Here is a 40,451-nt window from a genome sequence, read left to right as displayed (position 1 = left end):
ACCTGAGCGGATGACGAGACTCGAACTCGCGACCCTCACCTTGGCAAGGTGATGCGCTACCAACTGCGCTACATCCGCAAACACCGGCTCTCCGGTGCGTTGACACACTTTATCCGTAAGTGGCGAGGGTAGGCAAATCCCCAGCAAGGTGCCCCTGAAAAGACGTGAGGCAGGGCAGTTAAATCCCATCGATGTAGCTTGGCTGGTAGCGAGAAGGGTTGGCCGCCATTAGGTACGGGGGTTAGGCCTTCGACCTGCGGATTAGGCGAGGGCTGAGAAATGCTGCTAGGTTATTTCTCCAGACACGCAAGCACGTGTTTGCGGCTTGGTCCTATGGCTCAGTGGAAGAGCGTTCCGTTCACACCGGAAAGGTCGCTGGTTCGATCCCAGCTAGGACCACCAAAATCACCCCAGTTTGAGGCTTTCTACGAGGTTTTTAACTGGGGTGATGTCGTATGTCTGGGGGTATATTAAGGGAAATCTTGAAGCATTAATATCTCAAAGATCTATCCAGATGATGACCTGAGTCATATGCACTGTGTAGTGCGGCTAGTTTTGAAAGAAAACTACCGTACTTCAACCCTAGGGTTGAAGTGACAGAAATAATCATCACGGAACTTATGGTTACGATCCTGGGCGGCATCATTGTCCTGGGCGTGGCCTTTATGATTCGAACCCTGGTGGATAAAGGACATGTGCCGCGGCCATCACTGGATAACTCAGACCGCATCTAACTAAGTGGAAGACAGTGACCTAACTGCGGGAAGTGCAGTGCGCTGGGGCTGTGCTCCCCGCAGCGTTGTGTGTTGTGAAGGGGTATGGAGCGCGGAGGACCTGTGGCTTTGAGGTAATTAAGCAGAAAGTACCCCTGGGGGGATTGTGGCCTTTTAGGGTGCGGTGTATGCTACCGGGCGGATCGTTACCGTACTCACTGTGATCCAAGGATGAGCACGTGGCTTAGAAGTTTTTCTTGGCACGTGCTCATTCCTTTTGGTGAGGCATACCCTTGCCATATGCCGGACGGGGGTGTGAATGAGCCTTGCCGTGGGGCGAAAGATCTCGGAAATCAGCCCAAAGCTCTGGTGAATATGTACGCATGTACCAGTGACATCAAGCACAATTAACGAATGTGCACTCTAGGTGGATAACAGCGAGAAAACCCGGATAACCTCGCCTTTTTCGAAATATGCGGTGTGGGAGAAGACAGATATTAAAGCGAGTCGAGCACTGTGTGAGGGGGCGTGGGGAAATAGGGTAGGGAACTATTCACCCGCCCTATCCGACTAACTCCATGGAGCTGGAAAAGAGTGCTTCTTATCAACGAAACCGCCAGGTCCCGGCGTCGTGAAAGCGATGCTTGTAAGAAAAGGAGTCTGATTATTACCGCGAGAGGAGATCGTGCGCCCATGCTTGCCGACACCCACGCGACGAGCACACGGACGATCGCGCGGGGGATAAGCAGACACCTAGTTGGGTTAGGTGCCGCGATATGTGCGGCAGCGAGCGGAGTGATCGTTGTGGCTCCGATCGTGACACCGTGTGCGGTGGGCCCACATGCCATCGCACACGACGTAGTGTTGGAAGCCATCCCAGAGATGGATTCCACAGTGGATGAGTTCCCACGACACATCCAACTGACGTTTTCTGGTGTACCGAAGCCCAGCTATAACACGGTGGCCATTAGCCGCAGTGATACCCAGGAAGTGCTCTTTAGTGGCCAGCCGACCCTCGATGGGCGGCTGGTAAGTATTGATATTCCCGACGACCTTGATCCCGGGCCCGGTGATTACACCATTGGGTTTCAAATCACCTCCTCTGATGGCCATGCCACCAGGGGGATGACCAAGTTCAGCGTTGCTGGAGATGCAGCCAGCCGAACTGCGGTAGCCCCATCTTCCTCTTCCGATGCTGCCGACAGTGCCAGTGATGCTAGGGCTTCGTCATCAGGTGATTTAGCAGCAGAAGCTGCGGGGGAGTCGTCGGGAATATCTATGCCCATGGTCTTACTACTCGGCGCGATCGCCTTGTTGGCGATTGGTGTGGGGGTAGTAATGGCCATGAAGAAACGTCATGAAAGTGGGAGTTGAGGCGAGAGCTGAGAGTCCCCACAGTAAACCGAGTTTTCTGCCCCAAAGGTGAGAACCTCAGGGTGAATACCCCAAGGTGAGTGCGTTGATACTCACCTGAGATGAAGTCCTTTCCCGACCAGACCACACCAACTCCATCCCCCTAAGTTCAATGTTTAAGGAAGCAGGTTCCTTCACGTGAAACCTTCACTACAGCACATGCGCAATGTCACCGTCGCTGGCGTTGCCATCGCAGCCCTCACCCTTGCTGGCTGCAGTAACTCGGAAAAGGATTCTGCCAACGGCAAAGTCGATACCGCAGTGGTGGCCTCAACCAGCGCTGCCGCGGAGAAGACCGAAGGCGCGAAGGCTGATGACACTAAGACTAAGGATGCCGTGAGCATCGAAGATGGCTTCGTGAAGGCCATGGAAGCCGGCAAGGGCATGACCGCCATCTTCGGAACCCTGCACAATAACAGCGACGCCGAAGTGAATGTTGTTGGCTTCACCACCTCCCTTGGCGAAGCCAAGTATGAGCTCCACGAAGTTGTCGATGGCGTGATGCAGGAAAAGCCAGAAGGCTTTAAGATCCCCGCCGGCGGCACCCACCTGCTCGCCCCGGGTGGCGATCACATGATGATCATGGGCTACAACGAGGCCATTGAACCCGGCGATGAGGTGGAAGTGACCTTGAAGCTGGCCGATGGCTCGACCGTGGAGATCGGCAAGGTACCGGCACGCTTTATTGCCTCTGGTGAAGAAAACTACGGTGCCGATGGCAATATCCAGGGTGATTCCGGCATCGATGAGTCCAAGCAGGGCGCACACCAGGGCCATGGTGAGAATATGGAACACAAGCACTAGGAGGTTCTCCTAAGTGCAAGTGCCTAAGTTTTAGGCGCGTAAGGTCAGATCGCGGTGATGCGCCCCTACTTGGTGAATGTGTCACCGCGTTCTGCATATCTTGGCTTTGCAGGAGATGTAGATAGAACTAAAAAAGTGCGTTTGATGAAGTAGGTAGATCGGACCCCGAGTAATGCGGGGTTGAGTGAGATGAATCTAGGCAGCTTGTTGATCGCAAAGTTTTAAAAAGATTTGTGCTTGATCCCCTTAGCTTTTCAATCTTGAGCACGCGTAACCAACGTGTGTTGAAAGGATGTATCTGTCATGCGGACTCCTCGCCATGACCGCCAAGAAAACTATGACTTCCCTGAAACCAATACCCAGCCAGGTGCTGAGGGCGCCTCGAGTGCGGGGGTGGCCTCGGGCCATGGGGCCGCTGCGGCGGCTTCCGCTGAGCGGCGCGCGCCTTTAAGCCGACGTGCCTTCTTAGGTGCCGCGGGTACCGCTGCGGCGGTGGGGTCGGCTGGTGCCGTGCTGGCTGGCTGCGGTAAGGACGGTGGCATCCCCATGCCGAACGCCGATGGCCCGCAAGACACCGGGGATGGGCAAGAGCTGCCCTTAGTAGATGCCATTGTGGATTTCGATGGCGAATACCAAGCTGGTATTGCCACTGCCGTTCAAGCACACCTGAATATGGTGGCCTTCGACATTAAAGAAGGCCTGGGCTTAAAAGAAATGAAGAACCTGCTGCGGCTATGGACCGAGGATGCCCGCAGGCTTACCCAGGGCAAGAACCCCCTGGGCTCTTTGGAACCAGAAATGGCGCAGGTACCAGCGAACCTGACCATTACCTGCGGGGTGGGCGAGCGCTTCTTCGATGTGATTGGGAAAGCCGACCAGCGCCCCGAATGGCTGCACGATATTCCCGAATTCAGCTTGGACCAGCTAGAAGACCGCTGGAGCCACGGCGATATTGTGCTGCAAATCTGCTGCGATGACCCCACCATGTTGGCCTTTAGTACCCGCCATATGATCCGCTCTGGCCATAACTTCTTAGATACCCGCTGGGTACAACAGGGCTTCCTCAACGCCGATGGCGCCTTAGAGCGCGGTCGCACTCCACGTAACCTTTTCGGCCAGCTTGATGGCACCGTGAACCCGCGCACCCCAGAAGAGCGCATGGAGCAGGTGTGGATTGAGGATGGCCCGCAATGGTCCCATAAGGGCACCTGCATGGTGGTGCGCCGCATCGCCATGAACCTGGACACTTGGGAGATCCTGGACCGTGAATCCCGTGAACTCTCCATGGGCCGCACCCTGGATACCGGCGCGCCTTTAACCGGTGAGCATGAGTTCGATGACCCGGACTTTGAAGCCACTGATAAATACGGCCTGCCAATTATTGACCCGGCTAGCCACGTGGCCCGCTCGCACCCGCCGAAGGATAAGCCGCATGAGCGCCTCCAGCGCCGCGCCTATAACTATGACTTGCCGCCAGAACCGGGCAGCAACTTGATGTCTAATGCTGGGCTGGTGTTCATCTGCTTCCAAAAGAACCCGGACCGCCAATTCACCCCGATTCAGACGCGGCTGAATGAACAGGACCGCCTGAACCAGTGGATTACCCACATTGGTTCCTCGGTGTTCTTTATCCTGCCGGGAACCGGCGGGGAGGATGGCTATTGGGGCCAAGGACTGCTGGAAGCCTAAGCAGACAGAGAAGCTAGGGGCGGGAGCTAGCGAAGTGCGCTGTTTGTGAGGGGCGTCGGACGTGAAGAACGTTCGGCGCCCCTTTAGCTATGGCACGGCGGGGAAGTGCGAGGCATGCGCGGGGGTGTGTGCGGCAGGGTTTTTGGGATAAAACTTCCACTATTAATTCCGCGTACCCTAATAGCGGGGTTTGGGGCAGTGGTCGGGTAAGATCTGCCCCTGCAGACACGGGGACCTTCATTGGTGCCTGAGCTTTTTAAAGCTCAACGGTATTCAGCCCAGGCCTGGTGTTGATAACCCCACTCTCTACATGTGTGAAAGCGGCCAGGTACGTCGCCAGAGCACCCCAAGCGCAAGAAGGAGCGCCCTAGATCATGCTCACCTCCCCCGAGCCAAGTTCTCTACCCGCACCATTTGAGGTTCCCGCCGGAACCCCCGTTGGTGCAGCCATGCGGGAACTCGACCTGCCCAATAAGGGCCCGGAAGCCATCGTTGTGGTCAAAGACAAGGAAGGCCAGCTACGCGACCTGGCCTATATCCCGGAAACTACCGCAATGTTCACCCCGGTTCCGGCTAATACGGAGGAAGGCCGCGGCGTGATCCGCCACTCCTGCACCCACGTGATGGCGCAGGCAGTGCAAGCCGAATTCCCTGGCACCAAACTGGGTATCGGCCCGGCTATTGATAATGGCTTCTACTATGACTTCGATGTGAAGGAACCCTTCACCCCAGAAGACCTCAAGCGCATCGAAAAGCGCATGAAGAAGATCATTAAATCCGGTCAGCGCTTCGAACGCTTCGTCTTCGACAACCCCGAGCAAGCAGCAGAAATGCTCGCTGAAGAGCCCTACAAGCTTGAGCTCATCGTGGATAAAAACCCCGGCGCGAATGCCGATATGGGAAATGATGGTGAGCTTTCGGCTTATCGCAACGTAAACCCACGCACCAATGAAACCGAGTGGTACGACCTCTGCCGCGGCCCGCACGTTCCCACCACCCGCTATATCCCGGCGTTTACGCTGACCCGGTCCTCGGCCGCCTATTGGCGTGGTGACCAGAACAATGCTGGCTTGCAGCGCATCTATGGCACCGCCTGGGAATCCAAGGAAGCTCTCGATGCTTACCTGGACATGATGCTAGAAGCCGAAAAGCGCGACCACCGTCGCCTCGGCCAGGAACTAGACCTCTTTAGCTTCCCGGATGAGATTGGTTCTGGCCTGCCGGTATTCCACACCCGTGGCGGGATTGTGCGCCACGAGATGGAACAGCACTCGCGTCGCCGCCACATTGAAGCTGGCTACCAATTCGTGGCCACCCCGCATGTGACCAAGGGCGATCTGTTCCAGAAGTCCGGCCACCTTGATTTCTATGCCGATGGCATGTTCCCGCCCATGAAGCTCGATGGCGAGTACGACGAAGACGGCAATGTGATCAAGCCGCCGCAGGACTACTACGTCAAGCCCATGAACTGCCCCATGCACAACCTGATCTTCGCTTCGCGTGGACGCAGCTACCGGGAACTTCCGCTTCGACTCTTCGAGTTCGGCACCGTGTACCGCTATGAAAAATCCGGTGTGGTCCACGGCCTCACCCGTGCCCGTGGCTTCACCCAGGATGATGCGCACATTTATTGCACCCAAGAGCAGCTGGAAAATGAGCTCTCGGATGTTTTGGACTTCATTATTTCCTTGTTGAAGGACTATGGCCTGGATGATTTCTACCTAGAGCTTTCCACCCGCGATGAAAAGAAGTCTGTGGGTACCGATGAGATCTGGGAGATGTCCACCGAGATCCTGCAACGCGTAGCTGATAACTCTGGCCTGGATTTGGTTCCGGACCCGGGTGGAGCTGCCTTCTATGGCCCGAAGATCTCTGTGCAGGCCAAGGATGCGATTGGCCGTACCTGGCAGATGTCCACCGTGCAGCTGGACTTCAACCTGCCGGAACGCTTCGACCTGGAATACACCGCCCCGGATGGCTCCAAGAAGCGCCCGATCATGATTCACCGCGCACTCTTTGGCTCCATCGAGCGCTTCTTCGGTGTGCTGCTGGAACACTATGCCGGCGCCTTCCCCGCATGGCTAGCCCCACAGCAAGTAGTGGGCATCCCGGTGGCCGATGAGTTCGCCCCGCACCTGGAAAAGGTTGTGGAGCAGCTGCGTGCCCGCGGCGTGCGTGCCGAAGTGGATCACTCTGATGAACGCATGCAAAAGAAGATCCGCACGCACACCACCGGAAAGATCCCCTTCATGTTGCTCGCCGGTGGTCGCGATGTGGAAGCTGATGCGGTGAGCTTCCGCTTCCTAGATGGCACGCAGGTCAATGGTGTTCCAGTGGATGAAGCTGTGGACATTATTGGCGCCTGGGTTGCAGAAAGAATCAATGAGCAACCCAATGAGGAAAATATTTCGCAGCGCCGCTAAGACCGCGGTACCTGCATAGCCACAAAAGATATGAGCGAAGCTAAGCCCACAAGCAGTCAACCCACCCAACCCAACTCCACTAGCACCCCTTATGTGGTGCGGGGAGTAGGGTCGGTTGATCGACTCCAACGCCTGTGGGCTGGCTACCGCATGTCGTATATCACGGCACGCCCAGACTCCACTCAAAATAAAGGTGCTGCGGCGAAGCCTAAGCCGAAGAAGAAACACGATCCCTTTATTGAGGCGCCGAAGAAAAGCGATGAAGATGGGCTAATTATTGCCCGCGGCGAGCATGTTTACTGCCTGCTGAACCTGTACCCCTATAACGCCGGGCATCTGATGGTGGTGCCTTATCGTAAAGTCGCCAACCTAGAAGAGCTCAACCGCGAAGAGTCCCTTGAGCTCATGGACTTTATGCAACGCGCCATTGTGGCCCTAAAAACCGTGTCCACCCCAGAGTTCATCAATGTGGGGTTTAACCTCGGAAAATCCGCTGGCGGATCAGTCGGTGACCACCTGCATATGCATCTGGTACCACGCTGGCCCGGGGATATGGGCACCATGACCATCCTGGAGGACCCCAGTGTGCTGCCAGAGATGCTCAAAGACACCCGCAAGTTGCTGGCTGATGCCTGGCCACAACGGCCAGTAGCTGGGTGTAGTGGGGAAGAAGAAGATTGCCCCGCACTTAGTGGTGAAGGCGAGATCCAGGCAGGACACCTCGGCACCCCCGGCGGGCTATCAGCCCAGCCGGCTCAGGACCCGCTCCAAGAACTGTGGGTGAAATACCAGCATGCTTATGTGTTGGAATGCCCCGAGGGTGACCAGGACCCCTATAAGGCAGCACCAGATTATGCCGATGAGGATGCACTGATCGTTGCCCGCGGTGAGCATGTCTATGCCATGTTGACCCTGCAGCCTTATAACGCCGGGCATCTCATGGTGGTGCCTTATCGCCAAGTCAGCACCCTAGAAGCACTCAGTGCCCCCGAGTGCGCGGAGATGATTGACTTCATCCAACGCGCCATTATCGCCATCCGAAAAGTCTCTAACCCAGATGCCTTCAATGTGGGACGCGCACCCACCGCAGGGGTGGGGGCACATGCCCATATGCATGTGGTGCCACGCTGGCCAGGGGACGCAAACTTCATGACTGTGCTTACTTCCACCAAGGTATTGCCACAACTTTTGAAGGACACCCGTACGCTAGTGGCTAATGCCTGGCCTAAAACCTCAGGCTAAAACGACTTACTCAACCCCAATCCGCTTATACACACTAGACACACTTTTCGGAGGTGGCGTGGAAAATGCTCAGCGCTAGTGGCCGCAAACCAGCCGCAGTTTTCATCGAGCCGATCGCCCGCTTTTTCCTACGCCTCGGGTTAACCCCCAACCAAGTCACCCGCTTAGGTGCCCTTGCCAGCGTGGTGGTGGCAGTGGTGGCCATTCCCACTAACCACCTCTTTTTAGCCGCTATTATCTCCGGGCTCTTCGCCGCTTTCGACATGGTCGATGGCACCATGGCCCGCATGTATGGCGGTGGCACGAAATTCGGCGCCACCTTGGATGCCACCTGCGACCGCATTACCGATGGCGCACTTTTTGCGGCCATCACCTATTGGCTGATGGTGGAATATGACGCCAGCCTCCCACTTATCGCAGCAAGCTTCACTGTGCTGGTCGCCTCCCAGGTCATCTCCTATGTCAAAGCCCGCGGGGAAGCCTCCGGCTTCAAAATCAATGGTGGCCTCGTTGAACGCCCCGAAAGGCTCATCATCGGGCTAGTGGGCTTAGGCCTTCAAGGCCTAGGTGTTCCCTATGCCATTGATGTGGCTATCTGGGTGCTGGCGATCGGCAGCATCTACACCGTGGCACAAAGACTCAGGATCGCAGCGAATGATCCGCATGCCAATGAGATCATCGCACCACCTAAAGGCGCGGTGGACCCTAACCGCAAACGTAAATAAGCAGCACCCCAAGAAGCCTAAGGAAGATAAGTAGCGCAGTGAGCCCAGCTGAGAGATCACCCCACGGACCTGCGCTTGTGCTTCTTGCCCTTAAAGACCCAGTAGCTTTTGGCTACCTGGCTGCCTGGAAGATTCTGGGGAAACTCCCGGAAAAATCACTGCAGAAAATTTTTTACCTCGGTGCGGATCTAGCCTGCGACCAGGGACGTGGGATGGAGCAGCTGCGGAGGAACCTTTCCCGCGTTGTGGGCCCAGAGAATGTGACCCGGGAATTGGTGCGCAACTCCATGCGCTCCTATGCGCGCTATTGGCTAGAAGCTTTTAGACTCCCCAGCATTATCGCTAAGAACCCCGACTTCGCTGCTGGGCTGGAACAATATGTGACCGGCATGCCCGGGATTGATGCCTCTATCCAATCCGGGCGTGGGGTGATCCTCACGCTGCCGCATTCTGGGAATTGGGATATGGCTGGGGTCTTCCTCGCCGGTACCCACGGCAGCTTCACCACGGTTGCTGAGCGGCTCAAACCAGAAGTGCTCTACCAAGCCTTCGTGGAGTATCGCGAATCCCTGGGGTTTAAGGTCCTGCCCTTAAGCGGTGGGGATACCCCGCCTTCGATGCAGCTGAAGAAAACCCTGCTTAGCGGTGGGGTGATTGCGCTACTTGGGGAACGCGATATTAAAGGCCGTGGGGTAGAGGTGATCTTCTTTGGGGAGAAAACCACCTTCCCGAGTGGACCTGCGCAACTAGCTATGGATACCGGTGCGGCCTTGCATGTGGTGCACCCCTATTTTGATGGGGATAAATGGGGTTTGGATTGCTCCCCAGAAATCCGCGTCGACGACCTAGAATCCACAGTGCAGCGCATTGCACAGCTTTTTGAAAGAAATATTGCAGCGCACCCCGAAGATTGGCATGTACTACAGCCATTATGGATCAACGACCGTCCCACCCGAAGGCCTGGAAAGGAGCACTAGATGCGGAAAATGCGCATTGGCATTGTGTGCCCCTACTCCTTCGATGAATCCGGTGGCGTACAAGTTCATATCCTCGACCTGGCGAAGGAACTACGCTCCCGCGGACACTATGTACGCGTCCTAGGGCCAGCAAGTAAGCCCAAAGCACCAACCCGCAACCCACTCAAGAAATTGCTGCGGTTTGTGGCTAAGAAACTCTTGCCTTCCAAACCTGACGCCCCGGAGCTTCCCAGCTTTGTGGTGCGCGGCGGCTCCGCGATACCGGTGCGCTATAACGGCTCGGTAGCCCGCATCTGCTTTGGACCACGGGTTCGCAGAAGAGCACGCGCTTTCTTAAGAGAAGGCCGCTTTGATGTGCTGCATATCCATGAGCCGAACTCACCGAGCTACTCGATGATCTGCCTTCAAGAAGCTGAAGGGCCGATCGTGGCGACCTATCATGCCTCGGTGAGTAAATCACGAGCACTCAATATCGCGCACCCCATGTTGCGGCCCGCCTTAGAAAAAATCCGGGCGGGGATTGCGGTATCGGAAACCGCAAGGCGCTGGCAGGTAGAACAGCTAGGGACAGACCCGGTGCTGATCCCCAATGGGGTGGATACCGCCTTATATACCCGTGCTTTAGCGCAAGCCCAGCAGCACAAAACCAAGGAACTTCGGCCACCGACGATCGTGTTTTTAGGGCGCCTGGATGAACCCCGCAAGGGGCTTAATGTGCTGCTTAAAGCACTAAGAGAGATCCACACCCCGGTGACCTTGAAGGTGATTGGGGCAGGGACCCCGAGAAGCGAAGCGAGCGACCTGCCGAGCACGAAGGTGCATTGGTTAGGACGAGTATCTGAGGAAGAAAAAGCCCGGGTGTTAGCGGAAGCAGATATTTATGTGGCGCCGAACCTCGGTGGGGAGAGCTTCGGCATTGTGCTGGTGGAAGCGATGGCCGCTGGGTGTGCGGTGCTGGCTTCTGATTTGGAATCATTTTCTTTGGTGTGTGATGCGGAAGCAGAACAACCAGCAGGGCAGCTATTTAGCACCGGGGATCCGGAGGATCTGGCGGTGAAGCTACAGGAGCTATTAGATGATCCGGGGAAGCGGATGGCGCTAGCTGACGCTGGGGTGAAACGTGCCACCCAATATGATTGGTCTACCGTCGCCTCCCAAGTGCTGGCGGTCTATGAGTCCATCACCAACGCTAACCGCCAAGAACAGGTCAGGCCGCGCCGCACATGAGCACCTTCTTCTACATCCTGCTTGCCATCGCTATAACGGTGGCGCTGTTGTGGGCCTACTTCACCGCGCAGAGGCTCAACCGTATGCACATCCGCACGGATGCGGCAAGAGAAAACCTGCGGGCCTCTTTGGACCGTAGGGCAGCAGTGATTACTGCAACCATCCCGGAGCTTGCCGAAGCTGCTCGCGCGGCAGAACAACTTGGGCTTAGCCCCTTGGAGATTAACCAACGCTGTGAAGCGGAAGCGGAGCTGGCACGGCAGATTGCTGGGTTAGAACACCCCCCGCGTGCCTTGGGTGAAGCTGAGGTGCGCGTGGAGTTGGCTCAAAGATTTTATAATCAAGCAGTTACTGATACCCGCGCTTTGCGCACCCGCCCCTTGGTGAGGGGATTCCGCCTCGCCGGTAATGCTCCATTGCCGGTGTTCGCGGAATTACCTTTATCTTCTGGGGCTCAACTGCCTCCCTCGAATTAAACCTAAGGAATAACTCAACGTGGCTGCGATTGAAGAGATTTTGGACCTGGAAGCCATTGACCGCGACATTTTCCGCGGGCCAGCTATCCATTCGGAATTAACCCGCACCTTCGGTGGCCAAGTAGCTGCCCAAGCTCTCGTCGCTGCCACTCGAACCATTGATGATGATAAATTCGTGCACTCTTTGCACGGTTACTTCGTTTCCCCTGGGGCATCGGAAAAGCCCACGGTGTACCTGGTGGATCGCATCCGCGATGGCCGGAGTTTTTCTGCCCGGCAGGTCTCGGCGGTTCAGGATGGGGAAGTTATTTTCTCTATGCAGGCTAGCTTCCATGTGCCTGGGGATAAGGGTATTGATCATTCTGATGTGATGCGGGATGTACCGGACCCGGATGAGTTGGCGGATGATCGTTCGCATCTGCCGGCTAGCTCGCGAGCGATGCTGGCGGAGTGGGGTGATTGGGATATTAAGGTGGTCAATTCTTCTGAATATGACACCAACCCCTATACCGCCACGCACCAGGTGGTGTGGTTTAGGTCTAAGAAGGAATTACCGGCAGACCCCACCTTCCATGTGTGCACCTTGGCGTATATGTCGGATATGACGCTGCTGCACTGCGCGGTGGTGCCGCACCCGGATCACCCCGTGCAGATGGCGAGCTTGGATCACGCCATGTGGTTCTTGCGCCCCTTCCGTGCGGATGAGTGGTTGATGTATGACCAGATTTCCCCTTCGGCGGCTAATGGGCGTGCCTTGGTGCATGGCAGGATTTTTAATCGCCAAGGGGATTTGGTTGCGGTGGTGACCCAGGAGGGGTTAACCCGCACCTTGGAACCTGGGCAAAAAGTAATTCCCATGAAGAATTTAGAACCAGAGGCGTAGTTCGCCCCCCTGGGAGCTACTCGCGTGGAAAGACTGTGAGGGTGTGGCAAAGCCTAGCCCCGCAGGCGCGGGGTTGCCAGGTGCCGGGCGGGGGCCGCTGGGTCTCGAGGAAAGCTCTAGGTTGGACAGGCCGCTATACTCGGCACAGTTAGGTTATTGACGCGGGGGTAAGATAACCCACGTTTTTAAGTCGTTATTAATACGAAAGGGATGAGATGGCAGGCCACTCAAAGTGGGCGACCACCAAGCATAAGAAAGCCGCGAATGATGCCAAACGCGGCAAGGAGTTCGCGAAGCTAATCAAGAATATTGAAGTCGCGGCCCGCACTGGTGGTGGCGACCCGGCATCGAACCCCACACTTGATGACATGATCCGCAAGGCCAAGAAGGCCTCGGTTCCTAATGACAATATTGAGCGTGCCCGCAAGCGCGGCTCCGGTGAGGAAGCCGGCGGCGCTGATTGGGAAGCCATTATGTACGAAGGCTATGGCCCTAATGGTGTGGCCATGCTCATTGAATGCCTGACGGATAATCGCAACCGTGCTGCCACTGAGGTGCGCACCGCGATGACCAAGAATGGCGGCAATATGGCCGAATCTGGTGCGGTGTCTTATATGTTTACCCGCACCGGTGTGGTGATTGTGGATAAGGGCGATAACTCCGAAGACGATGTGCTGATGGCGGTGCTGGAAGCCGGCGCTGAGGAAGTTAATGACCTGGGCGAAAAGTTTGAGGTAGTGTGCGCGCCGACGGATATGGCGGAAGTGCGCAAGGCCTGCGAGGAAGCCGGGTTGAATGTGGATGACTCGGATTCGGAGTTCCGTGCCTCAGTCGAGGTGCCGCTGGGGGTGGAGGATGCGAAGAAGATCTTCCGCCTGATTGATGCGCTGGAGGATTCCGATGATGTGCAGAATGTGTTCACCAATATGGATCTTTCTGATGAGGTAGCCGCAGCGCTGGAAGCGGAGTAAAGTTTTTAAGCGAGCGTTTTACGCTCCTCGAAATGAGGTTAGTTGGCAGATAACGAGCCTCATTGAGCTTCTCCTTTCTCGTGCTCCCCGTGGTTTGTTCCTTCGCGCAGTACCGGACGCCAAGCTTCTGGTTATGAGGACACTGTGCCCAAGGTTTCAGGCCACCGGGAGTTGGACTGTGCGGGGGTGCTTGCGGGCGCGTGTGTGGGGTCGGGGAGTGCGGCGTTGGGGCGCTTTAGCGTAGCGCCACGCTGAGCTAGAGCACTGTTTGCGCCCGCCCGAGATTCTTTGGCTACTGAGATATAGCGCTGCGGTTATTCCTGTTACCGCGATAGACCACGATAGATCCAATGATTGCCGAGGCAAGGAGTGCGGTCACTAATCCGATTAAGGAAAAGGTGATCCACTCATGTGCATTGCTGGGTGTGGTACCTCGAGAAAAGGCGGTGATCACATAGGTAATGATGGAAGCAATAGCCGCGGTTGCGTAGATGGCCATTGATTTCGAAGGCATAAGAGAGGCCTTTCCACTAGATAACGTTATATTTCTAGAACGTAACAATGGGGAGTATGCGGTCTCAACAGGTGCAGCTCGTTGTGCTAGCAATCGTGATGAAATTGTGATCTAGTCTTATGCGGGTTGGGTTCGCTGTAGGGATGCCATGATCTGTGGTGGCCATGTGCTGCGGCGAGCAATTCTTGCGCCGGGCTAGGTGCGTGATAGCCAGGTGGGAGCCGCGTGTTGTGGGGCCTGTGCTCCCGCTTCGCAAAACTGTGCTAAAACTAATGAGGAGTATGACCCCGCCGGCGTCCTAGAATGCGGGGAAAGAAGAATTTGCTTGTGACACGAATGAAGGGCAGCACACCACCTCGATGAGCATTCCGGGAACCAACTTAGAAGGCCTACGCGTCATGGGGATCGACCCCGGGTTAACGCGCTGTGGCTTCTCGGTGGTCCAAGCTGGCCGCGGGCGTAGCGTGATCCCCGTGGCCGTTGGTGTTGCGCGCACCCCAAGTACTGATGATCTGACTGCTCGTTTGCTGGGCTTATCCAAAGCCGTAAATGAGTGGATGGATGATTATCAACCAGATGTGGTGGCCATCGAGCGGGTGTTTGAACGTGGCAATGTGTCCACGGTGATTCATACTGCACATGCGGTTGGGGTGTTAGTTTTAGCTGCTGCGGAGCGTGGCCTGGATGTGCAAATGTATACCCCCAGTGAGGTGAAGAAGGCGATCTCTGGGAATGGGCGGGCCGATAAGAAGCAGATGACTGCGATGATTACGCGCATCTTGGGCCTAAGTGAAGCGCCGAAACCAGCGGATGCGGCGGATGCGTTGGCGTTGGCGGTGTGCCATTGTTGGCGAGCACCTATGTTGGCCCGCCAGGCGGCGGTGGCGGAGCAACAAGCCAAGCAGTTGGCGAAGCAAAAAGAAATGATTGCGGCGGCGCGAGCCAATGCTTTAGCTAAGGAGTCTTAAAACACATCATGATTGCTTCTTTACGTGGCACCGTTGAACATATTGCCTTGGACTCCGCGGTGATTGAATGCGCCGGGGTGGGGTACTTGGTGTATGCCGCACCACCGATGCTGGCGAGCTTAAGGCGCGGTGAAGAAGCCTTTGTGTACACCACCATGATTGTGCGCGAAGACGCCATGACCTTGTATGGCTTCCCGAACCCGGAAGCCCGCGAACTATTCGCGCTGCTGCAAACCGTCAATGGGGTGGGCCCGCGCCTAGCGCTGGCAGCCCAAGCTGTGTTTAACCCCGATGAGATTGCTCAAGCCATTGCCCAGGGGGAAACCAAGGCTTTGCAGCGCATCCCCGGAGTAGGCAAACGCACCGCAGATCGCATGATTGTGGATCTTAAAGATAAGGTGAAGGCCTTTATTAGCGAAGATCCTGAAAGCCCCAGCCTGACAATTGAAGGCGCAACGGCCGTAGATGGCCGCGCACCGCAGCTGGTGGAGGCCTTGATTGGCCTTGGGTTTAGCGAAAAGCAGGCAGCACCGGCGGTGGCCAGTGTGTTGGCGGAAGAACCTGAGCTGGATACCCCCGCGGCTTTGCGTGCGGCACTACGCTTATTGGGGAAGAAATAGCGTGGGACTCTTAATGGGAAGGCCAGATGTATGTCTGATGTAGAAAAGACAGAGTTCCATATTGCCGGGGCAGAACCGGCGGCTAAGAAACCTGCCCAAGATCCAGCAGTCAACCCTTCAGCGCAGCCTGGGGAAAAGGACGCCGAGAAGGGGTTGCGGCCGAAAAGCCTAGATGAGTTTATTGGGCAGCCGAAGGTAAGAAGCCAGCTAGACCTGGTGCTTTCTGGTGCTAGGAACCGTGGGGTGACCCCGGACCATGTGTTGCTTTCTGGGCCACCCGGGTTGGGTAAAACCACCATGGCGATGATCATTGCCCAAGAACTTGGTACTAGCCTGCGGATGACCTCCGGGCCGGCACTAGAACGTGCTGGGGATTTAGCGGCGATGCTTTCTAACTTGATGGAAGGCGATGTGCTTTTCATTGATGAGATTCACCGCATTGCCCGGCCGGCTGAGGAAATGCTCTATATGGCGATGGAGGATTTCCGCATTGATGTGATTGTGGGCAAGGGCCCTGGGGCAACCTCTATTCCCTTGGAGCTACCACCTTTTACCTTGGTGGCTGCCACCACGCGCTCAGGCATGCTGACCGGCCCCTTGCGGGATCGCTTCGGGTTTACCGCCCAAATGGAGTTCTATGACGTAGAAGACCTCACCAAGGTGGTCACCCGTGCGGCACGCATTTTGGATGTGGGTATTGATCTGGATGCCGCGATGGAGATCGCCTCACGTTCGCGCGGCACACCGCGTATTGCGAACCGGTTGCTGCGCCGTGTCCGAGACTTTGCGGAAGTGCACTCTGATGGGTATGTGGATTTAGCTGCTGCCCGCGGTGCCCTGGAGGTCTTCGATGTGGATGAAGCTGGGTTGGACCGCCTGGACCGTGCGGTATTAGATGCACTGATCCGCGGGCATGGTGGTGGCCCCGTGGGGGTAAGCACCCTGGCCATTGCGGTGGGGGAGGAGCCCTCCACCGTGGAGGAAGTCTGCGAACCATACTTGGTGCGTGCCGGCATGATTGCGCGTACTGGGCGAGGTCGTATTGCCACTGCAGCTGCGTGGGAGCACTTAGGCTTAGAACCCCCAGAGGGCACCCTGGGGCTATTGAAGATATAGATAGGTAGACTGCGCACTTATGGAATTACCCATTCTCATACTCTTATTGCTGGTCTTTTTGGTTCCGACCTTCTTGATGACCCAACGCGAAAAGAAAAGGGCCAACCAGGTTCGCGCCTTCCAAGCACAACTTCAAGGCGGTGAACGCGTGATCACCGTCGCTGGCCTGCACGCCACCGTGGTGCAGGTAAAAGAAGAGACCGTGGATCTGGAGATCGCCCCGGGGCTGGTGACTACCTGGGATCGCCGCAGCATTATTCGCGCCGCCGAAGATGAGGTGCTGCCGGTGGTTGAAGAGGCCCCTGTGGATAGCGAATGGCCGGAAAACGGCGACGTGGCCCGCGAGGGCGACTCGCCAAGAGAGCTACCGCGTGAGGCACACCCGGAGAACCTGGATCCGGAAGATCCCCACAACCCGCGCCCCTAGGTCTCGGGGAAAGCTAAAATAACACCCACCATCCCACAGTAAATTCCTTACCGTGGGATGGTTTTGCTGTGTGAGGGGCCATGATTAAGGCACCAAACATCGGCAATGAGGCTCGCATAAGTTACGATGATCGTTTGTGTCCGGGACACGTGCACACCTGCGCGTGCCCAACCTCGAAGCCCAGGAGGTTAGACGTCCTTGTCGCCTACAACCCCGAGTGTTTCCACACGGCCGAAGAAGGCCGTTAAGAATCGCTCCCAAAGCTGGCCCTGGCGTGCACTTTCCGTGTTCGCGCTTTTGGTCATTGTTGTTTACTCGCTTGTGTTCTTCACCGGCGATCGCCAGGCCACACCCAAATTGGGTATTGATCTCCAAGGCGGCACCCGCGTCACCCTGGTCCCTCAAGGCGCAGAACCTACCCAAGAACAGCTTTCCCAAGCGCGCATCATTTTGGAAAAGCGCGTCAATGGCATGGGTGTTTCGGGCGCTGATGTGGTGGCCGATGGCAATACCCTGGTGATTACCGTGCCGGGTGAAGATACCTCCGAGGCGCGTGCGGTGGGACAAACCTCGCAGCTGCTCTTCCGCCCGGTGGCGGGGCCAGGTAACCCAGATATTGAGAAGCTGCCTGAAGTGTTGGGCGATATGGCGAACCGCTGGGTGGAACTTGGCGTTGTGTCTAAGGACCAGGCCAGCAATGCGGTGAAGAAGATGATCGATGCGATCAACCAAAGCCGCGATATGGAACAAGAAGGCCAAGAAGGCAAGGACGAAGGCGCGGAAGCCGAAGGCGCGTCCGAAGGTGCGGAAGCGGAGTCCAAGCCGGAGGTTCCGATGCCGGAGATCACCGCGGAAACCCCGGAGGAGCCTGCGAACTCCCTGGAGGCGGCGGAACGTCGCCGCGAGGTGACCGCAGCTTTGGCGAAGGATCGTCAATCTGAGGACGCCACCACCCAGATCGCCGCTAGTGCGCTGCTGGTCTGTGATGAGGGGCTAGATCCCTTGGCTGGTACCGATGACCCCTCGAAGCCTTTGGTGACCTGTGATCGTGGCACCGAAAGCGTGTACATCTTGGCGCCCGCACCACTGCTGGTGGGCGAGCCCGAAGGTGGGGCGCGGCTAACGGGTAATGAGATTGATACCTCGCGCCCGATTACCGGTGGGTTGAATACCGAGACCTCGCAAATGGAAATTAACTTTGCGTTTAAGGCCGAAGGTGATGCCAAGGGGTCGGAAACCTGGGCGAAGCTCACCCAAGAATATTTGAAGCGCCAAGTGGCGATCACCCTGGACTCGCAGGTGATTTCGGCACCGGTGATTCAATCGGCAACGCCGGTGGGTTCGGGAACCTCGATTACCGGGCAGTTCACCCAAAAGGAAGCCCAGGAGCTGGCGAATAACCTGAAATATGGTGCGCTGCCGCTGAGCTTCGCTGGTGAAAATGGTGAAGCTGGTGGCACCGCGCAGACCGTGCCGGCATCTTTGGGTGTGGCCTCGTTAAAGGCCGGTTTGATTGCTGGCCTGGTGGGCTTGGTGCTGGTGATGCTCTTCGTCTTCGCCTACTACCGTGCCCTTGGTTTGGTGTCCATTGTGACCCTGGTGAGTGCCGGTGCCCTGGTGTACGGGCTGCTGGTGCTGCTGGGCCGCTGGATTGGTTACTCGCTGGATCTGGCCGGTGTGGCTGGTTTGATTATTGGTATTGGTACGACCGCGGACTCCTTCGTGGTGTTCTATGAGCGTGTGAAAGATGAGGTCCGTGATGGCCGCACCTTCCGCTCGGCAGCACCGCGTGGTTGGGAACGCGCGAAGCGCACCATTATCACCGGTAATATGGTGACCTTGATTGGTGCCGTGGTGATTTACTTCCTGGCTGTTGGTGAGGTTAAGGGCTTCGCCTTTACCCTCGGGTTGACCACGCTCTTCGATATTGCGGTGACCTTCTTGGTGACCGCGCCGCTGATGCTGATGGCTAGCCGGAAGAAGTTCTTTGCGAACCCGGCGGCTAATGGCATGAAGCAGGTCATGGACTTTGCGAAGCTGCACGCACCGGCCGAGAATGCGCCGGGATACTACCGTGATACCGCTGGCCGCGATAAATATGCTGAGCATGAGGCGAAGCTGGAAGCTGCTGGCGGTGGTGTCGCGGTGGCTGAGCGTGAGGCTGGCTCTGTTGCCGTGAAGCCGGAAGTCCAGATCGTCGACAGCACGGAACCGAAATCCGTTCCAGGTGACGCAGCCACTGAAGAAGATTCCACTAACACCGAGGAGAATCAGCGATGAGCAAGTTCCATCGTCTATATACCGGCGAAGGTGGCATCGACTTCATTGGCCGCACCCGCCTTTGGTACTGGATTACCGCAGTGCTGCTGGTGGTTAGCATCGGCGCGATTGGTGTGCGCGGCTTTGACCTCGGCATCGACTTCGAAGGCGGCACCAAGCTGAACATGCCCGCCGCGGAGCTTTCCACCGAAGCAGTGGGGGAGACCTTCAGCGAAGCAACTGGTGTGACCCCTGAACTGGTACAGATCGTGGGTGCCGGTGATACCCGCACCCTGGAGATCAAGTCCCAGCGCCTTTCTGATGAACAAATCGCTGAGGCCCGCCGCAGCATCTTCGAAGAATTCCACCCCAAAGATGCCCACGGCACTCCCTCCCCGGATGCCATTGGCGATTCCACCGTGTCGGAGTCCTGGGGCGATACGATTACCCACCGCATGGTGATCGCCATGATCGCCTTCTTGGCGTTGGCCTTCGTCTATATTGCGCTGCGCCTCCAGCGAGAAATGGCTGTGGCAGCCATGCTCGCGCTGCTGGTAGATGCCGTGGTGATTGCTGGTATCTACGCGCTCTTCGGCTTCGAAGTCACCCCAGCAACCGTGATTGGTTTGCTGACGGTGTTGGCCTTCTCCATCTATGACACGGTGATTGTGTTCGACAAGGTTCGTGAAAACACTGAGGGCCTGAAGGGTAGCTTCCGCTCGACTTATGCTGAGGAAGCGAACCTGGCGGTCAACCAAACCGTGATGCGCTCGATCTCCACCTCGGTGATCTCCGCGCTACCGATCATCGCGCTGATGATTGTGGCGGTCTGGATGATGGGTGTGGGCACCTTGAAGGACCTGGCACTGATCCAGCTAATCGGTGTGGTAGAAGGCGTGTTCTCCTCGATCTTCCTGGCCACCCCGATTCTGGTGAGCCTGATGAGCCGCCGCAAGGATATCCGCAAGCACGCCGAGGGTGTGGCCAAGCGCCGCCAAGGCATCTTGGATGATGAAGCTGCCGCCGAAGCCCGCCGCGAATTAGCTGCCTCGGGAGAAACCTCGGACTTCGCCCCGGCTCGTGGCGCGAATGCTCACCTGAGTGTTTCCACCTCGGATCCGATGAGCGAAACCAGCCCGCGGCCTGGCACCCCAGGAACCCCCGGGGTTACCGGTGTGAGCTGGCGCCCGAATCAAAGGCGATGAGTTCAGGTGGCTAGAACCGCAAGAGATGGTGCAGCACCAAGACTAAAGAAACTTGGTGCTGTGCTTGCGGCTATGTGCTTAACAAGCCTCACCCTTAGTGCCTGCACCGAAGAAGAACCCAAAGAACCCCGCAACCAGGCTTTGGATCACTTTGGGTATATCGCGAACTCCACGCTGAAGACCACCAATGCAGGCAGCACCCTTGGTGCTAGTACCTCCGCTGAGGTACTGGCCTCCCGGGTATATCCGGCAGCTTATGTGCAAGGGCCTTCGGGACAGATGATCCCGAATACTGACTTATTAAGTACCCAAGCTCTACCGAGCACGAACCCACAGGTGGTGTACACCATCGCCGAGGACGCGAAGTTCTCTGACGGGGTGCCGATTACCTGCGATGATTTTTTGCTGAGCTTTAGTGCCGCGAAAATGCCGGAGCTTTTTGATTCCCACATGCCGGTTGTTGAAGACGCCATCTCTTTAGATTGTGCGCCGGGGTCAAAGAAATTCACCGTGGTATTTAACGAAGGCCATGGTGACCAGTGGCGCATGCTTTTTGGTCCAGGAACCGTGCTTCCTAGCCACGTGATTGCTGAGCGTGCTGGCTTAGATGATGTGGCTTTGGTGCAAGCCCTCGATAACTTTGATGCCGAGGCCCTAGGGGAAGTTGCACGCATTTGGCGCGAAGACTTCAACCTTGATCATTTTGATCCCGAACTGCAGGTTTCTGCTGGACCCTACAAGGTGGAATCAGTAGGGCAGAAGGGCGAAGTGACCCTGGTCCGGAATGAAAACTACTATGGCGACGCCCCGGAACTAGACACCATCGTGGTGTGGCCCCAAGGCAGTGATGCCACACACCTAGCGGAAGAAGAAGCCATCGCGGTAGCCGATGTTCCCGCCGGTGGGGATCACTTTGTGCACCGCAACGAGCCCACCAACCCCTTCGACATCTCCGCCGTCGTCGGGCGCATGAACGACACCCTGGTGTTAAGCAAGACCCCGGAAGGCATATTCGCTAGCCCTGAAGCGCGCCACGCTTTTGCTGCCTGCGTCAATCAAACCGAGCTGGCCAAGGTGAGCTCTGGACGGGCCGGCCAAGAAGTCCCAGCGATTGCAGCGCATGTTTTAAGCGATGGGGACCCGGAGTGGCATCAACTCCAAGACCTAGCTGATCAGCACCAACGCCACGATGTAGATACCGCTGCCGCTGAACTGCTGCGCGGTGCGACCATCCGGGTGGCGTACGAGGCGCCGAATGATCGCTTAGCTGCCATGGTCAGTGCCCTGGCCACGGATTGCGCAACCGCCGGCATTGAGGTGGTGGATGTATCTGATCAGGTAACTAACCCCCTAGGTCAGATGCGTGGCCCTGAAGCCGGCGTTGATGCGGTGCTCATGGCGGTGGAACCCCAACGGGAATACGGGGACACCGGGATGATCAAGGGCGATATTGAAAAGATGCGTGCCCGCGAGCAACAACTGTGGGATGAAGCTTATTACCTGCCGATTGCGGCCCAGCCCCGCACTTTTGTGATTGACCGCAATGTTGGCAATGTAGTTGTGTACACAGGTCCTGCCGGCATTGGCTGGAATATGGACCGTTGGAAGGAGAATACCCCTAGTGCCTGATTCACCTCAGCAATTCGCCAACCCAGCCTTCGAGAATGCACGCGAAGCGCTGGCTAAGAAAATCCGCCTGGTGCCGGACTTTCCCGCTGAAGGGGTGCTCTTCGAGGACCTCACCCCGGTGCTCGCTGATGCCGAAGCCTTCCACATTGTGGTTGATGAGCTAGCCGAGGCCTGCGAAGAACTCGGCGCCGACATGATCGGTGGCCTCGATGCCCGCGGCTTCCTCCTTGGATCCGCAGTCGCCTACCGCCTGGGCTTGGGGATCCTGGCTATCCGCAAGCGCGGGAAGCTTCCGCCCCCGGTGCATACCCAAGAATATGAATTGGAATATGGCACCGCTGCCTTAGAGATCCCCGCTGATGCGCAGGATCTGCGCGGCCGGAAGATCGTGTTGGTTGATGACGTCTTGGCCACCGGTGGCACCTTGGTTGCGGCACGCGACTTGGTGGAAAAGTGCGGCGCACAAGTTACCGGCTTTGTGGTGGTACTGGAGGTCGATGGTTTAGGTGGGCGCGAACGCCTCGCCAAGGCCACCCCGGGCCATGAGCATGCGCCTTTGGTGGTTATTAACCGTGACCCCCAAAGCGACGCCACGGAAGCTGCCGCGAGGGCTAAGCCCATCGAGGGCACTAAGCCCTCCGAAGGCGCTAAGCCCTCCGACGGTGCCACGGAAGCTGCCGAGGGTGCTGAGGTTAAGGCGTAGTTTCTCGCCTCGGGCCGGCTGGCTCCAACCTAAGGATCGGCGCGGGGAGTGCATCACCCCCTTAAACGGTGGAGGCCTAATGCCCCGCTTTTTAAGGATGTCGGTTAACCTCTAAGTTCACAGATAAAAGAGCGAAAGTAGTGGCCTTTCGGTGCTGCCCAGCGCTGAGAGGCCGCGGTGTGTATAAAGAGTCCAAGGAGGCAGGCGCGCGATGAACCTGGATAAAAACCGCACTCGCCCAACAGTGGGTATGCGGAGCATGTCCGCGCGTTTAGCCCGGAGCCTTACCGGCGGTGGCCAACGGGCCAAAACCAACCCTGTCTTGGATCCGCTTCTTAGTATCCACCGGCAATTCCACCCCAAAGCCGATGGTGAACTTTTAGATCGCGCCTACACCACCGCTGAAAAACTCCATGACGGCGTTTACCGCAAATCCGGGGATCCGTATATTACGCACCCACTAGCGGTGGCTACTATTGCCGCAGAAATTGGTATGGACACCACCACCTTAGTGGCTGCTCTGCTTCACGACACTGTCGAAGACACCGACTACTCGCTAGAAGACCTCACCCGCGACTTCGGTGAAGAAGTCGCTCGCCTGGTAGATGGCGTCACCAAGCTCGACAAGGTGGCACTCGGTGCCGCAGCGGAAGCTGAAACCATCCGCAAAATGATCGTGGCCATGAGCCAGGATCCCCGCGTGCTGGTTATCAAGGTTGCTGACCGCCTGCACAATATGCGCACCATGCGCTTCCTGCCGCCGGAAAAGCAGGCCAAGAAAGCCCGCCAAACCCTCGAGGTGATCGCACCCCTGGCACACCGCCTGGGGATGGCAAGCATCAAGTGGGAGCTGGAGGATCTCTCCTTTGCGATTCTCTATCCCAAGAAGTACGACGAGATTGTGCGCCTGGTGGCCGACCGCGCCCCCTCAAGGGACCGCTATTTGCACGAGATCATCGAAGAAGTCACCGCAGCGCTTAAAGAAAACCACATTGAAGCTGAGGTAATCGGCAGGCCCAAGCACTACTGGTCGATCTACCAGAAGATGATTGTGCGCGGCCGCGACTTCGATGAGATCTTCGACCTGGTGGGTATCCGTGTGCTCGTCGATAACGTCAATAACTGTTATGCCGCCATCGGTGTGGTGCATGCCCTGTACTCCGCGATGCCAGGGCGATTCAAGGACTATATTTCCTCACCGAAATTTGGGGTGTACCAATCCCTGCACACCACGGTGATGATCCCTGGAGGTAAACCCCTGGAGGTGCAGGTCCGCACCCATGAGATGCACTACAACGCAGAGTTCGGCATCGCCGCGCACTGGCGATATAAGGAAACCAAGGGCTCGCACTCCGGGGAAGAAGCCGAAGTCAAGCAAATGGCGTGGATGCGCCAACTCTTGGACTGGCAAAAAGAAGCAGCGGACCCCAATGAGTTCCTGGACTCTTTGCGCTATGACTTAACTAGCAAACAAATCTTCGTGTTCACCCCTAAAGGTGATGTGGTGAACCTGCCGGTGCAATCTACCACGGTGGACTTTGCCTATGCCGTGCATACCGAAGTCGGGCACCGCTGCATTGGTGCCAAAATCAATGGCAAATTGGTTGCCTTAGAAACCCCGCTGAAATCCGGGGACCGTGTGGAGATCTTTACCTCCAAAGACACCAACGCTGGGCCTTCACGAGATTGGCAAGACTTCGTGGTGTCCCCACGGGCTCGTGCCAAAATCCGCCAATGGTTCGCCAAGGAACGCCGCGAGGAACACCTCGAAGCTGGCCGCGATGCATTAGCCGCGGAGGTTCAACGCGGTGGGCTGCCCATGTACCGCCTCTTTACGGCGCAATCCATGAAGCAAGTCGCCACCGAGCTGCACTACCCGGATGTGGATGCGCTTTATACCGCCATTGGCTCCGGTCATGTTTCGGCCCGCCACGTTGCTCACCGCCTCATGGCGATCTTCGGCGACCAAGATGATGCCGAGGACACCCTCGTCTCTCGCACCCCATTTTCTGAGCTGGTGGCCCAGAAGACCAAGCAGAACCTGGCGTCAACCCGCAGCTCCAATAGCGGGGTGTTGGTCGCAGGTTCCCCAGACATGATGGCGAAAATGGCGAAGTGTTGCCAGCCGGTACCCGGTGACCAGATCTTCGGTTTCGTTACCCGCGGCGGGGGAGTATCGGTGCATCGCACGGATTGCACCAACGCCAACAAGCTGAAGGAAGAACCAGAGCGCCTTATCGAGGTCTCCTGGCCCTCTGAGCACACCGGTGGGGCCTTCGAGGCCACCTTGCAACTGGAGGCCCTGGATCGCGCAGGATTGCTCTTTGAGCTCACCCGAGTGATTACGGATCAGAAGCTCTCGGTGGTCGCTATGAACTCCCAAGCCTCCGATGACCACATCGCCACCGTCCGCTTCACCTTCGCAGTCTCCGATACCAAGCAACTGGGTTCTTTGATGAATACTCTGCGCAACACTGAAGGTGTCTTCGACGTCTACCGCGTCACCGCCTAAAACCCCCGCGCGATGTTGTGCTTTCCCCGAGCCCCTCGGCGAAGGCCCATACCCCCAGCGACGGCGAGCACACGCCTGGGCTTTGCCGCGCCTGCTTCATTCTCAGCGCGAGTAGCCCACGTCTAAACCCCGCTCCCCGGACAGCAAAAAACTGATCTCCTCGCACATCCCATAGCGGGGTGTGTGCGAGGAGATCAGTTAAATTTTAACTTGAGCGCTCGAACTCACCGAAGAGCAGCGCTAGCCAAAGTTCTTACTTCTTGAGCAGGAACTTCTGGACGAAGGTCCAGATAGCGGTCAGGGTGCTGATGATAGCGGCAATAGCCTTGGCCCACTCGCCGAGCTCCTTGGGGCTCTCGACGGAACCAGCCGGCTCAGCCTTCTTTTCAGAGGTGCCGGTGGCAGCAGCGGTGGTGGTGGTGGTTGCGTCATCCTTCTTGCCGAGGTTGCCCAGCTGAGAAGAGATGGTGGCGGGCTTGTCAGCAGCCATTGCCGGAGCAACGGTGGCGCCGGTGATCATAGCGGCGGAGCAAGCAACGGCAACCAGGCTCTTGCGAGAAATAAGCTTCATGTAAATTTTCCTTCTTTCGAGGTGAGCTACGAGACAGACTGGACTATATCCCTGAGTCTTAGGCATGCGCAAGAACTTGACTCACATTCCAGAACCATAACGGCGCTATTACGATACAATATAGTTTCTGATACCAAATAACTTTCTGCACCACTGGTTAACTGCCCTCACAGATCCTGCAGCTTATCGACCATTAGGGCAGTCGACCCAAATGTGGCGGCAACTAAACTTGACGAAATGTGCGAAGCGTCACCTTACCCCTGAAATAGGGGATCGTTCAGGTGCTCACGCGATCCCCGTCTGAGCGCAATGGTCGTCTTTATCGGCACCACTACCGAAGTCCCAACACATCCTTGCAACCCCGCCAAGCCGTCAAGCACCCCAACGCGCGCCCGCCACAAAACTCTCCCCGCAAACACAGAAAACCCCCACGCACGTGCCTAAAGCACGCCCATGGGGGTCCATTACTGCAAAGCGGTCTCTCAAGTTCGACTCTTCCAGGTCAAGCCTAAAGCCTTGAGGTTAGAACGGCTCCACGCTGATCCAGCCCCACCGAAGCTTCTACTTCACCTCAGCATTCTGAATCCGAACTTCTTCCGCGGGGGCACCATCCGGAGCCCCATTCTCAGCACCCTGTTCCGCGATCTGCGCCAGGGTCTTCATGCCCTCATCGCCGATCTTGCCGAAGTAGGTATAAGCCGGCGGCAAGGTGGAGTCCTCATAGTTCAAGAAGAACTGCGAACCGTTGGTATCCGGCCCCGCATTCGCCATCGCAATGGTGCCCTTGGGGTAGATCACCGGCACATTCATCGCCCCGGCCTCAGTCTCGTCCGTCGGATACTCATTAGCGAATTGGAAGCCCGGCCCACCGGAACCCTTACCACTCGGGTCACCGCACTGCAGCACATAAATGCCCTGCGTAGTAATGCGGTGGCAGATGGAGTCGTCGTAGTACTTGCTCTTCGCCAGGTGCTCCACCGCATTCACGGTACAAGGCGCCACCGAGCGATCCAGCTCCATATCAATGGGTCCCTGCGAGGTATCCAAGGTGATATTCACCGTGCCGGTGGTCGGCACGCCCTCGGTCTTTTCCGGCGGGGTAGCGTCCTTGAGTGCTTCCCCAGCATTCTCAGTGGGGTAGGAGCAGCTCACGGTATCTGCCAGCGGAGTGCTGCGTTTCAGCGCCAAGGGTTTCGCTTCGGGGCGCTCCGGGGTCTCCGGGGTGCTTTCGGCGCTGCTATTGGCCGGGTCATCAGCCTTTAGGTCTTCTTCACCCCCGCGCGTGGCGGCGTACCAAATACCACCGCAGATCACCAGGATGGCAGCTAGCGAAGCAACCACTACCTTTAGGGGGCGAGCCTTTTCCGCACGATCGCGGGATTTCAGCTCACGTTCAAGCTTGTCCAGGGCCTCCTGGCCGCGTTGCTTATTGCTCACGCTGGGATGTCTCCTTGGGGGTGATTGTGTTTAGAGGTCAGGGGTCAAGTGTAGTCTGCCCTACACCTCGCCACCGAAACCCGGCTATGCTCTGGTTCATGAGTTCTACGCATTTCCAAGGATCCCCCGTCTCCACCAATGGCAACGCCCCCGGCGTCGGCGATCAACTTCCCGCCTTCGAATTGGTCGGCACCGACCTCGCCGCCATCACCAACCAAGACTTCGCCGGCAAGCGCCTGGTCCTCAATATCTTCCCCTCGGTTGATACCGGTGTCTGTGCCGCCAGCGTCCGCGAATTCAATCAGCGTGCCGCGGATCTCGATAACACCACGGTGCTCTGCATCTCCAAGGACCTCCCCTTCGCCCTGGCTCGCTTCTGCGGCGCCGAGGGCATTGAGAATGTCATCGCAGCCTCCGCTTTCCGCGCGGACCAAGACTTCGGCCTCATCCTTACCGGCTCCCCGCTGCAGGGTCTTTTCGCCCGCGCAGTCATCGTCGCCGACGCCGAAGGCAAGGTCAGCTACGTCCAGGTCGTCCCCGAAATCACCGAGGAACCGGACTACGACGCCGCTCTTCAGGCTCTCAACTAAGCGCTTTTTAGCCTTTGCTTTCCCCGAGATCGGGGAGCTAAGGACTCCAGCTCCGGACCCCGCGTGGGCCCGGGGCGGGGTCTGCCGAGCCTCATCGCGGCCTAGCTAAGGGGAGTAGGCTTGCCCGCATGAGTGAGACGACCATCACCCGTGCCGCTTGTGAAGCTCGAGCACAAAATATTATTGGCAACCCACACGTTGACCTCCGCTTAGACCTCCGCGAAGCCCCCACATCCCCCACCTTCGATGTGGACAGCACCTGGCGGCTTCGCTTGCGCTCTAGCGAGCTTAATTTTGATTACCTCGGGAAGGTCACCGACATTAGCGTCGATGGCCAAGCCGTCGATTATGAAGCAACCGCCGGGGGTGTGCTTCTGCGCAATCTTCCCACGGAAACCGAAATTTCCATCCGCATCCGCGCTCATTCTTCTTACTCGCGCACCGGCCAGGGCCTCCACCGTTTCGTGGATCCCAGCGATGGCGAAACCTACCTTTATTCTCACTGCGAGCCCTCAGATGCTCGCCGCATCCACCCGGTTTTAGAACAACTGGATATTAAATACTGCATCCAAACCACCCTCGTCGTACCCGAAGGCTGGCGGGCTCTCGCCAATGGCAACCCAGTCTCAACCGGCGATGGGGCAGTAGCCACCACCTTCACCCGCACCGAACCGCTTTCTAGCTACCTCACCGCCTTTGCTGCCGGGCCCTATGTCGGCGAAACCGATTCCTGGCATGATCCTCGCTCCGGCCGCGATATTGCCCTTGGCGCCTGGTGCCGGAAATCCATGCGCGAGTACTTCGACGCCGAAAATATTCTGGGCATGACCAAAGCCGGACTCACATGGTTCTGCGATCTTTTTGATTCCGTCTACCCCTGGGCCCGCTATGACAGCATCTTCGTCCCGGAATACAACATCGGCGCCATGGAAAACCCCGGCCTGGTGACCTTCACCGAAAACTATATTTTCCGCGACGCCCCCACCGCCTCCATCCGCGCGGCCCGCGCCAACACCCTCTTGCACGAAATGAGCCACATGTGGTTCGGCGACCTGGTCACCCCACAGTGGTGGGATGATCTCTGGCTCAAAGAATCCTTCGCCGAATACATGGGCGCTGCCGCCAGCGTGGGCTGCACCGAACACGCCGATGCTTGGGTGAACTTCGCCGGGCACCGCATGAACTGGGCCTTAGAACAAGACCAACTTCCCACCACACACCCCATTGCCGCCGATATCCCCGATGTAGAAGCCGCCAGCCAAAACTTCGACGGCATCACCTACGCCAAGGGCGCAGCCGTACTGAGGCAACTCGTGCACTATGTCGGCGAAGAGGACTTCATCCATGCCTCCCGCAGCTACTTCCACAAGCACGCCTATGGCACAGCTACCTTCAGCGATCTTATTAGTGAGCTCGAAGAAGCCCACGGCCATAGTCTCCAGCATTGGGTAGATGCCTGGCTGCGCACCAGTGGCTTCGATATTGCCCGTATCACCGTTGCTGGCCCAGACATTCTCATCACCATGGAGAACCCGGCGCCACACCGCCCACACCGCCTAGATATCGGGCTTTATGCCTTAAAAGATGGCGCACTTACCCGCACCAAGCTGCTTGATGTGCATCTTGATGCCCCCACCACCCGCGTTCATACCGAGCTCGCCTCAGAAGAACTCGCCGAACAACTCATCGTGCTTAATGATCAAGCACACTCCTATATTGTCGGCCGCTTCGGGGAGCATTGCCTAGAGCTCATCGAAGATCATCTCTCCAGCATTGATGATCCGCTTACTCGCGCAGTGATTTGGCAACAACTTGGCCAAATGGTCGATAACCAAGAACTCGATCCCGCGTTCTATCTGCGCATCGTGGGCAAGCACCTCATGGAGGAAACCAACACCACCACCGCCAATGCCGTATTAAATAAGGCCTTAGGTTGTGTGCTGAACTATTCCGCCGGGGAACGCCAAGAACACCTAGGCCGTGAACTTGTTTGTGGCCTACGCCGTGAATTAGCTGCCGTCCCAGCAGGTAGCGATATGCAAAAACTTTTAGCGCGCTTTCTCATCCCCGCGGAACTCGGCTATGCCTCCCCAATCGGTGGGGCAGACCGCGATGAAGCCCTAGCCTCCTTGCGGGCTTTAAGGGATGGCGACACGGCGGTGGATCTTGGCCCCACGCATCGCTGGAATATCAATGCCGCACTGCGAGCACTCAATGATCTGCCGGAAGAAGAATTAGCAGCCGAACTCGCCCGCGATAATACCTTGACCGGCCAAGCCCAACACCTGCGCAGTGAACTCTCGCTGCCAGAGCTCAAAGCCAAGCACAAGATCCTTAAAGAGGTCACCACCCCAGGCGCGTACTCCAATGATGAGGTCTCCGCACTACTTGATGCCTGGAATACTCCCGGCTGCATGCATGGTGCGCTTCGTGCCGGTACCCTCAGCATCGCGCAGTACCTCAACCAGGTGGAAACCTGGTGGTCTACGCACCCACTGGAGGTTGCCCGCCAATTGGTGGTGCGGCTTTTCCCCACCCCGAAGATCAGCACCATTGCAGTAAGTACCAGCAATGGGGCAGTAGATGAACACCCCGAAGATGAAGTCTCCGAGGTGTGTTCCGCTACCCGCAATTTCTTAGAAGAACGCCGCGCCCTCCCCGGTGGTTTGCGCCGCCTGCTCCAAGAAAATCTCTATCGCGCCCGCCGCATGGTCCGCATCCAACAGCAGTGGTGCGAATCCACCTACTCAGACTAAGCACCCTCACTGGAAAAAACTTTTCCACCAGGAGCTCCCCGCGCCTTCCACGGTCTGCGGGGAGTTCCTATTTTTATTGTCTTCACCCCTTGTGCCACTAGCACCATCCCGCGTAGTCTGAACATGTTCACTGAACCTGTTCACTATTGGAGGCGCTGATGTCCGCCGACGCCACCGAGCCGCACGCCACCGAGCCACAATCTCGACGCACCATGGCCCGCGCCGAAACGGAGCACAAGGTCCTGTGTGCTGCCCGAGAGCTTTTCGATGAACACGGCTACACCGATGCCACCATCCGCGATATCGCCTGCCGCGCCGAGGTCAGTGTCGGCACCGTCATGTCTGTGGGCGATAAAGAAGCACTCCTGGTGCAGATCTTCGATCAACTCATTGAGGCCGAACACCAACACCGCACACCGATTACCGCCGAGGGCTGCGTAGAGCGTTGCCTGGAATTGGTTCGCCCCTTCCTCACGCTCTTTGTTGAACGCCTCGACCTCGCCCGGATATATGCCTCCATTCTCTTATCGGGTCGGCATTCTTCCGAGGTGTTCCAAGCACTCGGGGAGCGCCTCATCCAAGAATTCGAAGATGCCATCACCACCACCGAGGTAGCCACCGCGCACGCAAGCGCCACCGCGCAGGCAAGCGCCACCGCGCACGCAAGCGCCACGGCGCAACGAAGCGCTACAGCGCATCCCCGCGCTATCGCCAAAGCCCTGCATGCCGCCTATATCGGTACCTTATTTATCTGGGCATCGACTCCGAACACCCCGAACACCCCAAACACCCCAAATCAAAACCTCGATGTGGAAGAACACCTTCGCACCCACTTCACCACCGTAATTTCCACCACACACAAGGACGCACCACACTCATGATTGTGCTACCTACCTGGTGGGCACCCAGCCTGCTCGCCCTCATCCTGCTCGGCGATGTCGCCATCAGCCTTCGCCCCATCGGCTTTATCCGCCAATGCCTAGAATCCGTGGAACTCCCACAACGCTGGTGGTGGGTACTCATCATCATCAAGTTGCTTGCCGCCACCGGACTTATCGCCGGCATCTGGATCCCCGGCATTGCTTTCGCCGCCAATGTTGGGGTGATCGCCTACTTCGTGTGCGCAGCCATCGCGCATATTAGGGCGGGTGCTACCGGCACGGCTTTCCGGGTTAATTGCTTGGGCATGTTGGTGCTATCCATTGCACTGCTCATCCTCAGCTATATCTAGGCCCCCGCTTCAAGCCAGTGTAAAAAATTATGCTTCCGGTCAAGAAAATACCGACTAAAGGATGAAGCCAAGCCCCCGCATAAGCCTATAAGCTACCAATTATGCAGCTCTATGCCTTTGCCGCCGGCCCGTACCACACCAATTGCTATGTCCTCATTAATGCAGAGACCAAGCAAGCGGCCGTCATCGACCCCGGCATGCATGCCCGCAGCCGCGTCGAAAAAATCCTCAAAGAGGAAAACGCCACCCTCAGCATGGTCATCTGCACCCACGGACATATCGACCACACCCGTGACGCCGGTGAGCTAGCCAACGCCGCAGGTGTCCCGGTATGGCTGCATGAAGCAGACCGTTTCATGTTGGAAGATGGCGGCGTTTCCGAACAAGCCACCGTGCTTTTCGATGTGCCCGGCATGGAGCGCCCCAATGAGCTGCGCGACCTCAACCACGGCGAGACCTTCTCCATCGTGGGCATGGACTTCGAGCTGCGCCACGCCCCCGGACATTCCCCAGGCAGTGTCCTTTTCGTCGGCGAACACGCCTGCTTCTCCGGTGATGTGCTTTTCAATAACTCCATTGGGCGTACTGATCTGCCCGGCTCCGATCCACAGGCCATGATGGATTCCCTTAAGCACCAGGTCATGACGCTTCCTGATGAGATCGCCATCTTGCCCGGCCATGGCCCAGACACCACCATGCGCGCAGAACGCCGCAGCAATCCCTTCCTCCGCGGACTCGACTAAGCACACCCCCGCCAAGGCACCCACCAAGGAGCCCCACTTAGCCGCCAAGCCGGGTATAGTGTCTCAGGTGAGTGAGCAACAGAAAGTCCAGCCCCTAAAGGCTCCCAAGGGAGTCGCCGAATATGTGCCGCCGCAATCCTCCCGATTCCTCGCGGTACGCGATGCCCTAACCCGGCAAGCCCATCTCGCTGGCTACCAACACATCGAGTTGCCACTATTTGAAGACACCAACCTCTTTGCCCGCGGTGTCGGCGAATCCACCGACGTGGTGACCAAAGAAATGTACACCTTCGCCGACCGCGGCGATCGTTCCGTCACCCTGCGCCCTGAGGGCACTGCCGGTGTGGTCCGCGCTGTCATCGAACACAACCTAGACCGCGGCCAACTACCCGCCAAGCTGGTCTACTCCGGCCCCTTCTTCCGCTATGAGCGTCCACAGGCCGGCCGCTACCGCATGTTCCACTCCGTCGGCGTGGAAGCCATCGGTATTGATGATCCCGCCCTGGATGCGGAGGTCATTGCCCTAGCCGATCGCTCCTACCGCTCCCTTGGGCTATCCGGTTTCCGCCTGGAACTCACCAGCCTGGGTGATAAAGATTGCCGCCCCCAATACCGCGCCAAGCTCCAAGAATTCCTAAACAAGCTCCCGCTAGATGAGGAAACCCGCCGCCGCGCTGAAATCAACCCGCTGCGCGTGCTTGACGATAAGCGCCCCGAGGTCCGCGAAATGACCGCCGACGCGCCGCTGATGATCGACCACCTCAGCCCTGCATGCCAGGAACACTTCGAGACCCTCACCGGCCTCCTTGATGACATGGGCGTTGCCTACACCCTGAACCCCCGCCTGGTCCGCGGCCTGGACTACTACACCAAGACCTGCTTCGAGTTCGTCCACGACGGCCTCGGCGCACAATCCGGTATCGGCGGCGGCGGCCGCTACGATGGCCTGCTCTCCATCCTCGGCGGTCAGGATCTCTCCGGCGTAGGCTTCGGCCTCGGCCTCGATCGCATCCTGCTGGCCCTCGACGTCGAAGGCGTCGGCTTCGGCAATGATCGCCGCGTCGACATCTACGGTGTCGCCCTCGGCGCCGAAGCCAAGCAAAAAATGGCACTCATCATCAACCAGCTGCGCCGCACCGGCGTTTCCGCCGACATGTCCTACGGCGATCGCGGCCTCAAGGGAGCCATGAAGGGCGCCGACCGCGCGCAGGCCCGCTACGCCCTGGTCATGGGCGAAACCGAGCTCGCCAACTCCACCGTCGCCGTCAAAGACATGCTCTCCCACGAGCAGCACACCGTGGCCCTACCCAATCTGGTCACCCACATCCGCAACCTGCTCAAATAATTTCAGAGCTTCGCCCGAGCTCGGATGGCTGAGCTCGGGCTAGCTCCTTCGGGGTTGGCTTCGGGCACGCTATGCCGCACCTAGTGCCCTAGTGGCTAGCCCGCGATTTTTGGGGGAGGATAGGTAAGGAACCTTCAACCCAACCACTCCACAAAGAAGCAGGTGACCCAGCTCAACATGGGCGAATATATTTCCATGTTTGACGACCGCGTCCGCGGTCCCCGAGTCCGCAATAACTACGATGTCATCGTCATCGGTGGTGGCATCTCCGGAGTGCAAATTGCCCGACATTCCGCCGGACGCGGGCTACGCACCCTGCTCATCGAACGCGATGATTTCGGTGCCGGCACTTCCTCTGCTACCTCCAAGATCATCCACAACGGCCTCAACAACATGGCCCACCAGGAGTTCCGCGTCGCAGCCGAATCCCTCAAAGAAGGCCGCTACCTCGGCTTCGCCGCCCCACACCTGGTCCGCCCACATTCCCGACTCATCGTTGGCCGCCACTGGTCCAAAGCCCGCACCGCCTTCTTCGGTGCCGGCATGGCCGCACATGGTCTTTTAGGTCGTGGCCGCACCGAAGGGCTTCCCGCAGATAACCAAGCCGGCGCCCCACGATGGGTCAGCAAAAAAGACCTGCTACGCGAACTATCCTGGCTCGACCCCACTAACCTCGTCGGCGCCTGGCGCCATGACGATAACCTCAATATCCACCCCGAACGCCTCCTTCTCGCCCTGGTTACCACCGTCGCCGAATCCGGCGGCAGTGCCATCAACCATGCTGAAGTCACCACTTTGCTCGGTGGCCCCGGTGAAGGCATAACCGGGGTTCGGGTACGAGATCGCCTCAGTGGTGAATCCGCCGATATTAAAGCCACTGTGACGATTAATGCCGCAGGTCCCTGGGTGGATGAAGTACTTGGTGCGTGGAGTGTTCCGGCCCGCATGGAGATCACCCAACACAAAGGTGTCCACCTACTCTGCGGGGATATTGGCCTTAAAGAAGGCGTCGCCGTCCGCGGTGAAAATGGCCTGCGTATTCTGCTCACCCCCTGGCAAAACCGCACCCTCATTGGCCCCAATGAGGTCGAGGTCAGCGGCAACGCCGATGATGCCTCCCGCGCCACCGTCGCCGATGTCAAAGAAATTCTTTCCGCCCTCGATTCTGTCTCCCGCCGACCCTTCGATCGCCGCCTCATTAAAACCACGATCTCCGGCGTGCACCCACGAGCCAAAGGCTCCAAGACCGAGCGCTTCGAAATCCACAACCACGCCTCTGAAGGCTTCCGTGGACTATTCACCCTCACCGGTGGCTCCTGGACACTTGGCCGCTTAGTAGGGGAGCAGGTCATCGACCGCGTTCTAGCCGATGAATCCGACCGCCTACCTCCAGTGCGCAGCTTCGATTCGCGCTACGTCAACCTCGCGACCTCCTTCGGAGACTATGAGTCCGTCGCTGAATCCTTCGAAGCAGCGCTGGTACGTCGCCCCGAAGCCGAACTCGGTAGGGAAGAGCGCATCCACCTCGCCGCCCTCTATGGAACCGACCATCTCCGAGTACTCGAGCTCATTTCTGAAAACCCAGGGCTAGCCGAACGCCTAGCACCAGATAGCGACTGCCTCGATGTTGCCGCCCAAGCCGTCTTCGCGGTCAGTGATGAAGCTGCCCGCGGGCTCGAGGACGTCCTCGATCGTCGCCTCGCTGTCGGTACCCTAGGCCCCGTTCCTGCCCAAACGGTCGGCAAGGTAGCGGATCTCATCGCCCCGTTGCTGGGCTGGGATGAAGTCCGTCGCGCCACCGAGGTTGCCGAATACCTGGCAAACCAAAAGCTAGACACCGCAGTTTTGGAGGAACTATAGCGCACGGGTGCCTCTTTGATGGGCCTCGTTTTGAGTTGTCAGTCACATAATCAAGCGGGGCCTGCAATAATATTTGCATACAAGACTATATCGTTTGTACAACAATCATTTTCAAAGCTCGGAGCGGCTTTGCTTATGTTCTTTTGCAAACGTGAGGGTGTAATCTCACACCATTCGTTGCGGGGGTAGAGTCGGGGGTGTACAAAGGAATGAAACTGTCAACTACCTGCATTAATAGGTGCTTTTATCTGAAATGATTTCTCTTAGTGTTGGAATCTGGCAACCCTGGTTAACGCTTGATGTAAATCGAGCTTGACTATTTTCCAACGTTGGAGAACCCTGAAGGAGACTCTAATAACTGGCCGTTTACCTATTTCGTTTTATGTGCCCTAGTTATAAAAATGCTGTGAAACCTAATCGACTACCTGTTGTTGACGGAGACGCAGCGGCTGTCGATCAGTTCATCGCGAATTTATAGCAGGTGCTAGGAACGCGGCAATTGGGGTCATTGCTTCACTCCATCGAGGAAGAGGAACCTGAATGAAGGACACTAGAAACCGACCGAATAGTCGGTTGCTTGGTCGACGCGCGTTAGCTGCATTGACCGTCCCGGTGATGGGCATAGGAACAATCACGTTACCTGCACTCACTCCGGAAATTGCCGCTGTCGCATCAGCCCAAGAGACCGGCGACCCCGCAGCTCAGCCAGATCGTCCCACCACCAAATGGGACGTACCTGCCGGCGCCAAAGTCAAGGGTCACACCATCATCCAGTCCGGCGTCACCTTCGCCGAAGTAACTGGTGAGAAGAGCTTTGATATGCGGCTGACCTACCGTGCGACGCTGAGCCCCGCGGCTTGGATCACGTGGGTCTATCTGCACTTTGACCCTGATCTCGCGCCATATATCGACGAAATCTCGGTCAAAAATGAGGGAATCTCGCCTAACGCCAAATACACGCGTTGGTTTGAAAAAGTCACTCCAACGACCGTGAACAATGTCGGCCCTACGGGGAAGCCATATGGTGAGCTTGATCCGTACGCTAATAGCGGCGTCGACGGCGAAGTCTGGCGTGCACTCAATGATTTAGCCAGCGCTCGAGTGCCGACTGTTATCGGCGACAAGTACGAGCGCAAATTCCTCTCGGGTAACTGGGGGATCTTCCCCGATGTTCCGTTACAGAACCAGAAGCATACAGGTATGGTTCATGTAACCTTGAAAAAGCCCATCGAGCAGATCATCAAGGAAACGGGTAAGACGCAATTCGATGCGGAAGCTCGTTGGCAAGGGCAAAACGAAGACAACTCCGAGATCAACGTCGATGCAACCGCTCAAACGGGTACCACTATTGACTTCGACCCAGCTGCGGGTGGTTCCAAAGGCACCACCTGGCTAGATGCGCAGTCATTGACCTACTTTGAGTTAGGTAAAGAGCCTGGTCTGATGGGCCCCGATGGAAAATTCGTCCCTGTCTCAGACGGTAAGGTCTCAGTGCTTCGCACCAAGACGCAGCGATTCCATAACATCGCCACTTATAACACCGCTGTCGGAGCGAAGAAACCTTTCGATGTGCATCTTCAGATTGATCCTGCCGTCCTGGCGGCCGTTGATGGCGATCATGTGACTGTATGGGAAGTCTATAACTCCGGTAACTACGCCAACGGAGCTTCGGAAACTCCAGTTCAGGTGCCGGTTTCCGCTTTTGATGAAAACGGTGTCGTTCGCATCACGCAACGACAGGAACTAGAAGGTAGTCCAAATACCGTCGTCATTGACGACATTCACCGTGTCATCCAGCCTAATGCCAGCGACCCGGTCGTCGATGGCATGTACGTCGATATTCCCATCGTCGAATCTAAGCTGATTGAAAACTACTCTGATCCGACTTACTTCAAGAGCATTCACTTTGCACAATGGGTGACTGCTGATGAAAACGGTGGCGACCGACTCATCGATAAGTCGAATACCAGCTCCTACTGGCGGATGTACGTTACATATCGACCGACGGTTGCTAATATCTCCGCTCCGGCTGAAGGTGAAGGCGACGCAGTCACTGCGGAAAAGAACACCGCCCGCCAGTCGCAGAACTTCCTGCAGGGTAATTCTGAACCCAACTCGGAAGTCACGGTTTACCGCATCACCGGCGAGAACCGCGAGGTCGTTGGACACACCACCGCGGACGAGAGTGGTAATTGGGCTGCAAAGATCTGCGACCCCGCCACCCGCACCGGTGAAGACCCCAACTCCTGCCCGGCCGTCTCTCTTGAGAGCCTCGGGCTAACTGCAGAAGGCGCAACCTCCACTTTGGCTGTTGCTGCCCGTGCCGGTATGAACGCCGAATCTGCAGATGTTCCGGTTACGATCACCAAGGTCGAATCGAATGCTCCCACCACGGACTACACCAAGGAAGCACCTTTCGACCCCTCCGAAACCAACAACATCCTCACCGGTAAACTGGCTGCTCAGCATCAAAACGGCACCCAGACCAAGGTGCAGGCCTATGTGAAGACCAGCGACGGCTCCGAAATCATCGTCGGTGAGACCACCGTCAATGGCAACGCAACGGAAACCCCGGAGTTCAAGCTCACCGTGGATCCGGCCAAGGTTGGCCCGGCCAAGGAAATCTTCCTCCGCGCCATCGAAGGTAACTTGCCGGCTGATCCCACTGCACCCGTCGAGCGCTCTCGCGATGATGCATACTTCAAGTCCGCTGAAGTTAGCGTTCCCGTTGAATTCAATGGCCCCACCATCAGTGTCAACCCTGTTGCGGTGACCGTTGAAGAAGGCGACGAAATCCCGGCAGACACCGTTCTCGGTACCGTCATCCCGGGTAAAGACGCCACGATGCCGACCGCCGAGCAGATCAAGGTGGAAGGTGCACCGGAAGGCGTCACCACCGCTTTCGATCCCGAAACCGGCAAGATCACTCTGGTGGGTAGCCCCGTTGCCGGCACCGCAAAGGCAGAGCCCTATGCAGTGACCATCGCGATCGTTGATGAACTTGACCGTGAAATCACCAAGGTCGATGCTCCGATTAAGGTCATCGCCCACAACGGTGTCGCAAACACCACCGTCAAGATCACCGACACCGTCGGCGGCGGCCCTGATGGCTCCGAACCAGACGGCATTTTCACCGCTGGCGAAGATGTCGTCTACACCGCGACCACTGACATCACCGAAGGTGGCGTCAAGGATCTCTCGGTCGTTATCGATCAAGATCCGGATGCCCCCTTCAAGGCAGATGCAGTCCCGACCGTCACCAAGGATGGCGTCAAGCTGACCCCGGATGTGGATTACACCGCAACCAAGCAGCCCGACGGCTCCTTCGAGATCGACTTCAAGGATCCGGTCGACGAAGGCTCCCAGATCATCACTACCATTGATGGTCAAGTAGCGGCTGAGAAGCCCGCCGATGGCGACGGTGTGATTGGTGGCGACGGTTATAAGCCGGGTACCACTGATCCAGACGGAGAGGGCGAAAAGCCTGAGGTTCCGAACACGCTGGATCCCTCCAATGAGGCTGGCAACCCGGTGGACTACTACATCGGCAAGATCAATACCGTTGTCGGCATCACCGATGCCGATGGTGATGGCGTCTTCTCCGCAGGTGACGATGTCACCTACACCGCCACCTCCACTGTCGTAGGCGGCCCGGTCGAAAAGCCGGTCATCGTTCTCAATCAAGATGCTGACGCCCCCTTCAAGGCAGATGCAGTTCCGACTGTGACCAAGAATGGTCAGCCGGTTCCGCAGGAGGATTACACCGCTGAGGTTGTTGACGGCAAGCTGACCGTTAGCTTCAAGACCCCGCTTGAAGCAGACGACGTCATCGTCACCAAGATCGATGGCCAAGTTGCCAAGGAAACCCCTGAAGGCGGCGACGGAATCATCGGCGGCGACGACTACCAGCCGGGTACCACCGATCCCGATGCCGAAGGTCCGAAGGATCCCACGGCTAACGTCAAGGACCCTGATACCAACACCGGCAAGCCTGTGGACTTGTACCCGGGCAAGATCGACACCGTAGTTAAGATCACCGACACCACCGGTGGTGGCCCTGACGGCACTGAGCCGGATGGAAAGTTTGCCGCAGGTGAGGGCGTGACCTATACGGGTACGTCGACGGTTACTGGTGGTTCGGTTGAGAAGCCGGTCATCGTGATTAACCAGGATCCGGATGCGCCGTTTAATGAGGGTGCAGTTCCGACTGTGACCAAGAATGGTCAGCCGGTTCCGCAGGAGGATTACACCGCTGAGGTTGTTGACGGCAAGGTGACTGTCACCTTTAATAAGCCGTTGGCTGAAAATGATGTCGTTGAGACTGTCATTGAGGGCACGGTTGCTGCTGAGAAGCCTGAAGGTGGCGACGGTGTGATTGGTGGTGACGGTTATAAGCCGGGTACCACTGATCCTGATGGTGAT

The 40,451-nt window shown here is 57.4% G+C and carries 31 protein-coding genes, 2 tRNA genes and 2 pseudogenes; 31 read left to right on the top strand and 4 right to left on the bottom strand.

Annotated features, from left to right (window positions below; all coding sequences use genetic code 11):
* Positions 1–5: 5 nt before the first annotated feature.
* Positions 6–78, bottom strand: a tRNA-Gly gene (locus tag BMZ01_RS08010).
* A gap of 249 nt (positions 79–327) precedes the next feature.
* Between BMZ01_RS08010 and BMZ01_RS08005 the strand changes: the two genes are divergently transcribed.
* The 14 genes and pseudogenes from BMZ01_RS08005 (at position 328) to BMZ01_RS07950 (ending at position 13,543) form a co-directional block, all read left to right on the top strand.
* Positions 328–402 (top strand) — tRNA-Val (locus tag BMZ01_RS08005).
* Positions 403–593: 191 nt separating this feature from the next.
* Complete coding sequence (locus BMZ01_RS11210; protein WP_177180119.1) at positions 594–734, top strand: hypothetical protein; 141 nt, start codon at positions 594–596, stop codon at positions 732–734.
* 783 nt (positions 735–1,517) lie between these two features.
* Positions 1,518–2,087 (top strand): copper resistance CopC family protein, encoded by a 570-nt coding sequence (locus BMZ01_RS08000; protein WP_223845888.1) that lies wholly within the window; start codon positions 1,518–1,520, stop codon positions 2,085–2,087.
* Positions 2,088–2,264: 177 nt separating this feature from the next.
* The gene (locus tag BMZ01_RS07995; RefSeq protein WP_223845887.1) at positions 2,265–2,930 is read left to right on the top strand and encodes a copper chaperone PCu(A)C; all 666 of its coding nucleotides are present in this window, start codon (positions 2,265–2,267) and stop codon (positions 2,928–2,930) included.
* A 303-nt stretch (positions 2,931–3,233) separates the two neighbouring features.
* Positions 3,234–4,619, top strand: coding sequence for a Dyp-type peroxidase (locus BMZ01_RS07990; RefSeq protein WP_092286249.1), 1,386 nt, complete (start codon positions 3,234–3,236; stop codon positions 4,617–4,619).
* Between the two features lie 374 nt (positions 4,620–4,993).
* On the top strand, positions 4,994–7,042 hold the full coding sequence (thrS, locus tag BMZ01_RS07985) for a threonine--tRNA ligase (protein ID WP_092286247.1): 2,049 nt from the start codon (positions 4,994–4,996) through the stop codon (positions 7,040–7,042).
* Positions 7,043–7,072: 30 nt separating this feature from the next.
* Positions 7,073–7,678: pseudogene (locus tag BMZ01_RS11375) on the top strand (HIT family protein); the annotation flags it as partial.
* A 69-nt stretch (positions 7,679–7,747) separates the two neighbouring features.
* Complete coding sequence (locus tag BMZ01_RS07980) at positions 7,748–8,284, top strand: HIT family protein (RefSeq protein ID WP_223845886.1); 537 nt, start codon at positions 7,748–7,750, stop codon at positions 8,282–8,284.
* A gap of 65 nt (positions 8,285–8,349) precedes the next feature.
* Entirely contained in the window at positions 8,350–9,009 is a 660-nt protein-coding gene (gene pgsA, locus BMZ01_RS07975; RefSeq protein WP_092286245.1) for a phosphatidylinositol phosphate synthase, read from the top strand.
* Between the two features lie 77 nt (positions 9,010–9,086).
* Entirely contained in the window at positions 9,087–9,986 is a 900-nt protein-coding gene (locus tag BMZ01_RS07970; protein ID WP_092286325.1) for a phosphatidylinositol mannoside acyltransferase, read from the top strand.
* A 9-nt stretch (positions 9,987–9,995) separates the two neighbouring features.
* Positions 9,996–11,213 carry a glycosyltransferase family 4 protein gene (locus tag BMZ01_RS07965; protein ID WP_092286323.1) on the top strand — a complete coding sequence of 406 codons (1,218 nt, stop codon included), beginning with the start codon at positions 9,996–9,998 and terminating at the stop codon, positions 11,211–11,213.
* Positions 11,210–11,689: a hypothetical protein gene (locus BMZ01_RS07960; RefSeq protein WP_092286243.1), complete on the top strand. Its 480-nt coding sequence runs from the start codon at positions 11,210–11,212 to the stop codon at positions 11,687–11,689. The genes BMZ01_RS07965 and BMZ01_RS07960 overlap by 4 nt, the downstream gene beginning before the upstream one ends.
* 19 nt (positions 11,690–11,708) lie before the next feature.
* On the top strand, positions 11,709–12,572 hold the full coding sequence (locus BMZ01_RS07955; RefSeq protein ID WP_092286241.1) for an acyl-CoA thioesterase: 864 nt from the start codon (positions 11,709–11,711) through the stop codon (positions 12,570–12,572).
* Positions 12,573–12,787: 215 nt separating this feature from the next.
* The gene (locus BMZ01_RS07950; protein ID WP_092286239.1) at positions 12,788–13,543 is read left to right on the top strand and encodes a YebC/PmpR family DNA-binding transcriptional regulator; all 756 of its coding nucleotides are present in this window, start codon (positions 12,788–12,790) and stop codon (positions 13,541–13,543) included.
* A 292-nt stretch (positions 13,544–13,835) separates the two neighbouring features.
* On the opposite strand, the gene BMZ01_RS07945 is transcribed toward BMZ01_RS07950, so the two are convergent.
* Complete coding sequence (locus tag BMZ01_RS07945; RefSeq protein ID WP_143067476.1) at positions 13,836–14,057, bottom strand: hypothetical protein; 222 nt, start codon at positions 14,055–14,057, stop codon at positions 13,836–13,838.
* A gap of 359 nt (positions 14,058–14,416) precedes the next feature.
* Here BMZ01_RS07945 and ruvC point away from each other — a divergent pair, with 359 nt between their 5' ends.
* The 9 genes and pseudogenes from ruvC (at position 14,417) to BMZ01_RS07900 (ending at position 25,496) form a co-directional block, all read left to right on the top strand.
* Positions 14,417–15,025 (top strand): crossover junction endodeoxyribonuclease RuvC, encoded by a 609-nt coding sequence (gene ruvC, locus BMZ01_RS07940; protein ID WP_092286235.1) that lies wholly within the window; start codon positions 14,417–14,419, stop codon positions 15,023–15,025.
* A gap of 8 nt (positions 15,026–15,033) precedes the next feature.
* Positions 15,034–15,645, top strand: a complete 612-nt coding sequence (gene ruvA / locus BMZ01_RS07935) for a Holliday junction branch migration protein RuvA (RefSeq protein ID WP_092286233.1) — start codon at positions 15,034–15,036, stop codon at positions 15,643–15,645.
* Between the two features lie 30 nt (positions 15,646–15,675).
* On the top strand, positions 15,676–16,761 hold the full coding sequence (gene ruvB / locus BMZ01_RS07930; protein WP_092286232.1) for a Holliday junction branch migration DNA helicase RuvB: 1,086 nt from the start codon (positions 15,676–15,678) through the stop codon (positions 16,759–16,761).
* A 19-nt stretch (positions 16,762–16,780) separates the two neighbouring features.
* Positions 16,781–17,188 carry a preprotein translocase subunit YajC gene (yajC, locus tag BMZ01_RS07925; protein WP_092286230.1) on the top strand — a complete coding sequence of 136 codons (408 nt, stop codon included), beginning with the start codon at positions 16,781–16,783 and terminating at the stop codon, positions 17,186–17,188.
* Between the two features lie 198 nt (positions 17,189–17,386).
* Positions 17,387–19,468 (top strand): protein translocase subunit SecD, encoded by a 2,082-nt coding sequence (gene secD, locus BMZ01_RS07920; RefSeq protein ID WP_092286228.1) that lies wholly within the window; start codon positions 17,387–17,389, stop codon positions 19,466–19,468.
* Positions 19,465–20,652, top strand: coding sequence for a protein translocase subunit SecF (gene secF, locus BMZ01_RS07915; RefSeq protein WP_092286226.1), 1,188 nt, complete (start codon positions 19,465–19,467; stop codon positions 20,650–20,652). Before secD ends, secF begins: the two co-directional genes overlap by 4 nt.
* A 6-nt stretch (positions 20,653–20,658) precedes the next feature.
* Positions 20,659–22,281 carry an ABC transporter substrate-binding protein gene (locus BMZ01_RS07910; protein ID WP_223845884.1) on the top strand — a complete coding sequence of 541 codons (1,623 nt, stop codon included), beginning with the start codon at positions 20,659–20,661 and terminating at the stop codon, positions 22,279–22,281.
* Positions 22,274–22,852: pseudogene (locus tag BMZ01_RS07905) on the top strand (adenine phosphoribosyltransferase); the annotation flags it as partial. The gene BMZ01_RS07910 and the pseudogene BMZ01_RS07905, both read left to right, overlap by 8 nt.
* 343 nt (positions 22,853–23,195) lie before the next feature.
* Complete coding sequence (locus BMZ01_RS07900; protein WP_092286223.1) at positions 23,196–25,496, top strand: RelA/SpoT family protein; 2,301 nt, start codon at positions 23,196–23,198, stop codon at positions 25,494–25,496.
* Between the two features lie 253 nt (positions 25,497–25,749).
* On the opposite strand, the gene BMZ01_RS07895 is transcribed toward BMZ01_RS07900, so the two are convergent.
* Together BMZ01_RS07895 and BMZ01_RS07890 are read right to left on the bottom strand one after the other, a co-directional pair.
* Positions 25,750–26,067 carry a hypothetical protein gene (locus tag BMZ01_RS07895; protein ID WP_092286221.1) on the bottom strand — a complete coding sequence of 106 codons (318 nt, stop codon included), beginning with the start codon at positions 26,065–26,067 and terminating at the stop codon, positions 25,750–25,752.
* 561 nt (positions 26,068–26,628) lie between these two features.
* Complete coding sequence (locus tag BMZ01_RS07890; protein ID WP_092286219.1) at positions 26,629–27,504, bottom strand: peptidylprolyl isomerase; 876 nt, start codon at positions 27,502–27,504, stop codon at positions 26,629–26,631.
* A gap of 98 nt (positions 27,505–27,602) precedes the next feature.
* Here BMZ01_RS07890 and tpx point away from each other — a divergent pair, with 98 nt between their 5' ends.
* The 8 genes from tpx to BMZ01_RS07850 form a co-directional block, all read left to right on the top strand.
* Positions 27,603–28,094, top strand: coding sequence for a thiol peroxidase (tpx, locus tag BMZ01_RS07885; RefSeq protein WP_092286319.1), 492 nt, complete (start codon positions 27,603–27,605; stop codon positions 28,092–28,094).
* A gap of 128 nt (positions 28,095–28,222) precedes the next feature.
* A complete protein-coding gene (pepN, locus tag BMZ01_RS07880; protein ID WP_092286217.1) occupies positions 28,223–30,850 on the top strand; it encodes an aminopeptidase N in 2,628 nt (875 codons plus the stop codon).
* A gap of 158 nt (positions 30,851–31,008) precedes the next feature.
* A complete protein-coding gene (locus BMZ01_RS07875; RefSeq protein ID WP_092286215.1) occupies positions 31,009–31,731 on the top strand; it encodes a TetR/AcrR family transcriptional regulator in 723 nt (240 codons plus the stop codon).
* Positions 31,728–32,081 carry a DoxX family protein gene (locus tag BMZ01_RS07870; protein ID WP_092286213.1) on the top strand — a complete coding sequence of 118 codons (354 nt, stop codon included), beginning with the start codon at positions 31,728–31,730 and terminating at the stop codon, positions 32,079–32,081. Before BMZ01_RS07875 ends, BMZ01_RS07870 begins: the two co-directional genes overlap by 4 nt.
* Positions 32,082–32,182: 101 nt before the next feature.
* Positions 32,183–32,824: an MBL fold metallo-hydrolase gene (locus BMZ01_RS07865; protein WP_092286211.1), complete on the top strand. Its 642-nt coding sequence runs from the start codon at positions 32,183–32,185 to the stop codon at positions 32,822–32,824.
* A gap of 67 nt (positions 32,825–32,891) precedes the next feature.
* Entirely contained in the window at positions 32,892–34,169 is a 1,278-nt protein-coding gene (gene hisS / locus BMZ01_RS07860) for a histidine--tRNA ligase (RefSeq protein WP_223845883.1), read from the top strand.
* A gap of 162 nt (positions 34,170–34,331) precedes the next feature.
* On the top strand, positions 34,332–36,029 hold the full coding sequence (locus BMZ01_RS07855; protein ID WP_092286207.1) for a glycerol-3-phosphate dehydrogenase/oxidase: 1,698 nt from the start codon (positions 34,332–34,334) through the stop codon (positions 36,027–36,029).
* A 540-nt stretch (positions 36,030–36,569) separates the two neighbouring features.
* The coding region (locus BMZ01_RS07850) for a hypothetical protein (protein ID WP_143067475.1) at positions 36,570–40,451 on the top strand (3,882 nt) is incomplete at its 3' end.

Source organism: Corynebacterium spheniscorum, assembly GCF_900113445.1.
Taxonomy (GTDB): domain Bacteria; phylum Actinomycetota; class Actinomycetes; order Mycobacteriales; family Mycobacteriaceae; genus Corynebacterium; species Corynebacterium spheniscorum.
The sequence above is the reverse complement of the archived record's forward strand: the minus strand, read 5'-3'. Positions and strand labels throughout refer to the sequence as shown.

Bases quoted from the DNA above. Each gene is read 5' to 3' on its own strand.
- BMZ01_RS07990 (WP_092286249.1), top strand. From the start codon at position 3,234: ATGCGGACTCCTCGCCATGACCGCCAAGAAAACTATGACTTCCCTGAA.
- thrS (WP_092286247.1), top strand. From the start codon at position 4,994: ATGCTCACCTCCCCCGAGCCAAGTTCTCTACCCGCACCATTTGAGGTT.
- pgsA (WP_092286245.1), top strand. From the start codon at position 8,350: ATGCTCAGCGCTAGTGGCCGCAAACCAGCCGCAGTTTTCATCGAGCCG.
- BMZ01_RS07965 (WP_092286323.1), top strand. From the start codon at position 9,996: ATGCGCATTGGCATTGTGTGCCCCTACTCCTTCGATGAATCCGGTGGC.
- BMZ01_RS07960 (WP_092286243.1), top strand. From the start codon at position 11,210: ATGAGCACCTTCTTCTACATCCTGCTTGCCATCGCTATAACGGTGGCG.
- BMZ01_RS07950 (WP_092286239.1), top strand. From the start codon at position 12,788: ATGGCAGGCCACTCAAAGTGGGCGACCACCAAGCATAAGAAAGCCGCG.
- BMZ01_RS07945 (WP_143067476.1), bottom strand. From the start codon at position 14,057: ATGCCTTCGAAATCAATGGCCATCTACGCAACCGCGGCTATTGCTTCC.
- ruvC (WP_092286235.1), top strand. From the start codon at position 14,417: ATGAGCATTCCGGGAACCAACTTAGAAGGCCTACGCGTCATGGGGATC.
- ruvA (WP_092286233.1), top strand. From the start codon at position 15,034: ATGATTGCTTCTTTACGTGGCACCGTTGAACATATTGCCTTGGACTCC.
- ruvB (WP_092286232.1), top strand. From the start codon at position 15,676: ATGTCTGATGTAGAAAAGACAGAGTTCCATATTGCCGGGGCAGAACCG.
- yajC (WP_092286230.1), top strand. From the start codon at position 16,781: ATGGAATTACCCATTCTCATACTCTTATTGCTGGTCTTTTTGGTTCCG.
- secF (WP_092286226.1), top strand. From the start codon at position 19,465: ATGAGCAAGTTCCATCGTCTATATACCGGCGAAGGTGGCATCGACTTC.
- BMZ01_RS07900 (WP_092286223.1), top strand. From the start codon at position 23,196: ATGAACCTGGATAAAAACCGCACTCGCCCAACAGTGGGTATGCGGAGC.
- BMZ01_RS07895 (WP_092286221.1), bottom strand. From the start codon at position 26,067: ATGAAGCTTATTTCTCGCAAGAGCCTGGTTGCCGTTGCTTGCTCCGCC.
- tpx (WP_092286319.1), top strand. From the start codon at position 27,603: ATGAGTTCTACGCATTTCCAAGGATCCCCCGTCTCCACCAATGGCAAC.
- pepN (WP_092286217.1), top strand. From the start codon at position 28,223: ATGAGTGAGACGACCATCACCCGTGCCGCTTGTGAAGCTCGAGCACAA.
- BMZ01_RS07875 (WP_092286215.1), top strand. From the start codon at position 31,009: ATGTCCGCCGACGCCACCGAGCCGCACGCCACCGAGCCACAATCTCGA.
- BMZ01_RS07870 (WP_092286213.1), top strand. From the start codon at position 31,728: ATGATTGTGCTACCTACCTGGTGGGCACCCAGCCTGCTCGCCCTCATC.
- BMZ01_RS07865 (WP_092286211.1), top strand. From the start codon at position 32,183: ATGCAGCTCTATGCCTTTGCCGCCGGCCCGTACCACACCAATTGCTAT.